At 59.9% G+C, this 57671-nt stretch carries 48 protein-coding genes and 1 riboswitch (2 of these 49 only partly in view); of the genes, 19 read left to right on the plus strand and 29 right to left on the minus strand.

The features are described 5' to 3' along the window. Window positions 1-214, minus strand: partial view of an isovaleryl-CoA dehydrogenase gene (locus ACQKIK_RS15660; protein ID WP_499136591.1) — the 5' end (the start) only. It extends 950 nt beyond the left edge of the window; the window shows 214 of its 1164 coding nt (coding positions 1-214); the start codon lies at window positions 212-214; its stop codon lies off the left edge, out of view. A 233-nt stretch (window positions 215-447) separates the two neighbouring features. Here ACQKIK_RS15660 and ACQKIK_RS15665 point away from each other — a divergent pair, with 233 nt between their 5' ends. The 8 genes from ACQKIK_RS15665 to ACQKIK_RS15700 all read left to right on the plus strand — a co-directional run bounded on the left by ACQKIK_RS15665 (window position 448) and on the right by ACQKIK_RS15700 (window position 9309). After that, window positions 448-2124 carry an AMP-binding protein gene (locus tag ACQKIK_RS15665; protein WP_499136592.1) on the plus strand — a complete coding sequence of 559 codons (1677 nt, stop codon included), beginning with the start codon at window positions 448-450 and terminating at the stop codon, window positions 2122-2124. Window positions 2125-2182: 58 nt separating this feature from the next. Further along, window positions 2183-2776, plus strand: coding sequence for a peroxidase-related enzyme (locus ACQKIK_RS15670; RefSeq protein WP_045426896.1), 594 nt, complete (start codon window positions 2183-2185; stop codon window positions 2774-2776). 104 nt (window positions 2777-2880) lie between these two features. Beyond that, entirely contained in the window at window positions 2881-4152 is a 1272-nt protein-coding gene (locus tag ACQKIK_RS15675) for an OprD family porin (protein WP_102835489.1), read from the plus strand. 248 nt (window positions 4153-4400) lie between these two features. Further along, entirely contained in the window at window positions 4401-5174 is a 774-nt protein-coding gene (locus tag ACQKIK_RS15680; protein WP_045426899.1) for an ABC transporter ATP-binding protein, read from the plus strand. Then, the gene (locus ACQKIK_RS15685) at window positions 5171-5887 is read left to right on the plus strand and encodes an ABC transporter ATP-binding protein (protein ID WP_045426904.1); all 717 of its coding nucleotides are present in this window, start codon (window positions 5171-5173) and stop codon (window positions 5885-5887) included. The genes ACQKIK_RS15680 and ACQKIK_RS15685 overlap by 4 nt, the downstream gene beginning before the upstream one ends. Window positions 5888-6110: 223 nt before the next feature. Beyond that, a complete protein-coding gene (locus ACQKIK_RS15690) occupies window positions 6111-7325 on the plus strand; it encodes an ABC transporter substrate-binding protein (protein ID WP_045426906.1) in 1215 nt (404 codons plus the stop codon). A 68-nt stretch (window positions 7326-7393) separates the two neighbouring features. Further along, window positions 7394-8281, plus strand: coding sequence for a branched-chain amino acid ABC transporter permease (locus ACQKIK_RS15695; protein ID WP_045426908.1), 888 nt, complete (start codon window positions 7394-7396; stop codon window positions 8279-8281). A gap of 2 nt (window positions 8282-8283) precedes the next feature. Beyond that, window positions 8284-9309, plus strand: coding sequence for a branched-chain amino acid ABC transporter permease (locus ACQKIK_RS15700; RefSeq protein WP_499136593.1), 1026 nt, complete (start codon window positions 8284-8286; stop codon window positions 9307-9309). A gap of 65 nt (window positions 9310-9374) precedes the next feature. On the opposite strand, the gene ACQKIK_RS15705 is transcribed toward ACQKIK_RS15700, so the two are convergent. Beyond that, the gene (locus ACQKIK_RS15705; RefSeq protein WP_499136595.1) at window positions 9375-10151 is read right to left on the minus strand and encodes an enoyl-CoA hydratase; all 777 of its coding nucleotides are present in this window, start codon (window positions 10149-10151) and stop codon (window positions 9375-9377) included. Between the two features lie 174 nt (window positions 10152-10325). Here ACQKIK_RS15705 and ACQKIK_RS15710 point away from each other — a divergent pair, with 174 nt between their 5' ends. The 5 genes from ACQKIK_RS15710 (at window position 10326) to ACQKIK_RS15730 (ending at window position 16302) form a co-directional block, all read left to right on the plus strand. After that, window positions 10326-11216 (plus strand): LysR family transcriptional regulator, encoded by an 891-nt coding sequence (locus tag ACQKIK_RS15710; protein WP_463286919.1) that lies wholly within the window; start codon window positions 10326-10328, stop codon window positions 11214-11216. Continuing rightward, the gene (locus tag ACQKIK_RS15715) at window positions 11213-12244 is read left to right on the plus strand and encodes an AraC family transcriptional regulator (protein WP_499136596.1); all 1032 of its coding nucleotides are present in this window, start codon (window positions 11213-11215) and stop codon (window positions 12242-12244) included. Before ACQKIK_RS15710 ends, ACQKIK_RS15715 begins: the two co-directional genes overlap by 4 nt. Before the next feature lie 947 nt (window positions 12245-13191). Beyond that, the gene (locus ACQKIK_RS15720; protein WP_499136597.1) at window positions 13192-13959 is read left to right on the plus strand and encodes an SDR family NAD(P)-dependent oxidoreductase; all 768 of its coding nucleotides are present in this window, start codon (window positions 13192-13194) and stop codon (window positions 13957-13959) included. A 12-nt stretch (window positions 13960-13971) separates the two neighbouring features. Further along, on the plus strand, window positions 13972-15159 hold the full coding sequence (locus tag ACQKIK_RS15725; RefSeq protein ID WP_499136599.1) for an acetyl-CoA C-acyltransferase: 1188 nt from the start codon (window positions 13972-13974) through the stop codon (window positions 15157-15159). A 9-nt stretch (window positions 15160-15168) separates the two neighbouring features. Next, a complete protein-coding gene (locus tag ACQKIK_RS15730; protein ID WP_499136601.1) occupies window positions 15169-16302 on the plus strand; it encodes an acyl-CoA dehydrogenase in 1134 nt (377 codons plus the stop codon). Between the two features lie 131 nt (window positions 16303-16433). On the opposite strand, the gene ACQKIK_RS15735 is transcribed toward ACQKIK_RS15730, so the two are convergent. The 7 genes from ACQKIK_RS15735 to ACQKIK_RS15765 form a co-directional block, all read right to left on the minus strand. Beyond that, the gene (locus tag ACQKIK_RS15735; RefSeq protein WP_499136602.1) at window positions 16434-16841 is read right to left on the minus strand and encodes a DUF2388 domain-containing protein; all 408 of its coding nucleotides are present in this window, start codon (window positions 16839-16841) and stop codon (window positions 16434-16436) included. Window positions 16842-17028: 187 nt separating this feature from the next. Then, window positions 17029-18105, minus strand: a complete 1077-nt coding sequence (locus tag ACQKIK_RS15740; protein WP_499136603.1) for a CaiB/BaiF CoA transferase family protein — start codon at window positions 18103-18105, stop codon at window positions 17029-17031. A gap of 210 nt (window positions 18106-18315) precedes the next feature. Beyond that, a complete protein-coding gene (locus ACQKIK_RS15745; protein ID WP_499136604.1) occupies window positions 18316-19968 on the minus strand; it encodes a long-chain fatty acid--CoA ligase in 1653 nt (550 codons plus the stop codon). Between the two features lie 254 nt (window positions 19969-20222). Beyond that, window positions 20223-21374 (minus strand): acyl-CoA dehydrogenase family protein, encoded by a 1152-nt coding sequence (locus ACQKIK_RS15750; protein ID WP_499136605.1) that lies wholly within the window; start codon window positions 21372-21374, stop codon window positions 20223-20225. A 12-nt stretch (window positions 21375-21386) separates the two neighbouring features. Continuing rightward, entirely contained in the window at window positions 21387-22439 is a 1053-nt protein-coding gene (locus ACQKIK_RS15755) for an enoyl-CoA hydratase/isomerase family protein (RefSeq protein WP_499136606.1), read from the minus strand. Window positions 22440-22441: 2 nt separating this feature from the next. Beyond that, a complete protein-coding gene (gene mmsB, locus ACQKIK_RS15760; protein WP_499136607.1) occupies window positions 22442-23332 on the minus strand; it encodes a 3-hydroxyisobutyrate dehydrogenase in 891 nt (296 codons plus the stop codon). 66 nt (window positions 23333-23398) lie between these two features. Next, window positions 23399-24910, minus strand: a complete 1512-nt coding sequence (locus ACQKIK_RS15765; RefSeq protein ID WP_499136608.1) for a CoA-acylating methylmalonate-semialdehyde dehydrogenase — start codon at window positions 24908-24910, stop codon at window positions 23399-23401. Between the two features lie 225 nt (window positions 24911-25135). Here ACQKIK_RS15765 and ACQKIK_RS15770 point away from each other — a divergent pair, with 225 nt between their 5' ends. Further along, the gene (locus ACQKIK_RS15770; protein ID WP_499136609.1) at window positions 25136-26926 is read left to right on the plus strand and encodes a PAS domain-containing sensor histidine kinase; all 1791 of its coding nucleotides are present in this window, start codon (window positions 25136-25138) and stop codon (window positions 26924-26926) included. Continuing rightward, window positions 26923-27285 (plus strand): response regulator, encoded by a 363-nt coding sequence (locus ACQKIK_RS15775; protein ID WP_499136610.1) that lies wholly within the window; start codon window positions 26923-26925, stop codon window positions 27283-27285. The genes ACQKIK_RS15770 and ACQKIK_RS15775 overlap by 4 nt, the downstream gene beginning before the upstream one ends. A gap of 81 nt (window positions 27286-27366) precedes the next feature. On the opposite strand, the gene ACQKIK_RS15780 is transcribed toward ACQKIK_RS15775, so the two are convergent. From ACQKIK_RS15780 to glnT, 4 genes are all read right to left on the minus strand, one after another. Beyond that, on the minus strand, window positions 27367-28464 hold the full coding sequence (locus ACQKIK_RS15780) for a hypothetical protein (protein WP_499136612.1): 1098 nt from the start codon (window positions 28462-28464) through the stop codon (window positions 27367-27369). Between the two features lie 210 nt (window positions 28465-28674). Continuing rightward, the gene (locus tag ACQKIK_RS15785; protein WP_499136613.1) at window positions 28675-29292 is read right to left on the minus strand and encodes a TetR family transcriptional regulator; all 618 of its coding nucleotides are present in this window, start codon (window positions 29290-29292) and stop codon (window positions 28675-28677) included. Between the two features lie 74 nt (window positions 29293-29366). Further along, window positions 29367-30440 carry a putative urea ABC transporter substrate-binding protein gene (locus tag ACQKIK_RS15790; protein WP_499136614.1) on the minus strand — a complete coding sequence of 358 codons (1074 nt, stop codon included), beginning with the start codon at window positions 30438-30440 and terminating at the stop codon, window positions 29367-29369. 22 nt (window positions 30441-30462) lie between these two features. Next, window positions 30463-31827, minus strand: coding sequence for a type III glutamate--ammonia ligase (glnT, locus tag ACQKIK_RS15795; protein WP_064482388.1), 1365 nt, complete (start codon window positions 31825-31827; stop codon window positions 30463-30465). 142 nt (window positions 31828-31969) lie between these two features. On the opposite strand from glnT, the gene ACQKIK_RS15800 reads away from it, so the two are divergent. Then, window positions 31970-32992, plus strand: coding sequence for an alpha/beta fold hydrolase (locus ACQKIK_RS15800; protein ID WP_499136615.1), 1023 nt, complete (start codon window positions 31970-31972; stop codon window positions 32990-32992). Window positions 32993-33099: 107 nt separating this feature from the next. Next, complete coding sequence (gene amt, locus ACQKIK_RS15805) at window positions 33100-36483, plus strand: ammonium transporter (RefSeq protein WP_499136616.1); 3384 nt, start codon at window positions 33100-33102, stop codon at window positions 36481-36483. A 138-nt stretch (window positions 36484-36621) separates the two neighbouring features. Here the strand turns inward: amt and ACQKIK_RS15810 are convergent, their stop codons facing one another. After that, complete coding sequence (locus ACQKIK_RS15810) at window positions 36622-37251, minus strand: tyrosine-type recombinase/integrase (RefSeq protein ID WP_499136617.1); 630 nt, start codon at window positions 37249-37251, stop codon at window positions 36622-36624. A 262-nt stretch (window positions 37252-37513) separates the two neighbouring features. Between ACQKIK_RS15810 and ACQKIK_RS15815 the strand changes: the two genes are divergently transcribed. Beyond that, window positions 37514-41209, plus strand: coding sequence for a YobI family P-loop NTPase (locus ACQKIK_RS15815; RefSeq protein ID WP_499136618.1), 3696 nt, complete (start codon window positions 37514-37516; stop codon window positions 41207-41209). A 456-nt stretch (window positions 41210-41665) separates the two neighbouring features. Here ACQKIK_RS15815 and ACQKIK_RS15820 read toward each other — a convergent pair whose 3' ends face one another. The 12 genes from ACQKIK_RS15820 to ACQKIK_RS15875 all read right to left on the minus strand — a co-directional run bounded on the left by ACQKIK_RS15820 (window position 41666) and on the right by ACQKIK_RS15875 (window position 52896). Then, window positions 41666-43408 carry a hypothetical protein gene (locus ACQKIK_RS15820; protein ID WP_499136619.1) on the minus strand — a complete coding sequence of 581 codons (1743 nt, stop codon included), beginning with the start codon at window positions 43406-43408 and terminating at the stop codon, window positions 41666-41668. A 254-nt stretch (window positions 43409-43662) separates the two neighbouring features. Then, the gene (locus tag ACQKIK_RS15825) at window positions 43663-44502 is read right to left on the minus strand and encodes an ABC transporter ATP-binding protein (RefSeq protein ID WP_463308234.1); all 840 of its coding nucleotides are present in this window, start codon (window positions 44500-44502) and stop codon (window positions 43663-43665) included. Next, a complete protein-coding gene (locus ACQKIK_RS15830) occupies window positions 44499-45392 on the minus strand; it encodes an ABC transporter permease (RefSeq protein ID WP_045426991.1) in 894 nt (297 codons plus the stop codon). Before ACQKIK_RS15830 ends, ACQKIK_RS15825 begins: the two co-directional genes overlap by 4 nt. Further along, entirely contained in the window at window positions 45389-46192 is an 804-nt protein-coding gene (locus tag ACQKIK_RS15835) for a hypothetical protein (protein WP_045426993.1), read from the minus strand. The genes ACQKIK_RS15830 and ACQKIK_RS15835 overlap by 4 nt, the downstream gene beginning before the upstream one ends. Continuing rightward, window positions 46189-46983 carry an N-acyl homoserine lactonase family protein gene (locus ACQKIK_RS15840; protein WP_499136621.1) on the minus strand — a complete coding sequence of 265 codons (795 nt, stop codon included), beginning with the start codon at window positions 46981-46983 and terminating at the stop codon, window positions 46189-46191. The genes ACQKIK_RS15835 and ACQKIK_RS15840 overlap by 4 nt, the downstream gene beginning before the upstream one ends. Beyond that, entirely contained in the window at window positions 46980-47624 is a 645-nt protein-coding gene (locus ACQKIK_RS15845) for a cysteine hydrolase family protein (RefSeq protein ID WP_084797721.1), read from the minus strand. The genes ACQKIK_RS15840 and ACQKIK_RS15845 overlap by 4 nt, the downstream gene beginning before the upstream one ends. Continuing rightward, window positions 47621-48397 (minus strand): creatininase, encoded by a 777-nt coding sequence (locus tag ACQKIK_RS15850; RefSeq protein ID WP_499136622.1) that lies wholly within the window; start codon window positions 48395-48397, stop codon window positions 47621-47623. The genes ACQKIK_RS15845 and ACQKIK_RS15850 overlap by 4 nt, the downstream gene beginning before the upstream one ends. Beyond that, window positions 48394-49278: a DMT family transporter gene (locus ACQKIK_RS15855; RefSeq protein WP_499136623.1), complete on the minus strand. Its 885-nt coding sequence runs from the start codon at window positions 49276-49278 to the stop codon at window positions 48394-48396. Before ACQKIK_RS15855 ends, ACQKIK_RS15850 begins: the two co-directional genes overlap by 4 nt. Next, window positions 49275-50033, minus strand: a complete 759-nt coding sequence (locus tag ACQKIK_RS15860) for an SDR family NAD(P)-dependent oxidoreductase (RefSeq protein WP_499136624.1) — start codon at window positions 50031-50033, stop codon at window positions 49275-49277. The genes ACQKIK_RS15855 and ACQKIK_RS15860 overlap by 4 nt, the downstream gene beginning before the upstream one ends. Further along, window positions 50033-50821 (minus strand): SDR family NAD(P)-dependent oxidoreductase, encoded by a 789-nt coding sequence (locus ACQKIK_RS15865; protein WP_499136625.1) that lies wholly within the window; start codon window positions 50819-50821, stop codon window positions 50033-50035. Before ACQKIK_RS15865 ends, ACQKIK_RS15860 begins: the two co-directional genes overlap by 1 nt. 1 nt (window position 50822) lies before the next feature. After that, complete coding sequence (locus ACQKIK_RS15870) at window positions 50823-51845, minus strand: fatty acid desaturase family protein (protein ID WP_499136626.1); 1023 nt, start codon at window positions 51843-51845, stop codon at window positions 50823-50825. A 43-nt stretch (window positions 51846-51888) separates the two neighbouring features. Further along, a complete protein-coding gene (locus ACQKIK_RS15875; protein ID WP_499136627.1) occupies window positions 51889-52896 on the minus strand; it encodes an ABC transporter substrate-binding protein in 1008 nt (335 codons plus the stop codon). Window positions 52897-52943: 47 nt separating this feature from the next. After that, window positions 52944-53046: riboswitch (guanidine-I (ykkC/yxkD leader) on the minus strand. 319 nt (window positions 53047-53365) lie between these two features. Here ACQKIK_RS15875 and ACQKIK_RS15880 point away from each other — a divergent pair. Further along, window positions 53366-53959 (plus strand): hypothetical protein, encoded by a 594-nt coding sequence (locus tag ACQKIK_RS15880; RefSeq protein WP_499136628.1) that lies wholly within the window; start codon window positions 53366-53368, stop codon window positions 53957-53959. Between the two features lie 65 nt (window positions 53960-54024). On the opposite strand, the gene ACQKIK_RS15885 is transcribed toward ACQKIK_RS15880, so the two are convergent. From ACQKIK_RS15885 to uca, 3 genes are all read right to left on the minus strand, one after another. After that, window positions 54025-54996 (minus strand): aldo/keto reductase, encoded by a 972-nt coding sequence (locus ACQKIK_RS15885; RefSeq protein ID WP_499136629.1) that lies wholly within the window; start codon window positions 54994-54996, stop codon window positions 54025-54027. 130 nt (window positions 54997-55126) lie between these two features. Next, window positions 55127-56929 (minus strand): allophanate hydrolase, encoded by a 1803-nt coding sequence (gene atzF, locus ACQKIK_RS15890; protein WP_499136630.1) that lies wholly within the window; start codon window positions 56927-56929, stop codon window positions 55127-55129. Between the two features lie 129 nt (window positions 56930-57058). After that, window positions 57059-57671, minus strand: the final stretch of a protein-coding gene (gene uca, locus ACQKIK_RS15895) for an urea carboxylase (RefSeq protein ID WP_499136631.1). It continues 3029 nt past the right edge of the window; the window shows 613 of its 3642 coding nt (coding positions 3030-3642); the start codon falls outside the window, past its right edge — the gene reads right to left on this strand; its stop codon occupies window positions 57059-57061.

Consider the following 57671-nt stretch of genomic DNA (forward strand, 5'->3'; position numbering starts at 1 on the left):
AGTAACCCATGCCAGCGCCGCCGTATTCCTCGTCTATGGTGATACCGAGCAGGCCCATGTCGCCAAACTTGCGCCACATGTCGCTGGGGAAGAGGTTGTCACGGTCGATGGCTTCGGCGCGGGGCGCCAGTTCGTTCGCAACGAAACCGCGGATCTGGTCGCGGAGCATGTCCACGGTTTCACCGAGCGCGAAGTTGAGGCCTGAATAGTTCATGTGCCACCTGTCTATTTTGTAGTTGTTCTGATCCGACCGCCGATCAAAAGCTGGATTTCGCCTGCGGCTCAGCCTGTTGTTTGTCACGCTTGCGCACCGACTTTTGGCGTAGGGTGCGGTGGGTTGTCACGCTGTTACCTTTACGTTAACGTAACCACGTCCCGAATGACTGTCAACAACAGCGCGCGGGACAGTAAGGCCTCATAACAAACATAAGACTGAGGAATTTCGACATGAGTCTTCCGAGCTACACCTGCGGACCGCAGACCAAACCCCTGTTGCCGATGACCATCGGCGCGGCGTTCGACCGGGCTGTCGAGCGGTTCTCCGACCGTGAGGCCTTGATCGTTCGTCACCAGAACCTGCGCTACACCTGGGCCCAGCTGGCCGAAGGGGTGGACCGGTGCGCACGTGGCTTGCTGGCACTCGGCCTCAAACCTGGCGAGCGGGTGGGCATCTGGTCGCCTAACAATGCGCAGTGGTGCATCGCCCAGTTTGCGACCGCCAAGGTGGGTGTGGTGCTGGTTAACATCAACCCGGCCTATCGCCTCAACGAACTCGAATATGCGCTGAAGCAGTCCGGCTGCCGCTGGTTGATCTGCGCCGATGCGTTCAAGACATCCGACTATCATGCGATGCTGCATGAGCTGCTGCCGGAGCTGGAGCGCTCGGCCATCGGCGCCTTGCAGAGCCACATGCTGCCCGAGCTGCGTGGGGTGATCAGCCTGTGCGACACGTCGGTGGACGGCATGCTCCTGTGGAAAGGGCTGATGGACATGGCGGAAAACGTCGGCCCGGAGCAGCTGCGCCAATGCGGCGAGCAGCTGCAATTCGATGACCCGATCAATATTCAGTATACGTCCGGCACCACGGGTTTCCCCAAGGGCGCCACGCTCAGTCACTACAACATCCTTAATAACGGCTACATGGTCGGTGAGAGCCTCAAGCTCAGCGAGCACGACCGGCTGGTAATTCCAGTCCCGCTTTATCACTGCTTCGGCATGGTCATGGGCAATCTTGGCTGCGTCACCCATGGCACCACGATGATTTATCCCAGCGCCGCCTTCGAACCGCTCGCGGCATTGCAAGCGGCAGCCGAAGAAAAGGCCACCGGTATGTACGGCGTGCCGACCATGTTCATCGCCATGCTCGACCACCCGGAGCGTCAATCGCTGGATCTGAGCAATTTGCGCACCGGGATCATGGCCGGTTCCACCTGTCCGATCGAAGTCATGAAGCGCGTCATCGACGACATGCATCTGGCTGAGATGCAGATCGCGTACGGCATGACCGAAACCAGCCCCGTCTCGACTCAGACCGGCCCGGATGATGACCTTGAACGCCGTGTCACCAGTGTCGGGCGCACCCAGCCGCACCTGGAAAGTAAGGTAGTCGACGAACACAACCGCATCGTCCCGCGCGGGCAGATCGGCGAACTCTGCACCCGCGGTTACAGCGTCATGCTCGGTTACTGGAACAATCCGGAGGCCACCGCCGGTGCTATCGACGGCGCGCGCTGGATGCACACCGGCGACCTGGCGACCATGGACGAGGAGGGCTACATCAAGATCGTCGGCCGCAACAAAGACATGATCATTCGCGGCGGTGAGAACGTATATCCGCGGGAGGTGGAGGAGTTCCTGTTCACCCACGCGGCGGTGGCTGACGTGCAGGTGATCGGCGTACCAGACAAAACCTATGGTGAAGAGATCGTTGCCTGGGTCAAGTTGCACCCGGGGCATTCAGCAACTGCCGACGATCTGCGCGAGTTCTGTAAAGGGCGGATCGCACATTTCAAGACGCCGCGACATATCAAGTTCGTCGATGAGTTCCCGATGACGATCAGCGGCAAGGTGCAGAAGTTCAAGATGCGCGAGGTCAGCGTCGCAGAGCTCGGCATTGCCGAGTGATGACCCAGCGGCTGGTTTCGACTAGCCGCTTCATTTGCTGAACGATACGGAGCCCTCCATGACCCAGCCCATCAGTCGCTTTCCGCTCGTTGATGACTTCGCTTCGCTGCCGGACGATGTGCGTGAGCGCGTTCTGGCGGTACAAGAGAAAGCCGGCTTCATACCCAATGTTTTTCTGATGTTGGCCCATAGACCAGATGAATTTAGGGCTTTTTTTGCCTATCACGATGCGCTGATGGAGCGAGAATCGGACAGTCTGACCAAAGCCGAGAAAGAAATGATCGTGGTGGCGGTGAGCGCCGATCATGGCTGTCTGTACTGCGTAGTGGCGCATGGCGCGATTCTGCGAATCCTGGCCAAGGATCCGCTGATAGCCGATCAGATTGCAGTGAACTACCACACCGCCGTGCTCAGCGAGCGCCAGCGGGTCATGCTCGATTTTGCGCTGCACTTGGCTGCACAACGTGGCGTACTGGATGACGCTTGGCAGGCGCGATTGGAAAAGATGGGCTTCACTCAGAGCGACATCTGGGACATTGGCGCGATTGCTGCGCTGTTTGGTCTTTCCAACCGTCTGGTGTCGATGGCGCGAACGCCGCCCAACGACGAATTTTATTTGCTGGGTCGTGTGCCCAGAGCTGCCGCGAACTGAGCGGTAGCCATGGATTTACCGCATAACGCGGTAAACGAGACCCGACAGGAGCGAGGTCGGGTCCATCAGCTGCATCAATCAAGACAATAACAAGAGAGATGATCATGCAATTGAAACCCCTGAGCCGTTTCTTCCTCTTCAGCAGCCTGGCAGCTTCAGCGCTGGGCACCTCAACCATGGCATCCGCCGCGTTTCTCGATGACAGCAAAGCCAGCGTCGAGCTGCGCAACTTCTACATGAACCGTGATTTCCGCCAGTCCGGGGCGTCTCCATCCAAGGCCGACGAATGGGCGCAGGGCTTCATCCTGAAGATGGAATCGGGCTACACCGAAGGGCCGGTCGGCTTCGGCGTGGATGCGCTCGGCTTGCTGGGCGTCAAGCTCGATTCCAGCCCGGATCGCTCCGGCACCGGCATCCTGCAGCGCGATTCGTCCGGTCAGCCGTCTGATGACTACGGCACTGCCGGGCTGACCGCCAAAGCGAAGATGTCCAACACGACCCTGCACGTCGGCACCCTGCAGCCGATCATCCCAGTGGTAATGCGCAACGATAGCCGCCTGCTGCCCAGCATCTTCCGTGGGGGCTGGTTGCAGAGCAAGGAAATCGAGGGTCTGACCGTTGATGTCGGTATGCTCGATCGCATCAGCTACCGTGACTCCTCGGACTACGAAGAATTGACGGTTTATGCGCCTACTAGTGGTGCAGCGCGCAATATCGTCTTGGGTAGTACCAAAACCAGCGACGAGTTCCTGTTCGCCGGCGGCAAATACCAGTTCATGCCCGAACTGACCGGTAGCTATTACTACGGCGGCCTGGATGGCATCTACAAGCAGCACAACACGCAGCTGGTCCACATCATGCCGCTCGGTGAAAACCAGAGCTTCAAGACCGACCTGCGCTACGTGCGCTCGACCGATGACGGCGGCAGCAACGTCGATAACAACGCGTTCGGCGCGCTGTTCACCTACAAAATCGGCGGCCATGGCTTTACTGGCGGTTACCAGACGTTGAGCGGCGACACCGGCTTTGCGTACGTCAGCGGCGGCGACAACATGCTGATCAACCTGTTGCAGATCAATGACTTCGGCAACGAAGACGAGAAGTCATGGCAGGTTCGCTACGACTATGACTTTGCTGCTGCTGGCATCCCCGGGCTGAGCCTGATGACCCGCTACGTGTCCGGTGACAACGTCAACCTGGCCGGCGGTGGCGAAGGTGAAGAGTGGGAACGCGACACGGATATCGCTTATGTGGTCCAGAACGGACCGTTGAAGAACCTCGCCATGAAAGTGCGTAACGCCACGGTACGCAGCAACTTTGGCAGCGACATCAACGAAACTCGCGTGATCCTTAGCTACACCCTGGCGCTCTGGTAAGCGTCCTGAGCAGCACCGCAATACCTCCTCGTTGATCCTTTACCGGGCCCTTGCGGCCCGGCTTTTTTCAGCAGTCTCCAAGAGTACGGCAATGCCGCACAAGCCGCATCGCGGCCCGCTTTTTACTCAAGCGAGCGTTTGAAAACGATGCTTGCAACAGCTTGCAAACGGTTGTTATCGTTTACGTAAAGGTCATCCATAGACCTGCGCCATAACCAACAACAATAATCAAGGTTAGAGGGCATCCCATGGCACCTGAGTTCGTGCTGGAAACGCGCGGTCTGACCAAGGAATTTCGCGGCTTCACCGCAGTGGATTCCGTCGATCTGCGTGTGCAGAAGGGACACATCCACGCACTGATCGGCCCCAACGGTGCCGGCAAGACCACAGTGTTCAACCTCCTCACCAAGTTTCTGACGCCCACACGCGGCGAGATCCTCTATCGCGGCAAAGCGATCACGTCGATGAAGGCCAACCAGATTGCCCGCCTCGGGCTGGTTCGCTCGTTCCAGATCTCGGCAGTGTTCGGGCACATGAGCGTGTTGGAAAACGTTCGTGTCGCCCTGCAGCAAAAGCTCGGCACGTCCTATCACTTCTGGAAGTCCGAACGATCACTGCGCGAGCTCGATGAGCGCGTCATGCAGTTACTCGCCGAAGTGGACTTGGAATCCTACGCTCAGACGCTCGCTATCGAGCTGCCCTATGGCCGGAAGCGCGCCCTGGAACTGGCGACCACGCTGGCGCTGGACCCGGTTGTGCTGCTGCTCGATGAACCTACGCAGGGCATGGGCGGTGAAGACGTCGACATGGTTGTTGCTCTGGTCCGCCGGGCCGCGGTGAACCGCACGGTGCTGATGGTCGAGCACAACCTGAGCGTCGTCAGCCGGCTCTGTGACCGCATCACCGTACTGGCACGGGGTTCGGTTCTGGCCGAAGGCGATTACGAAAGCGTTTCGGCAAATCCCGAGGTGCGCGAGGCCTACATGGGCAGCGAAGCCGACGCAGAGGAGGCTCACGCATGACGCCCAAAGCTGACCGCGACCAGCTGCGGGTCGACGACCTGCATGCGTTCTACGGTGAATCGCACATCCTGCATGGGGTCGACCTGGTGGTCGGGCGCGGCGAACTCGTCACCCTGCTGGGGCGCAACGGCTCAGGCCGCAGCACCACGCTGCGCGCCATCATGAACATGGTGGGACGGCGGACCGGCTCCATCATCGTCAATGGCAACGAAACCATCGGCATACCCGCCCACCAGATCCCCAGGCTCGGCGTGGGCTATTGCCCTGAAGAGCGCGGGATCTTTTCCAGCCTCAATGTCGAGGAAAACCTGTTGCTCCCGCCCACCGTGCGCAGTGGCGGCATGGGCTTGGACGAGCTTTACGACATGTTCCCCAACCTCTACGAGCGCCGTTTCAGCCAAGGCACCCGGTTGTCCGGCGGCGAGCAGCAGATGCTGGCCATGGCGAGAATCCTGCGCACCGGTGCCAATCTGCTACTGCTTGATGAGATCACCGAAGGGCTGGCCCCAGTGATCGTGCAGAAGCTCGCCGAGGTCCTGATCAAGCTGAAGAAACGCGGCCTGACCATCGTGCTGGTAGAGCAGAATTTCCGCTTCGCTGCGCCACTGGCCGACCGTCATTACGTGATGGAGCACGGGCAAATCATCGAAGAGATCAGCGCCGCCGACCTGGATTCGAAAAAGGAGTTTTTGAATAGTTGTCTGGGGGTGTGACCACCCTCGCCAAGCAGTCATTGTGAAAACTACTGCGCTCGGTAATGCAGCGTTAAAAACAGGCTCGGAATGCTCATTTACAGCTCGTAAACTCCGCATCCTCCCCTGTTTTTGCCTTGCCTTCCCGTCGCTCGTTACGTCTTCACAACGCCTGCAAGCCAGCCGGTCCGCATTACATGCCGGTGATCAATAGCCACAACAAAAACAATCACAGTGGGTGAATATGAAAATGCTCAAGAAAACCGCAGCCGCCGTCCTCGTCTCCAGCATGATCGCCAGTGCTGCCCAGGCCGAAATCAGCAACGACGAAATCCGCATCGGCTATCTCGCTGACATGTCCGGCACCTACCGCGATCTGTCCGGTCCCGGTGGTCTCGAAGCGCTGAACATGGCCATCGAAGATTTCGGCGGCACGGTCGATGGCAAGAAAATCGTTACCTTCAACGCCGATGACCTGAACAAGCCGGATGTTGGCGCCAACACTGTGCGGCAGTGGATCGATGAACGTAACGTCGACATGGTCACCGGATTGGTAGCCAGCTCCGTGGTGCTGGCAGCAGCCAAGGTGGTGGAACAGGGCGGCAAACTTGCACTGATTTCCGGCGCCGCCGCATCGAGCATTACCAATGAGTTCTGTTCGCCCAATCATATTCACTGGACGTACGACACCTTTGCCCTGGCCAACGGTACGGCCAATGCAGTCCTCAAGGATGGCGGCAAAAGCTGGTTCATCCTGACCGCCGACTACGCCTTCGGCCACGCAATGGAGGCCGATATCAAGAAGGTCGTCGAAGCCGAAGGCGGCAGCGTGGTCGGCACGGTCCGCCACCCGTTCCCGAGCAGCGACTTCTCGTCCTATATCCTCCAGGCGCAGGGTTCCGGTGCTGATGTTATCGCCCTGGCCAACGCCGGCGCAGACACCGTCAATTCATTGAAGACCGCGAGCGAGTTCGGCGTGACGCAGTCCGGACAGCGTCTTGCTGGCATGGTCGTGTTCCTTAACGACATTCACGCCATGGGGCTGGACGTCACGCAAGGCCTGATGCTGACCACCGGCTGGTATTGGGACATGGACGAAGAAGCCCGCGCTTGGGCCAAGCGCTACGAAGAGCGTGTAGGCAGTATGCCGACCATGGTCCATGCCGGCATCTATTCAGCCGCCACTCATTATTTGAACGCGGTGAAGGAAACCGGTAGCGACGACACCGCAACCGTGCGTGCGCAAATGGCCAAGACTCCGGTCAACGATATGTTTGCCAAGAACGGCAAGATTCGCGAAGACGGCCGCATGGTGCATGACATGTACCTGGTGCAGGTCAAGACGCCCGCGGAGTCGAAAGGTGAATGGGACCTTTACAAGGTCATCAGAACCATCCCAGGCGATGAAGCCTTCCGTCCACTCTCAGAAAGTCAGTGCAAGCTGGTCACCCAGAACTGATCGGCCTGCCCCAAGCCATTCCCCGGCCGCTTGGCCGGGGCGTCACGGACTTTTCTGGGTAGTGAATCATGACTCTCGTTTTCGGCGTTCCCCTGAGCGTACTGTTCGGGCAGCTGCTGCTCGGTCTGATCAACGGGTCGTTCTACGCGCTGTTGAGCCTTGGTCTGGCGATCATTTTCGGTTTGCTACGGATCATCAATTTCGCCCACGGTGCGCAATACATGCTCGGCGCTTTCGCGGCGTTCCTCGGGCTGAACTATCTGGGCATCAACTACTGGGCCGCATTGTTGCTCTCGCCTCTGCTGATCGGTCTGCTGGGGATTGGAATCGAGCGCGGTCTGCTGCGTCGCATTGCCGGCGAGGATCACCTGTATGGTCTGCTGCTGACCTTCGGCCTGGCGCTGATCGTTGAAGGTAGCTTCGTCAAGCTGTTCGGCGTGTCCGGCTCGTCCTACCCGATGCCGGAATTGCTCAAAGGCGGGCACAACCTCGGGTTCATGTTCCTGCCAACCTATCGTGCCTGGGTCATCGTCGCCGCGCTGACGGTGTGCTTTGCGACCTGGTACATGATCGAGCGGACTCGGCTTGGCTCCTATCTGCGCGCCGGGACGGAGAACCCCAAGTTGATGCAGGCATTCGGCATCAACGTCCCGCTGCTGGTCACCCTCACGTATGGCTATGGCGTTGCGCTGGCCGCATTCGCCGGCGTGCTTGCCGCGCCCATCTACGCTGTCACGCCGGGAATGGGCTCCAATTTATTGATCGTGGTGTTCGCGGTCGTCGTGATTGGCGGGATGGGCTCAATCATGGGCGCGATCGTCACAGGGCTTGCGATGGGTCTGATCGAAGGGCTCACCAAGGTGTTCTATCCGGAGGCAGCCAACACGGTGATCTTCGTGATCATGGTGCTGGTCCTGTTGATGCGGCCGGCCGGTTTGTTCGGAAAGGAGGCATGAACATGTCGACTGAGGAAAGTGTTCAAGCCTCTGGCTTGCAGGCGACTTCCACGCAGGTCAGAGCCAATGCGGAGCGCGAACGCCGCCGCGCAGCTCGGCGGCGAATGTCCATTTTCTACGGCGTCTTGCTGGCCGTGGCGATGGTGGCGCCGCTGATGGTCTATCCGGTGTTCCTCATGAAGCTGCTGTGCTTCGCACTGTTTGCCTGCGCCTTCAATCTGCTGCTGGGATACGCCGGGCTGCTGTCGTTCGGTCACGCAGCATTCTTCGCCTGTGGCGGCTACATCACCGGTTACATGCTCAGCACTTACAGTGGGTTGAGTACTGAGCTGGGCATTCTGGTCGGTACGCTGGCCTCCGCCGTACTGGGGTTGATCTTCGGTTTGCTGGCGATCCGCAGGCAGGGCATCTACTTCGCGATGATCACGCTGGCATTGGCACAGATGGCGTTTTTCGTCTTCGTCCAGGCGCCTTTCACAGGCGGCGAGAATGGTATGCAGGGCGTGCCGCGTGGCTATCTGCTGGGCCTGTTCGACATGCAGAACAACATGGCCTTGTATTACTTCGTGTTGACGGTGTTCGTGATCGGGTTTGCCATCATCCAGCGCACCATTCATTCCCCATACGGGCAGGTGCTCAAGGCGATTCGGGAAAACGAGCCGCGGGCAATTTCACTGGGCTACAACGTTGACGGCCACAAACTGCTGGCCTTTGTGATCTCCGCGGCGCTGACCGGGCTGGCTGGCTCAACCAAGACGGTGGTGTTCCAGCTCGCCTCGCTGACCGACGCACACTGGCACATGTCGGGTGAAGTGATTTTGATGACGCTACTGGGCGGCGTCGGCACCATTCTCGGACCGATCGTGGGCGCAACCGTGGTGGTTACGCTGCAGAGCTCGCTGTCCAACGGGCCGTTGGGCGAGTGGGTGCACGTGATTCTCGGGGTGATCTTCGTGCTCTGCGTGCTGCTGTTCCGCTCGGGGATCGTGGGATGGGTGGAGCGGCTGATCAAGCGCAATTTCAAGTAGTACGGCTGGCTATGACGTGGAGGGTGATGGTCTCCGGCCCCGCTTGAGCGGGGCCGGTTTCGGTCTCAGGCGTTCTGCCACGTGGCGCTGCGTTTTTCCAGGAAGGCATTAACCCCTTCCTTCTGGTCCTGCGTGTCGAACAACTCGGCGAACAGCTCGCGCTCAGCTGCCCAGCCGGCGGCTTGCGGTGCCTGCCGCGCATTCATCACCAAGCGCTTGCAGCGACTGACGGAGGAGGGGCTTTGCTGATCCACCAGGGCCGCCAGTTTGAGCGCCGCCTCGAGTGACTCGCCGCGACCGACCACCTCTTCAACCAGGCCGATCTTCTCGGCTTTCTGTGCGCTGATGCGCTCGCCGCAGAGAATCATCCGCTTGGCCCAACCTTCGCCTACCAGCCATGGCAGATTCTGCGTACCGCCTGCGCAGGGCAGCAGCCCAACCTTGGCTTCCGGAAGTGCCATTTGTGCCTGCTCTTCGGCGATGCGTATGTCGCAGGCCAACGCGCATTCGAGTCCGCCACCCATGGCGTAGCCATTGATGGCGGCAATCGACACACCGCGGAAATGACTCAAGGCTTCAAAGGCACGCCCGAACAACGCAGCGATTTCCTGCGCATTATGCTTGTTGCCATCGGCAAACTGCTTCAGGTCGGCGCCGGCGGAAAAGAATTTTTCGCCTTCGCCGGTGATCACCAACGCATACACGTCAGGATTGTCGTTGAGCTGGCCGATGGTTTGTTCCAACGCAGCCAGAGACTCGCGATCCCATGTATTGGCAGGTGGATTGGCGATGGTCAGCAGCGCCGTGTGGTCGCGCATTTCGAGCTGGATCTTTTGGCTCATGTCGGTTCCTTGTGCTTGGAATGATGCGGATGTCGTGAGGCGAAACGGAGTTCGATAGACGAGCCTAGCAGCGTAAAAATAGTAAACCCATGGTGCGAAATGCACAGGTATTCTGTGTTTTTGCACAGCGTGCCGCGGACGGCACGCGTCAATTCGATGGATCTGGAGCCTGCAGTGGACTGGGACAACCTGCGTTTTTTTCTCGAACTCTCGCGTGCGGGCAAGTTGACGGTCGCCGCGAGGCGATTGGCTGTAGACCACACCACGGTAGCCCGACGGGTGCAGGCGCTGGAAAAAAGCCTGGATCGACAGCTCTTCATTCGCGCCAAGGCAGGCTATCGACTGTCCGAAGCGGGCCGCGAATTGCTGGCCCAAGCCGAGGCGATGGAAAGCGCCATCACCTCCATCGAACAGCCGAGCCTGACCGCCGATAAGCTGTCCGGCCAGGTTCGCATTGGCGCCACCGAGGGGTACGGCACCGTGATGCTGGCGGGCCAACTGGCCAATCTGACCCGTGATTACCCGCATCTCGGCGTGGATCTGCTGGCGGTGCCACGTTCGGTGCGGCTGGCGCGACATGAGGCAGACATCGTCATCACCCTGGAGCGTCCCGAGCGTGGCCCCTACGTGATCACCAAGCTCACCGATTACGTGCTGCGGCTCTACGCGTCAGAAACCTACCTGGCGTCACACCCGCCTATCCGCAGCCGCGAAGACCTCAGCGGCCATGTGTTCGTCAGCTACATCGAGGACCTGCTCTACAGCAAGGAGCTGTTCTACCTCGACGAAATCGTTCGCCCCCGTCAGCACTCGTTGCGCAGCACCAGCATCCTCGCCCAGCAGGAAGCTGTTGCCGCCGGGGCTGGGCTGGCAATCCTGCCGGCGTTCTTAGCGGCCAGGGAGCCGTTGCTCAAGGAGGTTCTGGTCGGCGAGGTCGAATTCACTCGAACCTTCTGGATGTTGATGCCGGTGGAAAACAAGGACCTGGCGCGGATGCGTGTGTGTTGGGACTTCCTACGGGATGTGGCTGCCAACAGTCATGACGTGATGATGGGGCGCGCATGATCCGCGACGGCAAAAACACCATTTCCATCCGGCTGGTGGAGGAGGCGCTGCAGGGTTTCACCTCGTCTTCGCAATCAGCCGAAGAGCTGCTGCGCCAGCTTGGGCTCGGCGCTATTGATCTGGCCGATAGCGAAGCGCGTGTCGAAGTAGCTGATTTCAGCAAGCTATGGCGACGCCTGGCGCGGCAGTTCGACGATGAGTTTTTCGGCATGGATGCGCGGCGTATGCGAACCGGCAGTTTCGCCTTCGTCTGCCGCGCGGCCATGGCCCAACCGACACTCGATACTGCGCTTCGTGTGGCGCTGGATTTCTTCAGGCTGACCTTCGAAGGCTTCCGCGGCGAGCTGTTTCGCAGCGAAAGCCTGGCGGAAATCATGCTGTCGGAGCCGGAAGATGCGCCGCCGCTCAGAGCCTTTAGCTACTTCACTTTCTGGATGCTGCTGCACGGTCTGGCCTGTTGGCTGGTAGGACGGCGTATCCCGCTGCTAGCCGTCGAGCTGCGTTGCGAAGAGCCGGCCTATACCGATGACTACCGGGTGATGTTCTCGCGCAACCTGCGTTTCGCACGGCCCAGCACGCGGGTCATCTTCGCTGCCGAGGTGCTCGACCTGCCAGTGCGCCGCAGCGAGCAGGAGCTGCACGGGTTCCTGGCCCATGCGCCGTCCAACATCCTGGTCAAATACCGCGACACCACGAGCCTCGCCAGCCGCATCAAGGCGCAGCTGCGTGAATTGCCCGCCGAACAGTGGCCAACCAGCGAAGCGCTGGCGCGGACGTTGTGCGTATCAGCCTCAACTTTGCGCCGTCGATTGGCCGGGGCAGGGCAGACCTATCAGGCCATCAAAGACCAGGTGCGCCAGGAAATGGCCACCCTGTGGCTGGCGGACGCCTCGATCACCTACGCCGAAATTGCCGAGCGCCTGGGTTTCGCCGACGTCAGTTCGTTCTACAAGGCATTTCGCAAATGGTCCGGAACCAATCCGGGGCAGTACCGCAGCCTGATCTTGCGTGGCGATGAAGGGCAATAGCCCAGTTGTAGGTGCTAGTGGGGCCTAGTCCTTGCTGGTGATCCGGTCTATTGGTTGGGCCTTGGATCGCCATCAAGCTGGGCTCCTACAGGACTGGCGGGGCGAGTACAGACGTCAGTCCCTCGCCGTCGCGATTTTTGTAGGAGCGAGCTCGCTCGCGATCAGACGCTAGCTCAGTTTGCGCGGGATGGCGAAGCACGGATCGCCAGCAAGCTGGCTCCTACAGGGCTGGCAGGGCGACTACAGACGTCAGCCACTCGCCGTCGCGCTTTTCGTAGGAGCGAGCTCGCTCGCGATCAGGTGTTAACTCAGTTCACGATGGGCGGTGAAGCACGGATCGCCAGCAAGCTGGCTCCTACAGGACTGGCAGGGCGAATACGGACGTCAGCCGCTCGCCGTCGCGCTTTTCGAAGGAGCGAGCTCGCTCGCGATCAGGCGCTAGCTCAGTTTGCGCGGGATGGCGAAGCACGGATCGCCAGCAAGCTGGCTCCTACAGGGCTGGCAGGGTGACTACAGACTTCAGCCGCTCGCCGTCGCGCTTTTCGTAGGAGCGAGCTCGCTCGCGATCAGGCGTTAACTCAATTCACGCGGGACGGTGAAAGCACGGATCGCCAGCAAGCTGGCTCCTACAGGGCTGGCAGGGCGACTACAGACGTCAGCCACTCGCCGTCGCGCTTTTCGTAGGAGCGAGCTCGCTCGCGATCAGGCGTTTAACTCAATTCACGCGCTACGGTGAAGGACGGATCGCCAGCAAACTAGCTCCTACAAAGGCAATCATGGACCCGCACGGCCCATAGCGTGCACCCGTGCCAGCTGCCTTGGCCAAACCAGTCACCGCGATTGCCCGCAACGACCATTGTCCGTACCCCTCGGTCTGAAGAAGATGAACTCATATGGACCTGGCAGCTCGCCTGCCGCGATACCTAACATCTTCTCGAGGTCGTGCTGTGGATATTCAAGGCAAAGTCTTCCTGATTACAGGCGGTGCGTCCGGCCTGGGCGCTGCGGCTGCCGAAGCGCTGGTCGCAGCCGGTGCCAAGGTGGTACTGGCGGACATCAATCAAGCATTGCTGAACGAACGCAGTGAAGCGCTGGGGGCGAACGCCATTGGCGTGGTGACCAATGTGTGTGATGAGACCGCCGCTCAGGCTGCCGTGAACGCAGCGGTCGAGCATTTCGGCGGCCTGCACGGGTTGGTCAACTGCGCCGGCGTTGCCAGTGGCGAGAAGATCCTAGGTCGCCAGGGACCGCACGGACTGGACAGCTTCAGCAAGGTCATCGGTCTCAACCTGATCGGCACTTTCAACATGCTGCGCCTGGCTGCCGAAGCCATTGCCAGGAATGAGCCGGACGCCCAGGGCAATCGCGGCGTGATCATCAATACAGCCTCCGTCGCGGCCTATGACGGCCAGATTGGCCAGGCCGCCTATGCGGCCTCCAAGGGCGGCGTGGTCGCGATGACGCTACCAGCGGCCCGCGAACTGGCACGCCACGGTATTCGCGTCATGACCATCGCTCCCGGTGTATTCGAGACGCCGATGATGGCCGGTATGCCGCTGGAAGTCCGCGACTCGTTGGCGGCCGGCGTGCCATTTCCACCGCGTCTTGGGCGCGCCAGTGAATACGCAGCGCTGGCACGCCATATCATCGAAAACGACATGCTCAACGGCGAAGTGATCCGCCTCGACGGCGCACTGCGCATGGCCGCGAAATAATCGGAGACAGCAATGCACAACGATCCAATCGTGATTCTGGGCTCGGCCCGTACGCCCATGGGCGGTTTCCAGGGCGATCTCAAAAGCCTGAGCGCGCCGGAACTGGGCGCGGCAGCGATTCGCGCAGCGGTAGAGCGCAGCGGGGTCTCGGCTGAACAGGTTCAGGAAGTGCTGATGGGCTGCGTGCTGCCAGCCGGTCTCGGTCAGGCACCGGCGCGCCAGGCCGCGCTCGGCGCGGGGCTGGGCAAGGCAACCGCTTCCACCACCCTGAACAAGATGTGTGGCTCAGGCATGCAGGCGGCCATTCTGGCGCACGACGCCTTGCGCGCGGGCAGCGTCGATTTGATCGTGGCGGGCGGCATGGAGAGCATGTCCAACGCGCCTTATCTGCTGGAAAAAGCCCGTAGCGGCTACCGCATGGGGCACGGCAAGGTGCTCGACCACATGTTCCTCGATGGCCTTGAAGATGCCTATGACAAGGGCCGCCTGATGGGCACCTTTGCCGAGGACTGCGCGCAGAACCACGGCTTCACCCGTGAAGAACAGGACGCCTACGCCCTGACATCGCTGCAGCGTGCGCGCGACACCATCACCGCCGGCCGCTTCGCCAGCGAGATCGTCCCGCTGGACGTCACCCAAGGGCGCGAGCAACGGACCATTCGCGACGACGAACAGCCGCCCAAGGCCATGCCGGAGAAGATCCCGTCCCTCAAGCCGGCGTTCCGCGAAGGCGGCACGGTGACCGCCGCGAACTCCAGCTCCATCTCCGATGGCGCCGCAGCGTTGGTGCTGACGCGCCGGTCCCATGCGGAGCAACATGGCTTCAAACCCCAAGCCGTCATCCACGGCCACGCGGTGTTTGCCGATGCGCCCAACCTGTTCCCGACTGCGCCCATCGGCGCCATCCACAAGTTGCTGGAGCGTACCGGCTGGCGTCTCAACGAGGTGGACCTGTTCGAGATCAACGAAGCCTTTGCCGTGGTCAGCATGGTCACCATGCGCGAGCTCGGGTTGGACCACGCCAAGGTCAACGTTAACGGCGGCGCCTGCGCCCTGGGCCACCCGATCGGTGCGTCCGGTGCTCGCATTCTGGTGACGCTGATCGCGGCCCTGCGCGATCGCGGCCTGCGCAAAGGTATCGCGGCGATCTGCATCGGTGGTGGCGAGGCGACTGCCATGGCCGTCGAACTGCTCGACTGAGGACTGTTCATGCTGCTCAATGATGACCACACCAGCATCCGTGACATGGCCCGGCAGTTCGCCCAGCAACGGCTGAAACCCTTCGCTGCGGAATGGGACCGCGAGCATCGCTATCCGGCCGAAGCGACTGCCGAAATGGCCGAACTCGGCTTCTTCGGCATGCTCTGCCCTGAACAATGGGGCGGCAGCGACACCGGCTATATTGCCTATGCGCTGGCGCTTGAAGAGATAGCCGCTGGTGACGGCGCCTGCTCGACCATCATGAGCGTGCACAACTCGGTGGGCTGCGTGCCGATTTTGCGGTTCGGCACGGATGAGCAGAAGCAGCGCTACCTGACACCCCTGGCCAGCGGCGCGCAGATCGGCGCCTTCGCGTTGACCGAGCCCCATGCAGGTTCCGACGCCAGCAGCCTGCGTACCCGCGCCCGGCGTGACGGCGACAGTTACGTTATCAACGGTGCCAAACAGTTCATAACGTCCGGGCAGCATGCCGGCACGGTGATCGTATTTGCCGTTACCGATCCGGACGCCGGCAAGCGCGGCATCAGCGCGTTTATCGTGCCGACCGACACACCGGGCTATCAGGTGGTACGGGTCGAGGACAAACTCGGCCAGCACGCCTCCGATACTTGCCAACTGGCGTTCGAAGACATGCGCGTGCACGAATCTCAGCGCCTGGGCGAGGAGGGCGAGGGCTATCGCATCGCGCTGGCGAATCTGGAAGGTGGCCGCATCGGCATCGCCGCTCAGGCGGTCGGTATGGCCCGCGCAGCCTTCGAGGCTGCACGCGATTACGCTCGCGAGCGTGAAGCGTTCGGCAAGGCCATTAGCGAGCACCAGGCCGTCGCCTTTCGTCTGGCCGACATGGCCACCCAGATCGCCGTCGCCCGGCAGATGGTGCTGCACGCCGCCGCACTGCGTGAAGCTGGCCAACCCGCACTGGTCGAAGCCTCCATGGCCAAGCTGTTCGCCTCGGAAATGGCGGAGAAGGTCTGCTCGGCAGCGATCCAGACACTGGGCGGATACGGTTACCTCAAGGACTTCCCTCTCGAGCGCATCTACCGCGACGTGCGGGTGTGCCAGATCTATGAGGGCACCAGTGATATTCAACGCTTGGTGATCGCGCGCAATCTTGGGGAATGAGGCGTGCGCTTCGCCCGTGGCTGGTCGTAGGGTGGATCGCGCTTCACCGATCCACCTGTGAGATCGCATCGCCGCTTTGGTGGATGGATAAAGCGCCATCCACCCTACGGGGTCGGAGAGTCAAACGAGCCCTATCGTTTGATGTCACTCACGGGACTGGCCGCCAGGAGCATCACGGCGAATTCAACATCACCTAAGTGCGATGCAGTATCCCCTTGTCCCTTGAGGCGAAGCCTTGCCGATTCGAAATAGGGGCCTTTGATTTCCCCCTGGCTAGCTACAACCACAGCGGCATCGTCGGCCACGGCCGCCGCGTATCCGCTCCAACCACTGCTGGAAGATTCAGTGGTCTGGTGACTGCTCATCAACGGTAGCCCGACAGTAACGAATACGGTTGAGATAAGACCTTCACCAAGATCTCGCGCCTTTAGCAGGCACGGTGCGCCTATACAGGCTTCAGCTGAAACCGTTGGGGTTACAAATAGGGCCGTGAGAAAGGCAGCGAGCAGGTAAGTAGGATGCTTGGCGATGGCAGACATGATCGATCCTTGATTGTCTGGAGAGTGTTAAGCGTCGCGCATTGAGTCCTATACCGGGGAAGAGATAGCGGGCCTGTTTCACAAGGATGATCGTTGAAAAGCGTTTCCAGGGCGCTTGGATGGAAAGCGCTCCACCGAACCGCCCGGTCGCTTTGTCTGCTGTGCGAATCCTTCATCTCGCGCCTGATCAGTCCCAGCCCCATGCGTCTTCCGAGACTCTGATCGCCCCCGGCGTCCGTGAAAAGCGTGGCGCGGGGGCGGCGTGCAGGGCGCCGTCGATGTCGCGATAGACGCCACGTTGTTGCATGTGCGGGTGCTGCGCGGCTTCTTCCAGGGTGAGCACTGGGGCAAAGCAGGCGTCGGTCCCTTCGAGTACGGCGCACCAGTCTGCCCGGCTGCGGCTGGCGAACAGCGCGGTGAGTTGTTCGCTTAGCTCCGGCCATTGCGCCGGGTCATTGCAGCCTTCGCGCAAGGATTCGGGCGCATCGATGCGCTGCATCAGTTCGGTCAGGAACTGAGGTTCTAGCGGCCCGATGGCGATGTCGCGGCCGTCGGCGCAGGTGTAGCAGCGGTAATGCGGTGCCGCGCCCGACAGCAGATTGCGGTCGCGTTCAAGCGAGATGGCGCCGCTGGGCAAGAGACCCGCGAAGAAGCTCATCATCGAGGACACGCCATCGACGATAGCGGCGTCGACCACCTGACCCTGGCCGGATCGTTCCCGCTCCCATAATGCGGCCATGATCCCGAACGCCAGGTACAGCGAGCCGCCGCCGAAGTCGCCAACCAGGTTCAGTGGTGGAATCGCTGGGCCTTCTCGATTTCCGATCGCAGCCAGTGCGCCGGTGATCGCCAGATAGTTGATATCGTGGCCGGCACGCTTGGCTAGCGGTCCGGTCTGGCCCCAACCGGTCATGCGGCCATAAACCAAACGCGGGTTGCGCCCATGAACCTGCTCAGGTCCGAGCCCCAAGCGTTCCATCACGCCGGGCCGAAAGCCTTCGATCAGCACATCCGCGCCTTCGGCCAGCGCCAGGCAGCGTTCGCGTCCGGCGTCGGTGCGGATGTCCAGCGTGAGGCGCTTGCGGCCGCGATCAACCACCGGATTGGGCCAGCCATTGCCGCCCTCGCGCTCGATGCACATCACCTCGGCGCCAAGGTCAGCCAGTAGCATCGCGCAATGTGGGCCGGGGCCGATACTGGCGAACTCCAGCACGCGCAGGCCGAGCAGCGGGCCTTGGCGGGGTGTGGCGGTGGCGGTCGACATAACGCGCGTTCCTGTTGGTGATGGGATCCATCGCGCCCGTACGTGCAGGTGGACTGAAACCCAACCTAGGGGTCGCCAGGTGGATCGCCGGAGATGACTGGGTGAATCCGCAAAACGGCACGGCCCGCTACGTTCGCTCGGCTGGGTGAAATCGGTGGGCTGAAGCCCACCCTACGGTAGCCACGGTCCCGTCCCCCAGGTTCTGCCGCGCTAAAGGCTCGCCGCGCCAGCTGCGTTTTCCTCCAGCTCTATCAAGTGGTCGCGGTAGCGGTCGCGCAGGATTTTCTTGTCGATCTTGCCGGTCGCGGTCAGCGGGACGGTGTCGATGATGACGGCGTCGGGCATCCACCATTTGACGATTTGCGGCTCCAAGTAGGCGAGTACGGTGTCGATGCAGATGTCGGCCTCGTCGTGGGGTTCGATGATGAGGATGGGGCGTTCTTCCCATTTCTCGTGGGCTACACCGACCACCGCTGCGATGCGTACACCCGGGCAGGCCACGGCGATGTTCTCGATATCGATGGAGCTGATCCACTCACCGCCGGACTTGATCACGTCCTTGCTGCGGTCGGTGATGCGCATGTAGCCGTTGGGGTCGAGGGTGGCGATGTCGCCGGTGTCGAACCAGCCATCGGCATCCAGTGCGCTGGTTTCGCTGCGGAAATAGCGCTCGACCGTCCAAGGGCCGCGCACTAGCAGGGCGCCGGAGGTGACGCCGTCATGCGGCAATTCGTTGCCCGCCTCATCGACGATCTTCAGTTCGATGCCGAATTGCAGGCGCCCCTGCCGGGTCCAGATCGCTTCGTTGGTGGCCGCTTCGCCCATGGCCGCGAGCTTGGGCGTCGGGGTGGCGACCACGCCGAGGGGGCTGGTTTCAGTCATGCCCCAGAGCTGGCGAACGCTGACGCCATAACGCGTCTCGAACTTCTCGGCCAGCGCACGGGGGACGGCCGAACCGGCGATTACCAGGCATTTGAGCTGGCCGGTGTCTTCGCCCGTGCGCTCTAGATGATTGAGGTACATGGTCCAGATGGTCGGCACGCCGCCGGAGAATGTCACGCCCTCGTTCTGAATCAGCTCCTGCAGGCTGGCGCCGTCCATCTTGTCGCACGGCAGCACGAACTTGCAGCCGTTGATGGCGGCCGTGAAGGGCACGCCCCAGGCGGTGGCGTGGTAGAGAGACGAGCAAGGCATGATGCAGTCGAATGCGGAGAAGCCGAAGGCGCCGGTGAGGCCAGCCGCCATAGCGTGCAGGACGACGGAGCGGTGGCTGTAGACCACGCCTTTCGGGTTGCCGGTGGTGCCGGAGGTGTAGCAGAGCATCGCGCCGGCATTTTCGTCGAACTGCGGCCAGTCGGTGACTGGCTGTTCCTGAGCGATCAGCGTTTCGTAACTCAGCGCGCCGATTTCGCCTGGTTCGGTGCGCTGGGCATCGGACAACATGATGAAGGTATGGGCTTTTTCCAGGTGCGGGCGCACACGCTCGACCAAGGCCAGGAAGCTGCGGTCGAACAGCAGCACGCCACTGCCGGCGTGGTTCAGGGTGTAGATGATCTGCTCGTCCGACAGCCGTGGATTGGCCGTGTGCAGCACCGCGCCAATGCCGGGCACGGCGAAGAACAGCTCGAAGTGGCGATGGGTATTCCAGGCAAGCGATGACACCAGGTCGCCGGGCTTCACCCCCAGCTTGCGTAACATGCTGGCGGCTTGGCCGGCGCGTTTGGCGAGCCCGGCGTAGTCGTAGCGCCAGATGGGTTCATCCACCAGCCGAGAGACGATCTCGCGGTCGCCGTGGGCGAGGGCTGCATGGGTCAGGATGCCGCTGATCATCAGCGGGGTCTGCTGCATCGTACCTTTGAGCATCGTCATATCCTTTTTATTGTTGTCTGGATAGCGGTCGCGCTTGCCGCCATCTCGCTCGGGATTACTGCCTCGGGGTGTTTCGTTCTTCAGCTTCTCTGATAGTCGGGCCTTTGATCGCCAGCAAGCTGGTTTCTACAAGAGCAGGTGATAGCGAAGACAATCAGGCGGCTCATGAATTGCCGTCCGCGGAAACTTCCAGGGATCATCTGATCCCTGGCAAAACCTGATGCTGCCTTCACGCTGATAGGGGTTGATCACAACCCGTAGTTATTCAACTCCCTCGCAATCAACAGCCGCTGAATTTCGCTCGAGCCTTCATATATCTGGGTTATGCGCGCATCGCGGTAATAACGCTCGACGGGGTAGTCCTCCAGGTAGCCGTAGCCGCCGTGGATTTGCATGGCTTTGGAGCAGACGTATTCGGCGACTTCCGAGGCGAACAGCTTGGCCTGGGAGGCTTCGGACAGGCAGGGGAGGTTGGCGCTGCGCAGGCGTGCGGCATGCAGGATAAGCAGGCGCGCGGCATTCAACCGGGTGTGCATGTCCGCCAGCATGTTCGCCACGCTCTGGTGCTCGATGATCGGCTTGTCGAACTGGATGCGCTCACGGGCATAACCCAGCGCTGCTTCGAACGCCGCGCGGGCGATGCCCAGGGACTGGGCACCGATGCCGATGCGGCCGCCTTCGAGGTTGGAAAGGGCAATTGCGAGCCCCTTGCCGCGCGGGCCGAGCAAGTTTGCCTCGGGAATTCGGCAGTCGCGCAAGGTGACGCCGCAGGTGTCCGAGGCACGGATACCCATCTTCTTTTCCATGCGATCGACAACAAAGCCGGGGTTGTCGGTGGGGACCAGAAACGCGGACAGGCCTTTTTTACCGAGATCCGGATCGGTGACCGCGAAGACGATGGCGATCTTGGCGCGCTTGCCGTTGCTGACGAATTGCTTGGCGCCATTGATCACCCACTCGCCGTTTTCCAGCACGGCGCGGGTGTGCAGGTTGTGTGCCTCGGAGCCGGCCTGAGGTTCGGTGAGGGCAAAGCAACCGATGGCGCGACCTGCCGCCAGATCCGGTAGCCATTCGTCCTGCTGTTCCGGCGTGCCGTACTTGAGGATCGGGCCGCAACCGACCGAGCTGTGAATGCTCATCAACGCCCCGATGGCGCCGTCACCTGCCGAAATTTCCTCGACCGCCAGGGCGTAGGCGACATAGTCGATATAGGTGCCGCCCCATTGCTCGGGCACGATCATACCCAGCAGCCCCAACTCGCCCAGCTGGGTCACGGTTTCGTCGCCGATCCAACCGGCCTGTTCCCACGCTTGGGCCTTCGGCGCGATCTCGGCGCGGGCGAAGTCGCGCGCCATGTCGCGGATCATCCGTTGCTCTTCGCTCAGTTCGATGTCTTGCATAAAAATCAATTCCTAGTCGGCGAAGAAGGCCGCCACGCGTTCTGGCGTCACTTCCTCCAGCGTAGGCGGGTTCCAGCGCGGGTTCTTATCCTTGTCGACGATCAGCGCCCGGACGCCTTCGATGATGTCGCCCTGATCGAACCACTGTCGGTCCAGATGCAGCTCCATGGCGAAGCAGTCGGCCAGCGACAGGGTGCGTCCGCGGCGGAGCATCTCTAGCGTGACGCTGACCGAAAGCGGCGAACGGCTGTCGATCACCTTCAAGGTCTCGGCCGCCCAGTCGCGGTACTCGGGGTGCTCTTCGGCGGCCAGCGACTGGCGAATCGCAGCGACGCTGTCATGCGCGAAATGCTTTTCGATGGCCGGAAATAAGGCTTTGAACGGTGCATCCGGCAGTTCGGTGCAGCCCATCGAAACCAGAAGGTTGGTCAGCGCTTGCAGCGGCGGCATCGACCAGTCCTGCTGGTCGAGGCATCGTTCGAGTTCGGCGAATTGCTCGTGCGGCACGCTGTAATCGGCGAGACCGGCATACAGCGCATCAGCAGCATTCACATGGTTGCCGGTCAGGCCCATGTAAATGCCAAGGTTATTTGGCAGGCGCGACAAGAAGTAGCTGCCGCCGACATCAGGGAAATAGCCGATACCGACTTCCGGCATGCCCATGCGCGTGCGCTCGGAGATAACCCGCAGCGAGGCGCCCTGAACCAGCCCCATGCCGCCGCCCAGGACGAAGCCATTCATCAGCGCCATCAGGGGTTTGGTATACGCATGAATGTACTGATCGAGCGCGTATTCCTCCTCGAAAAACTCGCGGTGCAGGCTGTCGCCGCTTTTGTAGCTGTCGTACAGCGAGCGGATGTCACCACCGGCGCAGAAGGCTTTCTCGCCTGCGCCGCGCAGTACCACGGCCACCACGTCTTGGTCGTCAGCCCACTGCTGCAACTGGCGGTGCAGCATCCTCACCATCTCCAGGGTGACGGCATTCAGCCCGGCGGGGCGGTTCAGCGTGAGATAGCCGACGCGATTGCGTACCTCGATCAGTACCGGCGCTTCTGCCTGGGTCATGTCTAGTCCTCTTGGCGGTAAAGTTTGATGATCGCGGAGAAGTCCAGCCCACCGTGGCCTTGCATGCTGAAGGCCTGGTACAGCTGCTGCGCGAGGCCACCGAGGATAACCGGCTGGCGCACTTGTTTGGCCGCTTCGCTGGCAAGCCCGAGATCCTTGAGCATCAAATCGGTGCCGAACCCGCCGCTGTAGCCACGCGAGGCCGGGCCGTTTTCCAGCACGCCAGGGAAGGGGTTGTTGATCTCCGATGCCCAGCAACGTCCGCTCGACGAGTTGATTATTCCGGCCAGCACCTTTGCGTCCATCCCCAGGGCCACGCCCAGCGACATGGCTTCGGCCACGCCAATCATCGAGATGCCCAGCAGCATGTTGTTGGCGACTTTGGCCACTTGCCCGTTGCCGGTGTCGCCACAGTGGACGATGTTCTTGCCCATGGTCGCCAGGATCGGCTGCGCTTTCTGGAAATCCGCCTCGCTGCCGCCGACCATAAAGGTCAAGGTGCCGGCGGCGGCACCGACCGTGCCGCCGGATACCGGCGCATCGAGCATGGGGTTGCCATTCCCCGCGGCGGCCGCTGCGACCTCCCGCGCGGACATCGGGTCGATGGTGGAGGAATCGATCAGCAGTACGCCGGTCGGTACATGCGCGAGCAGCCCGTCCTCGCCTAGGTAGACCTGCTTCACATGGGCAGCCGCAGGCAGCATGGTGATGATGGTTTCGACACCAGCCTGGGCGACTGCAGCCGGCGATGTGGCCTCTTTGGCACCCGCTTCGACCAGCCCGGAGACCGCCGTGGCGGAAAGATCGAAGACAGTGACCTCATGCCCGGCCTTGAGCAGGTTGCGGGCCATGGGCCCGCCCATGTTGCCGAGTCCGAGAAATCCGATATGCATGGCCGTTTCCTTCTTGTTATTGGCGGCTGATTCGACGCCCTGCGCGTAGGCAGGGCGCCGTAGCGGTTACTTGAGGTTGATGGTGGTGTTCACCGGGCCGCCGACTTCGTTCTCGTCGAACCAGCGCTGGGTGACGGTCTTGGTTTGAGTGTAGAACTGCACCACCTGCTTGCCATACGGGCCGAGGTCGCCGAGTTTCGAGGCGCGCGAACCGGTGAAGGAGAACATCGGCACCGGCACCGGGATCGGCACGTTGATGCCCACCTGACCGACGTCGATTTCTTCCTGGAAATGCCGGGCTGCTGCGCCGGAACGGGTGAAGAGGGCGGTGCCGTTGCCGTTGGGGTTGGCGTTGATCAGTTCGATGGCTTCATCGAGCGTGTCGGCCTGCATCACGCAAAGCACCGGCCCGAAGATTTCTTCGCGGTAGATGCTCATTTCAGGCTTCACGCCGGAGAAAATGGTTGGCCCGACGAAGTTGCCTTTCTCAAAGCCGGCCACCTGCGGGTTGCGGCCGTCCAGCACCAGTTCGGCGCCTTCCGACACGCCGCGCTCGATCAGCGAGCTGATGCGATCCAGCGCTACGCACGACACCACCGGGCCAACATCGGTGCCGCTTTCGGCCCCTGCATTGATCTTCAATGTCTTGGCTTTGGCGATCAGTTCCGGCAGCCAGCTCTGCGCCTCACCCACGAGGATCAGTACCGACAACGCCATGCAGCGCTGACCGGCCGCGCCGAATGCAGCGCCCGTGAGGTTGTTGAGGGTCTGCTCCTTGTGGGCATCCGGCAGGATGATGCCGTGGTTCTTCGCGCCCATCATGCACTGCACCCGCTTGCCGGCCTGGCTGGCGCGGTTGTAGACATGGGTGCCGACCTTGGTCGAGCCGACGAAGGACACGGCCTTGATGTCCGGGTGGTCGCAGATCAGGTTCACCGCATCGGCGCCGCCATGGATGACGTTGAGCACGCCCGGCGGTACACCCGCTTCAAGCGCCAGTTCGGCGAGACGCATGGTCACCATCGGGTCCTGCTCGGATGGCTTGAGGACGAAGGTATTACCGGTAGCAATCGCCATCGGGAACATCCACAGCGGGATCATCGCCGGGAAGTTGAAGGGTGTAATGCCAGCGCAGACACCCAGCGGTTGCAGCAGGGTATAGGTGTCGACGCCCGTTGCGACGTTGTTGGCCAGCTCGCCCAGCTGCAGGTTGCCGATCCCGGCGGCGTGCTCGACGACTTCCAGCCCCCGAAACACGTCGCCCTCGGCATCGGGCAGTGTCTTGCCCTGTTCCGCCGTGAGGATCGCGGCCAGCTCCTTCATGTTTTCGCGGATCAGCTGCTGGTACTTGAGGAAGATTCGCGAGCGTGCGCCGATAGGCGTCTTGCGCCAGGTCTTGAAGGCTTCCTTGGCACTGGCAACGGCGGCATTCATTTCCGCTTCGGTCGCGAAAGGCACGCGGGCCAGGACCTCCTGAGTCGCCGGGTTGATGATGTCGCGCCACTCGCTGGTGGACGACTCCATCAGCTCACCGCCGATCAGGAGTTTGACTGTAGGGATGGCACTTGACTGGGTCATGGCGTGTCCTAGCGATTGTTGTTATTCGGATAGGCAAGTCGATGGAGCTGTCCTGATCCTAGAGTGCATATTTGTCAACATCAATGCGGCTCGATGCATAGCTTGTCTGCATAAATACACAGGCTATGCTTGCAGCGAATGTGGCGGGCTGATGAAGCTCGCCGCCTCGCTTGGTTCAGTAAACTCTGCTAGCGGGACACCCATCGACCGGCGTGAAAGGTGCTAATGCAGATTGCAAATATCCCCGGCGCGAACGCGGCAACCGATTCCCTTGCGGATTCGCTGCCGTTCGATGATCCCGTACTCGACGTCATGCCCATGGGCGTGTGCGTGCTCGACGCCAACGGCGCTGTGCAGCGCTACAACCGGATGGCCGATCAGCTGTGCGGCGGGGTGTTAGCCAGTCACGGACGCCTGCGGATGGTGCGAAACGATGGCGAGCTGATGCCGCTTGCCGATACCCCGCTGGCTTACACGATTCGCACCGGTCGCTCCGCTCAGGACGTCGTGCTGCTGATCGAGCGGCCCGATGGCATTTCGGCCGCTGTGTTGGCCAATATCGAAGCGCTGCGCAACGACACCGGACAGATCACCGGCGCAGTTGTGTGCTTTCAGGCCATTACGCCTGCGCGGCAGTCAAGCGCCGATCGGCGGCGTAATGTCGACTGGTTGAGCGCGATGGTGAACCACACGCCCGAATGCGTGAAGGTGGTTGATCGCGACGGGACGCTGGTACAAATGAACCCGGCTGGCCTGCAAATGCTGGCAGCGAACGCGCCGGAGGACGTGGAGGGTGCCTGCGTTTTTGAGCTGATCGCGCCTGAGCATCGAGCCTCATGGCAGGAGCAGCACCTCCGGGTTTGCGATGGCGAAAAACTCAGTTGGGAATTCGACATCATCAATTTCGCCGGGAACCGGCGGCACATGGAAACCCATGCAGTGCCCATGACGCTGCCAAATGACAGAAGCGGATCAAGGGGTGGTTTCGTACAACTGGCAATCACTCGCGACATTACCGAACGTAAGCAACTGGAGGCAGCCAATCGTGAGGCCGAACAGCGCTTGCGCGACCTTCTGGAGGCCTTGCCTTCGGCCGTTTACACCACCGATGCGAATGGCAAAGTCAGCTACTTCAACCAGGCTTGTGTCGAGCTGACCGGGCGTGTGCCCATCATTGGTAGCGATGAGTGGTGCGTATCCTGGCGGTTGTACTGGCCAGACGGCACACCGATGCGTCACGAGGACTGCCCGATGGCCGTGGCAGTGAGCGAAAACAGCGCTATCCAGGGTACCGAGGCGTTGGCTGAGCGCCCGGACGGGACCCGTGTGCCGTTTCTCGCGTACCCCGCTCCGCTGCGTAATAGCGCCGGCGAGCTGATTGGCGCGGTCAACATGCTGGTCGACATCAGCGAGCGAAAGGTCGCCGACGATCATCGCCAATTGTTGCTCAATGAGCTTAACCATCGGGTCAAGAACACACTCGCGACGGTCCAGTCGATTGCTGCGCAGAGCTTTCGCCGCGATGCCAGCAACCAAGGCTATCAGTGGTTTGAAGGGCGCTTGATCGCGCTATCCAAGGCGCACGACGTGCTGTCGCGGGAGAACTGGCAAGCCGCTGACCTGCGTGATGTTATTGAGCAGGCCGTCGCGCCGTTCCGGGTCGATGGCCAGCAACGTTTCGTCAGCGAGGGGCCGGCGCAGCGGTTGCGGCCCAAGCAGGCGTTGGCGCTGGCTATGGCACTGCATGAACTGTGCACCAACGCGGCCAAATATGGAGCGTTGTCCAGCGACTCAGGCCAGGTGCGCATCGCCTGGGACGTGTCACTGTCGGCGCAGACACCCACTCTTCAGTTGCACTGGGTGGAGGTCGGCGGGCCGGTGGTTACCCCACCCGTACGCAAAGGGTTCGGGTCGAGGTTGCTTGAACGCGGGTTAGGTGGTGAGTTGGACGCCGAGGTACGTTTGGCCTACCTCGCCGGCGGCGTTATTTGCGATATAGAGGTGCCGTTGCAATGAATGATCTGTGTTCGAAGGTACTGATCATCGAGGATGAGGCGCTGGTCGGGATGCTGCTGGAAGACATGCTGCAGGATATCGGCTGCGAGCATGTGGAGCTGGTGCCGCGCTTTGCCGAAGGCATGCAGGCAGCCGAGAGCGGTGATTTCGATCTGGCAGTGCTGGACGTCAACCTGGATGGGGTCAATAGCTTTCCGATTGCGGATCGCTTGATCGACCGCCAGATCCCGTTGGTGTTCGCGACCGGCTATGGCTCGGTCGGCATGGACCCGCGCTACGCGCACATTCCGACGCTGCAAAAGCCATTTTTCTTCAGTGACCTCGAGCGAGTCGTGCGCCAGGCCTTGGCGATTGACTGAAAGGGCAGGCCACGTTCTGAATGGCCTGCCACTGCACGTATGCTGCTGCGAGTGGGCGAAGCTGCAGCTGGCCGTAGGGTGTTACGGCCCCTGCGTAACGAACGCCGAATTGCCTGTACCGTTCTGCATGATGGCCGCGTCGTACTGCTGCACGTTGTCCCATGCACCTGTCTGCACCAGAGACGCGTAATTCTCCGTGCCCACCTGCTCAATGGTGCCGCTGCTGTAGTAGCCCATCTGAACCACGTCTATCTCGTTGGCCGTTCCGTTTTGGTCAATGACAAGGCTGCTGCCGTCGAAATCCTGCTCGATATCGACCCGGTTGGAATTACCCGTGGAGCGGCCAACGACTGACGTCGAGCGTCCGCCTTGCTCTGCAGTCAGTACGTTGCCGTTGCCGTCCTGCGTAAAGGAGAACGAAGAGAAGCCACCGGATTCCACCACATCTGCGACGTTGTCCGTGCCGATCTGAACCAACGCCACATCTCCTGAGGAATAACGGCCGCCTGAGCGCTGGTCGAGCGTCGCCTCGTTCCCGGTGCCGTTCTGGCTAATGGACGCATAGGCGCCATAAGGGAAGCCGTCCTGAGTGAGTCTGATGACGTTGGCTGTGCCGGTCTGCTCGGTATCGGCAGAGGCACTGCCAGACTGTTCGATGTAGGCGGTATTGCCGTCACCGTTCTGGACGCCGGTGTAGCGTTTGCTCAGGCGCCCGACCTGGAAAACCTCGGTGGCATTGCGCTGTCCGTTCTGACTGATCGTTGCGGCGTTCCCTGCGCCGTCCTGCTGTTCGATGTATGCAAGGTTGCTGATCCCTGCCTGCGAAATGGCGGCCGACTGGCCTACGCCCACCGAAGATTGAAGGATGGTCGCCAGGTTGTATTGACCGTCTTGACTGATCGCCACGCTGCCGTTGGAACCACTCTGATCGGTAACAGAGATATTGCCGCTGCCGACCTGATCGCTCTCGGTCGTCAGTCCGACACCGCGTTGCTCGGTGAAGACAACGTTGGCCGTACCGTTCTGACGCTGGGTGACGCTGCTGGAATCGCCTTGCTGAACCACATCGGCGACGTTATCAGTACCCGTCTGGTCCTGAACCGACTCGCTTGCGGCATAGGCGTGGTTAGCAATCATCAGTGAAATGGCGGCTGCCAGGATTGTTCTTTTTGTTTGCATGTCAGTATCCCTCCGCTGCAGGAGCCTGACTTCTATTCGTCAGGTTTGCAGTTGTGTATCCACCGGAAAGACGATCTGGCATGGGCGGAGAATTAATACCTCCAGCCCAACGCGGCATTAAACGAAGGCTTTGATGTCCGGGCCCGATTGGCCAGCATTCTGCTTTGTATTGTTTGGAAATAACGAGATGGGGAGCCGGTGCGAATGGGACTATGCCGGTTCTGGCGGGCGGCAGTCGGCGAGCAGCTGCTTGGTGAAGAACGTCTGTTGCGACTTGAGGTTGAACAGTTCAGGCGAGAACAGCCAGCTGTGGGTAATGCCCATAAGGCTTGCGTAGACAAATAGCGCGCGGCTGTGTGGCTTGGATGTGCCAGGGTCGCTGCTTGGGCTTGCGGCTTCGATGAGCGTTCCCAGCAGCGTAACGATGTCGCGTGTCAGTTTGCGCTCACGCGCGAGCGTATCGGCCATCTGCTCGGTGAATTCGGTCTTGTTCAACAAGATCTCGAATGACTGCCGGTGCCAGCGATCCTCCAGCAACAGGCGAAACCATTCGCTGACGAAATGCTCGAGAGCCTCCAGCGGCCGCTCGGCCATGCTCTGGCTTTGGGTAATCAATTTTTCCAACGGTTGCTGGGAAAATCCCAGAACCGCCTGGTACAACTCATCCTTGTTCTTGAAGTGCCAGTAGATCGGTCCGCGGCTGAAGCCTGCTTCATCGGCGATCATCGCCAGGGTCGTGTTGGAATAACCGTTTTTGCTGAACAGCTCCAGCGCGGCGGCGATGATCTTCAGGCGGGTTTGTTCGGCGTCTTCTTTGGTACGGCGCATGAGCTTGATCGTTGAGAGAGGGGCGAGCGAACGCGAGCTGCCAGCTTCAGGTAAAAGCTGGCAGCCAGCACCTTTTACAACTTTCCGTCCGCCGCCATCTGCATGTAGGTGGTATCGAAGCGCAGTTTGACGTTGGCATCGGAGCCGAGCAACTTGTCGCCCGGCATGGCGATGCCGACGAAATCTACCGAGTCCGCACCGTCACCGAGCAGACCGTGGTCGAACGAGAACTGGCGAACGCTATCCATGGCCTGATACGCCTCGTCACTTTCGATGAAAGCCAGCGAGTCGGCCGGCGTCCAGAACATCTTCATGCCCTTGAGTTGGCTTTCGTAACCGGCCTGATCGGTGCCCGACGCTTCACCCAGTGACGCACGTGCCTTGGCGCCTTCTTCGGTGTCGCTTTGCAGTATCGCCATTACCTCATACCAGGCGCCGACCACGGCTTTACCGAAGTCAGGATTATCGGCGAGGGTTTCGCTGTTGACGATGGTCAGGTCCTTGATGTGGCCCGGGATCTGGCTGGAATCGAACGTCTTGTGCGCGCCGGGCATAGCGGCCACTTCGTCCAGCAGCGGATTCCAGGTCACTACGTTGCGCACGTCGTCCGTACTGAAGGCTGCGACCAGGTCGGCGTCAGAGGTGTTCACCACCTGTACGTCACGCTCGCTCATGCCCACGCTATCCAGCGCCTGGGCCAGCAGATAGTGGGAAACGGAAAGCTCGACCAGATGAATCTGCTGACCTTTAAGGCTCTTCAGGTCACTGCTGTCCTTCATCACCATGCCGTCGTTGCCGTTTGAATAGTCCCCAACGATCAGCGCTGTCGTATCTACTCCACCGGCCGCCGGAATCGACAGTCCATCCATGCTGGTGGCAACCACGCCGTCGAACTGGCCGGCGGTGTATTGGTTGATCGATTCGACATAGTCGTTGATCTGGGTGATGTTCACCTCGATCCCGTACTTGTCGGCCCATTTCTTCATGATTCCCGACTCGTCGGCGTACTGCCACGGCATCCAGCCGGCGTAGATCGTCCAGGCGATGTCGAAGGTTTTCTTTTCCTCGGCCTGCGCGGCAAAAGGCGAAAGGGCTGCAATGATCACGGCGCCGGCACTGAGTGCCCGCTTGAACGTATTGGCTTGCATGGTGAATCTCCTTTTCATCGAGTCAAAAGAATTTCAGGTAGCGCTGGATTTCCCAGTCGGAAACATGGGTGTGGTAGGCATTCCATTCGTCGCGCTTGTAGTCGACGAAGGCCTGGTACATGGCGTCGCCGAAGACCTGGCGGGACAGCGGGTCGGCCTCGAAGGCGTCGATGGCTTCGGACAGCGTGCGCGGCAGGGTCTCGATGCCCATGTCCGCGACGTCCTTTTCGCTGTAGTCGTACATGTTCTCGCGGTGCGGCTGGCCTGGCTCAAGCTTTTCACGTACCCCTTCGAGACCAGCAGCAAGGATCATCGCGGCGCCGAGATAAGGGTTGCAGCCAATATCGGCGGCGCGGCATTCCACGCGTGCGCCCTGGGACGGAATACGCAGCATGTTGGTGCGGTTGTTGTTGCCGTAGCAGACGAACACCGGTGCCCAGGTCGAGCCGGACATGGCGCCCTTGCGAATCAGCCGCTTGTAGCTGTTCACGGTGGGCGCGATCACTGCGCAAATGGCCTTGGCGTGTTTCAGGACGCCAGCGATGAAGTGGTAGGCGAGCGGGGTGACACCACAGCCGTGCGGGTCATCACCGTCCACCTCAAAGAGATTCTTGCCAGACGCCAGATCCGCCAGCGACATGTTGTAGTGCGCGCCGCTACCGGTGCGCTGCGCCGAGGGCTTGGGCATGAAGGTGGCGAAGGCACCATGCTTGCGGGCGATCTCATTGGCCATCATGCGGAAGAACACGAAGCGGTCGGCCATGGTCAACGCGTCCGAGTACTTGAAGTCGGTTTCGAACTGGCCGTTGGCGTCCTCGTGGTCAAAGGAGTAGACGCCCCAGCCCATCTCGTTCATGGCCTCCACCAGTTCGTCGATCACCGGCAGGTTGTCCATCAGCAGGCGCGGGTCGTAGCAGGGCTTGGCTGCGGTATCGCGATCGCTGAGCGGGGCGAAGCCGCCGTCCGGAGTGTCCTTATAGAGGAAGAATTCGGTCTCGATGCCCAGATTGAAGCTGTAGCCCATCTCGGCTGCAGCCTCAGTCTGGCGCTTGAGAATACCGCGCGAGCAGGCGTCGAACGGCTTGCCGTCTAGGTACAGATCACTGGCGAACCAGGCCAGGCTGCGGTTCCAGCTGCACTGGGTGGCGCTGGCCGGGTCCGGCATGGCGGCGACTTCGTTGTCGCTGATCTGCTGCGGGACGCCGTCCAGCGCCGCCCCGGTATACAGCTCCGAGCCACGCAGCATCTGGCCGAGATGCGCCAGTGGCACAAATTTGCCTTTGATCACGCCGTGCATGTCCACGTAGCTGGCCATGGCGTACTTGACGCCTTTGTCCTGCAGGCTCTGTTTGAGTTCGTCGATCTGGGAAAGCGGAAAGGTCGTCATGGTGGGAAATCCCTTGCTGAATTCGGGCCAGCGTTACGCGCTGTGGCACGAATCCTTCATCCAATATACATGCCAGCGTGTATAGAAAAGCTGCTGCAAGACCTGCCGGGACACCCGCCAATGCTGCTCAGAGGAACTGCAAGTGCTTGAGATAAAAAGGGAAAAAAGATTCATCGAGCTGGGCGATCTAGTGCTAGAAAGGGGCCAGAACCTGCAGAAAGCGCGGCTCTGCTATCAGGTCGTCGGCTCGCCGAATGCACAGCGAGACAACATCGTGCTGATTCCCAGCTACTACGGTGGATCGCATTGGGGCAGTCTGCCCTTGCTTGGTGCAGGCAGCCCCCTGGCCAATGGTGACTACTGTGTAGTGTTGACCAATCTGTTCGGTGCCGGTTGGTCCAGCTCTCCGAGCAATGCCACCGCAGGGCAGGGCGGTGCGGATTTTCCGCACATCACGCTGGCGGATAACGTGCGGGCGCAACGCCAGTTGCTCGACCAGCTGTTTGGTCCGACATGGCAATTGCACTTGGTGACGGGTTGGTCCATGGGCGGGATGCAGGCGCTTTACTGGGCATTGTTGTTCCCTGAAAAGGTGCAACGCATCCTGCCGTTTTGCTGCACAGCGCGCTGCTGGCCGCACAATTTCGTCTTCCTCGAAGGCGTAAAGGCGGCTCTGCAGGCCGATTCGGCGTGGCAGGGTGGGCGTTATATCGAGGCGCCCGAGCGCGGCTTGCGAGCCTTCGGCCGCGCGTACGCTGGCTGGGCTTACTCGCAGGCGTTCTTTCGTGCCGAGCAGTGGCGTGAGCTGGGTTTCAGCAGTCTCGACGCCTTGCTCGACTATTGGGAACAGGACCACCTGGAGCAGGACGCCAACGATCTGCTTTGCGTGCTCGATACCTGGCAGTCAGCCGATCCGTCCGCGCTGCCCGGCTTTGGCAGCCTGGACGAGGCGCTGTCCCACCTTTCTGCTCGGGCGATCATCATGCCCAGCAGTAGCGATCTCTATTTCACCGTTGAAGACGCTCGCCATGAAGCCTCGCTTATGCTCAACGCCGAGCTGCGTGTACTTGAGTCTGACTGGGGCCACTGCGCTGGCGGGCCGGGGCGCAGTCCGCAGGCTATGGCGCAGGTCTTCGCCGCCATGCATGACCTGCTGGCGTCCTGACGGTAAGTCCCAGGACGGCTGGCACGGTTCTGGCTAATAGCTAAAAGCCAGCGCCGCCAGGTGCTGTGCTTTCCACCGCCTCTGCGGACACCTGCCATGGGATGCGTATGCCGAAAGACTCGATCGATATTCTCTGGGTCGTGCTGTGCGCCGGTCTGGTCTTCAACATGCAGATTGGGTTTTTGTGCCTGGAAGCCGGCCTGACGCGAAGCAAGAACGCCATCAACGTCGCGACCAAGAACATGGCTGACCTGTGCATCGCCTTGCTGCTCTATTGGTCATTCGGTTTCGCGCTGATGTTCGGCACCAGTCAGGACGGGTTGATGGGGTCGGGGCTGTTCATGCTTGACCTCGCCATCGACGACAGCTGGCCACTGGCTTTTTTCCTGTTCCAGGCAATGTTCTGTACGACCGCCGCCACCATCGTTTCGGGCGCGGCCGCCGAACGTATGCGCTTCAACGCCTACCTGATCGTCGCCGCGCTTTCGGCGGGTTTGATCTATCCCTTGTTCGGCCATTGGGCATGGGGCGGCGCCTTGCGTGAAGGTCAGGGTTGGCTCGCGCAGCAAGGATTTGTCGACTTTGCGGGTTCGACCGTGGTGCACGGCGTAGGCGGCTGGATCGCGCTGGCAACGGTAATGGTCATCGGCCCGCGCGCGGGCCGCTTCGATAGCAAATGGCTGCGGCAGAACATGCCGGGCTCGAACCTGCCACTGGCGATGCTCGGCGGCTTGCTGCTGCTGTTCGGCTGGTTCGGCTTCAACGGCGGCAGCACCTTGAGTTTCGATGGGCGCGTGCCGGGAATCGTCGTCAATACCGTTGTGGCAGGCATGGCTGGCATGGCGTTGGCGATGCTGATATCGCAATGGCGACACGGCTACGTCGAGCCCGTTGCGTTGCTCAACGGCATGCTGGCGGGGTTAGTGGCAATCACCGCGAGTGCTCATGCGGTCAGCATTGCCGACTCCCTGCTGATCGGGGCAGGCGGCGGTTTGGCCATGTGGCTGGCAGATCGGCTGTTGGTGCGCTGCGGCATTGATGATGCCGTCGGCGCGGTTCCGGTTCACCTGGCGGCCGGCTTGTGGGGCACGGTGGCGGTGGCGCTGTGCGGTGACCCGCTGCTGCTCGGCACCGGCCTGAGTCGTTTCGATCAACTGTTGGTTCAGTTGCAGGGCGTGTTGGTTTGCGCGGTCTGGGCCTTCGGCGTGACCTATCTGCTGTTGCGGCTGATCAACCGGTACTACCCGATGCGGGTAAATCCCGATGATGAGCGCGTGGGATTGAACGTCAGTGAGCATGGCGCACGCACCGAACTGATCGAACTGCTCGACGCCATGGCTGAACACCAGCGCCAGGGCCATTTCCAGCGCGAAGTGGAGGTCGAGCCCTTCACCGAGGTCGGGCAGATCGCCGAGCAATACAACAAGGTGATCCGTGCCTTGCAACAGGCAGTGGCGAAGACGCAGAGCATCGTGCGGGACATCCGTGACGGCATCGTGACCTATGGGCCTGACGGCATTCTGACCAGCTGCAACCCCGGCGCCGAACGACTGTTTGGTTTGCCGGCCGAGCAGATCGTCGGGCAACCCTTTCAACGTTTCGTCGTGGGCAGCAGTGGTTCGCTGTTGCCGGAAGCCGGCGGCGAGCTGAAAACCGAACTGATGCTCCACGGCAAAGACGGCGAACTGTTCGCCGCAGAGCTGACCGCCAGCCAGGGAAAACGCCCGCAGGACGCCTTCGTTTGTATGGTGCGAGACATCACCGAACGCCGACAGATCGAGGAGCAGCTGTTCGCGGAGAAAATGCTCGCCCAGGTTACGCTCGCATCCATCGGCGATGGCGTGATCACCACCGACAGGGCCGGGCGCGTGCGCTATCTCAACCCCAGCGCCGAGCGGCTGATCGGCTGGAGCCAGGCCGCCGCGCAGGGGCTGGTGCTTGACGAGGTCTACCAGCTATTCGACGAGGCCACCGGTGCGCGGCTGCTCAATGCCGCCAGCCTCGGCCTTCGGCGCAGAAGTGACCGTCAGGATCGTACAGAGCGTGCGCCGGGCATCCTTCATCGACCTGATGGCACGCAATTGGCTGTACAGGATGCGGTTGCGCCGATCCGCGACGCCGAGGGTGCCGTCATCGGTACTGTGCTGACCTTTCGTGATGTCACGGTCACCCGCCAGCTGGCTCACAAGCTGACGTTCCAGGCCAATCACGACAACCTGACCGGGCTGGTCAATCGCTCCGCGTTCGAGCGCCAGATCGAGTCGCTGTTGCGTGAATACACCGGTGGCGAGCATGTTCTCTGCTACATGGACCTGGACCAGTTCAAGGTGGTGAACGACACCTGCGGTCATGCCGCCGGTGACGAATTGCTGCGCCAACTGGGTCAACTACTGAGAGGCCGCGTGCGGGGCAGTGATCTGCTGGCGCGCCTGGGCGGAGATGAGTTCGGCATCCTGTTCAATGAGTGTTCGTTGATTCAGGCGGTGCGGATTGCCGAAGACATACGCCACGCGGTTGACGAGTTTCGCTTCAGTTGGGAGGGCAAGAGTTTCGCGGTTGGCGCCAGCATCGGTCTGGTGGCCATTGACGAGCACGCGAAAACGCTCGGCCCGTTGCTTGGCGCTGCCGACAGTGCCTGTTATGCGGCCAAGGACGGCGGTCGCAACCGTGTGCATGTGTATCAGGCGGACGACCAACAGCTGATGGAACGCCGCGGCGAGATGCAATGGACGCACCGGCTACGGCAAGCACTGGATGGCGACCTGCTGCGTTTGTTCGTGCAGCCGATCGTGCGTGCCGCAGGCGACGACGGTTCGCAGCGTTATGAAGTGCTGGTACGCATGCAGGGCGAGGATGGCAGCATCATTCCCCCCGGCTCCTTCATGCCCGCGGCTGGACGTTACGATCTGGCACCAGCGGTGGATCGCTGGGTGGTCGGCAATTTCCTGGCATGGGTCGGCGATCTACGTCGTCGTCCCGGTGCGTCGCTGGGGCATTATTCGATCAACCTGTCGGCAACCTCGCTGGGTGAGGAAAGCTTTCTCGAATTCGTCCTGTCAGCCATCGAGCGTCACCAAATCCCCGCCAATTGCCTGTGTTTTGAAATCACCGAAACTGCGGCGATCGCCAACCTCAGCCGTGCCATGACCTTCATGAACAGCCTCAAGGCTGTGGGGTGCAGCTTTGCACTGGACGACTTTGGCTCGGGCCTGTCGTCGTTCGGGTACCTCAAAACCCTGCCGGTGGATTATCTGAAGATCGACGGCAGTTTCGTTCGGGACATTGATCGCGATCCCATCGCGCGGGCAATGGTGGCGTCGATCAACAACATCGGCCATGAAATGGGCCTGAGTACCGTTGCGGAGTTCGTCGAGTCAGCGGCCATCCTCGAGTGCCTGCAGGATATTGGCGTCGACTACGTGCAGGGTTACCACCTGGGCCGGCCGGGACCGCTCGCCGAGCTCTCCGGCGTGCGGATGATGCCGCGCTGAACGACGATGCGATCTGGACCGGCAGGGTGGGCCGGGCGGCGTTCCGCTTTAGCCCACCGCAGGCTGCTCAGCGGGTACTGAAGGGGACAGCTGCACAACCCGGTCGACAGTAGGGTGGGCTTCAGCCCACCGTGGATACTAACCAGCGATTGCTGTCAGTTTCTGGAGCTGGTCGAGATCGGTCTCGACCTCAATCCCAAGATATCGAACGGTGCTCTCCAGCTTCGTATGGCCGAGCAGCAGTTGAACGGCCCGCAGGTTCTTCGTCCTGCGATAGATCAGTGATGCCTTCGTGCGTCTCATTGTGTGAGTGCCATACATGGCTGGGTCAAGGCCAATGGCTTTCACCCAGCCTTTGACGATACGAGCGTACTGACGAGTGGATAGATGATCTGAGTTATGCAGTCGACTCGGAAACAGGTAGTCCTCGCTGCGGAGCTGTACTTGGTGTATCCAGGCCGCGAGCGCCGCCCGAGTTTGCTCAGTGATCTCGAACTGCACTGGCCGCTGTGTTTTCTGCTGCATCACTACTGCTCGTGATGACACATGTTCGCCATAAGCAACGTCCCGCACACGGAGCTTGGTTAAGTCGCAGGCTCGAAGCTTGCTGTCGATGGCCAGATCGAAGAGAGCCAGATCCCGGGATCTTTGTGCAATTTGAAGCCTTACTCGGATGGCCCAGATATCTCTCAGTCGGAGTGGGGTTTTCTGTCCGACCAATTTTCCTTTGTTCCAGGACTGACGGCTGCAGGTAGCGATGATGTTCATAGCAAGTCCTCCACGTGTGGGAGGACAAGAATGACTAGCCTGAACGGCGGTCGCTAACCGGCCAGGGGCTGCCATTGCAAGGCAGGCGACAGCAGTAACATCCAAACATGGGCTATTTCCCGCTGACAAACTCTCTGTCGTACGCAGGGAGATGCACTACTGCTACCGCTCAAGAAGGAAGGCATAATGCCACCAGAGCCCTCATTGATCCGTGACCCGTGCAGGTGCATGTAGCAATCCGATCACGCCAAGGACGACCGAATTGAAACATCTAAAGTCAACATTAATTAAAGTTTTTAGTTCCAAAGCATTTAAACGAATCCGCTGGTATCTGACTTCTGAACAGCCAGATGATGACAGATTTTTTGATCTCGCTCCCGTCGACAATGCCGACCGCGATGGCCTATACGGAAAGGCACTGGATTTCGCGATGCAGAATTCTGCAATCAGAAATATTGCCCTTACAGGGCCCTATGGCTCAGGCAAGACAAGTGTTATCAAAACCTACGAGAAAAATACGCACTACCGTTTTTTGAATGTTTCGCTAGCAACATTTAGTGATCCAAACCTAAGCGAGAAATTTGAGACTGCGCCTCCATCAGGTGAAGACACAGTAAAAATTGAGCGAAGCATTTTGCAGCAAATGCTCTATGGTACGGATAGTGGCACTTTACCCTATTCAAGATTTAAAAGGATTTCGAAGCCGCGCTGGCCCAGCACGAATGCAATTAATTTTACATTTTGGGTGGTTGCGTGTGGATATCTTTATCGTGAAAAAGAAGAAATTCTTAGCATAGAATCGATAGAGAACCTAAAACTGCTATGGGTGTTCGTTTCTTTATACGTCGCTGCTTATTTCGCGCAGTTGGTATCCCGCGCCCTAAAGGCGTCGCACTCCTTATCAGTTAAAAGGCTATCACTACAAAACGGTGAAGTGGAGCTTGATCAAACCCCAGAAAGCTCGATTCTCAATAAGTATCTTGACGAAATCTTATATTTCTTTGAAGAGAATGACTATGACGCCGTCATATTTGAAGACCTTGACAGGTTTGGCAGTCCTGAAATATTTATTAAGCTGCGCGAAATAAATAAGATAATCAACGATCGCCCCAAGCGAAGTAGCGTCTTGCACAAGCTCAAGATCTCCCAGCCTTTAAAGTTTTTGTATGCCATAAAAGACGACGTTTTTCTTAATAAAGACAGGGCGAAGTTTTTTGACTTTATAACACCAGTCATCCCAATCATTAATAACTCAAACTCACGAGAGATGTTTGTCGAGTGCATTGCGCCAAAAGATGCTGAAGTAAAAATTAACTCTCGCTTTCTAAGTGAAGTGTCACTATATCTTGATGACTTTCGTCTGATTAAGAACATAAGCAACGAGTTTTTGGTCTATCGAGGCAAGGTTGGTGGAGACCCCAACCTAGACAAACTTCTAGCCATGATTGTTTACAAAAACACTTACCCAAAAGATTTTGAAGAGCTACATCATGGCAAGGGCGCCCTGTATAACGTTGTACAACAGCGGATAACGCTAATTTCTAATGCAGCGGCTCAGATTGACGAGAAAATTGAAAGCCACAAAAAGTTAATCATCAGTTCCGAGTCTGAGCTTTGTTCCGCGGCTGAGGATCTTGCGAGGATCTTTTGGGGACAGCTATGCGGCGGCTACCAGGAATACTATATCAAAGGCATATACCTAGGTGAAAGTGTCATATCCTTCGAAGAGCTTCTGGATTGGGAGAACTTTAGAAGAATATTCAATGAGAAAAATATACGTATACAGGCGCAAGTCCTTGTTCCCGGATACAACCAGATGCGCTTAAAAGAGACAAGTATTGGCTGTTCATTTCGTGAGCTTGAAGAAGCGGCCTCTCCTGGGCTGAAATTTGAAGCTAGGTACGAAAGAATAAAGAACAAAAATCTACAGCGTCGAAATCAGTTAAACATTGAAATTGAGACTTTTAAAGAGGTGAAATCAGAGATTGCGAGAAAGCCGCTTCGCGATCTTATGAAAGACACAGGTATAGAGGTGCACGCCATCGCGCTTGACCATGGGATTGGTGATTCGAGACTGCTGAACTATTTAATAAGGAACGGCTATCTAGACGAGACCTACCACCTATACATATCCATATTTCACGAAGGTAGGATGTCTCGTAATGACTGGAATTTCATTCAGGCAATTCGTGATTTTAGATCTCTTGATCCCAATGTTCAGATTGACACCCCAAAAGAAGTTATTGCAGAAATGCGTGACGAAGACTTTGGTGCTGAATATGTGCTTAATGTCGCTCTAGTAGACCATTTGCTGACCACTCTGCCAGCAAATAAAATCAAGCTACAGAGCGCAATAGGATTCATATCAAGGCGTTTTGCTGACTCGGAGGAGTTCTTCAGAGCATACTGGATATCAGGGAATACTGTCGATAAATTCACACAGGCTTTGTCTGAAAATTGGCCTGAATATGCATCGGTATCCATTAGTAGTGACCAAGCCGCTAAGCATGTAGCAAGAATTATTTCATACGTTTCCCCTTCATACGTAGCCAAGCAAATGAATACCGCTTCGGGACTGGCTCATTACTTGTCACAAAATGCTTATGCAGTATTTTCTGAGAACCTGAAATTTGCTAGCGGCTATGAATCTTTAAAAAGGATGTCTGTCAAGATCTCTGACATCCATGCGATTGAAATGCTTGACGAATTGCTGGCCTATGTTTATGAACACTCTTTGTACTCGCTTAGCATTGATAACGTAAGCTTCGTTTTATCTAAATTTCCTAATAGCAAAGCAGAGCCAGAGGGAATGCTCATAGATTGTCGCCTAGCAAATTACACAGCAATTATGGCGCACAGTAGCCAGCCATTAATAAAATATGTCACTGAAAATATAGACTACTATTTGGACAGTGTCGCCCTTGCGATTGATAGCAATGTGGATGAGTCGAAGGATTCGATCCTGGAGATAATAAATCATCCTGACGTCGATAGCGAACTGGCAACTCAGTTTGCACTAAAGCAGACTCATATCTTTAATGACTTTGAAAGAATACCTAGCAGCATGCGGGATGAGATTTTTTTCAACGGCCGAATAGCTATTAACTGGGAAAATATTATAAGTTACTTTTCGCAAGAGGATCGTGATTGGGATAGGCTTATCAAGAAGCTTGATAGTGATGGTGTGGCAACTGAGCTTTCTAAGTTCAAAATCCGTATTCCCGAAGGCGACACAAGCGCGGTTCTAGAATTATGCAGGCTGCTAATTTCGAATATCACTATTAAACTTGTTAATTTTCAGAAAATATGCGCGAGTATTCCATATCACTATAAGCAGTTCCCTCCAGGTCTGCCTGTTGAAAGAAGAATGGTTCTCACAAATCATCGAATTGTAAGGCTAAATGAAGAATCATTTTTGGACACCTCTGATTCGCCTGAGCTAAGAGCTGCGTTGATAAGAAACAATTTTGATTTGTACATGGGAAATTCCGGAAGCTTTCCTCTTGAGATGGAAGTGAAGACACTATTGCTTTCAACTGTACACGAAAGCAAAAAAAACGCGGTGATAAAGAAAATAAGCGTTGAGGAACTTCAGTCCAGCCCCAAGGCATTACGTGAAGTTTCTAAGTTTTTGGCCACTCCCGGCCTGCTTGCTAATGGATTTAATCGAGAGGTAGCTGCTTACTGTCTCGCCAATGCTGTCGAGCACGAAATTGACATAGGGATACTTATCAATTTCGTTGGCGAGCTGACAGACCATCAGATCACCACAGCATTGAAGACTGCTCCGGAACCATACTGCAACTTTATAAAGGCTAATGCACGGCAGAAAATAGATCGTACCGAGAGACATTTAGAATTTATTAGAGTGCTTGAGCGAAGAGGTATTGTTTCATCAATTAGTGATGACGGCGTTTCTATTCGAGTGAATGCGTATCGAAAGGGCTTCCTTAACTAGTTTTTAAGTGATGACTAGGTTGCTGTACGGAAAGTACTGCCGCTGGCATCCGCAGCGTGCAATACCGAGTCATCCCTGATGGGAATCTCGAACGCATAAGGTTTGGCATTGTCAGTGGAGTTGACCGAGTAGTCTGGCTCGTCTCAACGACATTCAGTCCGTGTCCGCTGTGCAGCCTCATTAAGTACTTAATCGAGCACTAGGGGGTCAGCCCACGATTAACGTCGGGCAACCAAAAAAGGAAACGAAATGGGGAAGATTTATAGGTAAACCGTCTGGTTCTGGCCGATCGCAGCCGGTCGCTTGTCGGGTGGGCAACGGGGATTTCCCGTCCCCATCCAGCCGTTGGTCTCAGAATACCTCGGTTGCCCTTTAGAATTCTTTCTGCGTCCGCCGCAGGGGAAAGGCAATAGGTGAAGACAGCACCAGTTTTCCTATCACCGCCTGCTCGCCAGGCTAATAGCCGCTAACCTTAAACCAAGTTGGAATTTCGCCATCGAACGCCTTGTTCAAGAAGATCCTCAGAGCCTGTTGATCGTCCACGCTCTGGTTGCTAGCGATTTCCAGCAGCATCAAGCGCTTCTCATCCCTGTCGCCTGCGAACATAGTTTGAAAATGGACAACGTGTGGAAAACGCTCCAGCGGATAACCGTAAGTGCCGGATCTCATATCGCCTGAGTAGACAGTGAACAAGCTGGTCACTAGCTTTCGCCACAGAGTTAGTGGAACTTCCAATTGCTCCATGGACTGAATATGTGCATCGTCATCGTAGATCAGAAAGCCTTCAGGGGAATCGAACGATCTAGTGAGGTGCTCCCAATATATGGCCTCGTCTAGATCCGAGATGTAGACTAGATAATCGCCAATGTAGTCCTGCTGAAACTGACGTCGGTTTACGATTTTAGAAATATCTTCAGGGCGTAGCAGGCTTAAAACTTCCTTGGCGATCTCTGGAGATAGGGCCTTTAGATAGTCATGGCGATGCTCTGTCAAGTAATAACTCATAAATTGCTTATAATGATCGTTTAGGCTGGCTAAGTCGTTTTGCAGTACAGCTATTCGGCGTTCGATGTCGATTGGGTCATGTAGCTGTTGGTCGGTTGCCGACTCCTCTAGGGTCCGGAATGCTTGAATAATTACATTCTTTGGTGGTTTCCCCGCCCATTTGCGCACAGCAGTACTTAGCGCCACCGCGGGTGCGCCCAGTGCCGCCAAGGTTGAGAGTAATGGCTGGCCAACGAGAACTACCGACGCTGATGCCAGAATGAACGCTGACGTGGCATCCACTCCGTCGGCAACATAATTGATGAGAGCGGCATTGCGCTTGCCAAAGAGTTCAAAGAATTCTTCAACTAGCGCGCTATTCTCTTGATTTGCTTGCTGTGGTGAAAGGCCACCGAAGGCCGGTGAAAAGTGGCGCTTGATTGCCCGGCGAAGCGTGCCGTGCTCTGAAAGCACATCGAAAAAAGCCGCTGTAGTTACATTCTCTAAGTATGCCACACGCTCGTCCTGCAACAGAGCGGTAAGGCAATGCTGAAATCTAAAGTTCTCGCGTGAGAAAAGCTCGTAATCCGCCGCCTCAACAGCCATAGTTAGCTGTGGATGAGAACTATCCGACAACAACGTGTAGGGGTGGAGTTCTATGCCTTCTTCTATCGCTGCAAAGGCTAGTGAAAGGCCGAGACTTGCAGTAGGCACTGGTCCGTTCGCTCGTAGTTCAGCGTCGATATCCGCGGCAACCGGGCTCCATGCAATCGGGTGAGCTAGTATTACGACGCCGCCCCGCTGGACCACTGCCTTCAACATTAGCAATTCGCAAGCGATTTCTGCAATCAAGTTCCTGCGGGTTTGGTACTGCTCGTTCGCCATGATCCGGCTGTAAATGACGTCCCACAGCAGCACCCTTTCGCCGTAAATTAACCCGAGTTTGATGAACTGATCAAAGTCAGGGACCAGACCAAATCCGACCGTTTGTACATGGTTCACCCCATATTCAGCTGCTGCTTGCCGTGCTGCGTATTCAAGCTCTCCGTTCATCAGCTCTGTCAAGTCAGTACGCAGGTTGGCTATTGATTCATCAGTGATCCAGTCGAGTATGCAGATGGGTACACCTGCATCGTTCCATGTGACCCTAAGGTGCCGTTCGAGTATATGCAGGTATGCGAGGGTAAATTCTGTTGCTGAATCATAATTCGTCATTGTGCTTTCAAAGTTCGGTATGCAAATGTGCTTAAGCGTAATCAAAGACACTAACTTCAGCCTGTCAATAGGTGATGGGAGTGTTTATCCAAAATCTGCGGTGAAAGGCTGTGTCGATGTGCGTTAGATCGAGTTCAGCTGTCAATGTCCGTTTTTGGCCGAAAGTGGCCGGTGGCAGCCATTCTCGGATGCCGCGTTAAGCATCGGGTCAAACGGGTTGCGCAGGTGGGGAGCTCGCGCGGCCAGTCGATGGATTACCCGGCAATGGCCGTGAGTTTGGCCAATTGATCGAGATCGGTCTGCATGCCTGACGTCTCCCTGATGCGCGTCAGGATCTCGCGTTTCAACGCGGTGAATTCGGGCGACAGCTTCATGTCCTGGTCGCGCTGCGCTGGCAGCGGCACCTCATAGATGGAATCGATTCGCCCTGGCCGTGGCGCCATCAGCACCACACGACTGCCGAGGTAGATAGCTTCTTCAACATCGTGGGTGACGAACAGAATCGTGGTTTTCTCGAGCTTGTGCACGTGACGGATCAGGTCGTGCATCACTTCACGCGTCTGGGCGTCCAGCGCGCCGAAGGGTTCGTCCATCAGCAATGTCGCTGGCTTGGGCATCAACGCGCGGGCGATGGCCACGCGCTGCTGCATACCGCCGGACAGCTGGCTTGGAAAGGCCTCGGCAAAGTTCGTCAGGCCCATCAGGCTGAGCAGGGCGTCGGCTCGCCCACTAGCGGTTTCAACATCACCATCGCCACGCACGGTGTCAGAAATCACTTTGAGTTGGCGGCAGAACTTGATGTTTTTCATGACCGTAAGCCATGGGTAGAGGCTGTAGTGTTGAAAGACCATCGCGCGGTCGACGCCGGGACCATCCACGGGGTTGCCATCGAGCAGGATTTCGCCGCGACTCAGGGTTTCCAGGCCGGCAATGATGCGCAGCAGGGTGGATTTGCCACAGCCCGAGGCGCCGACGAAGGTGATGAATTCGTTGGGGCGCACATCCAGGCTGACCGATTGCAGCGCCTCGACCTCGCGCGTGTCGCTGATAAAGGTTTTGCCTACCTGCTGAATACGGATCTTGGCGTCGGTCATGCTTGTGTCCTCCACGGGAAGGCGCGGCGGGAAAGCCAGCGGAAGGCCTGGTCGGTGAGCAAGCCGATCAGCCCGATCAGCAGGATGCCGGCGAAGATCTTGTCGGTGTGCATGTAGCGCTGAGCCTTGAGAATGGCGTAGCCGAGGCCCGAATTGGCGGCGACCAGCTCGGCAACCACTAGGTAGGTCCAGGCCCAGCCGCAGGTGATGCGCAGGGTGTCGAGGATTGCCGGGCGCGCGGACGGCAGGATCACCAGCTTGACGATTTCGCTGCGGTTGGCGCCCATGGTCTGGGCGGCCTCGATCTGCGTCATCGGCACGCGGCGGACGTCTTCGGCGACCATCAACACCATCTGGAAGAAGGTGCCGATAAAAATGATCAGCACCTTCGAGCCTTCGTCGATGCCCACCCACAGCATCACCAGCGGTATGAAGGCCACCGCCGGCATGTAGCGGATGAAGTCGGTCAGGGGTTCGAGAAAAGCCTGCACCGGGCGGTAGGTGCCGATATACAGCCCCAGCGGCAGCGCCAGTAAAGCCGAAGCGCCGAACCCGGCCATGACCCGCCAGACGCTGATGCCAATGTCGGTGAGCAGCCCCTCGCTCGACCACCAGCGGCCTAATCGCTCCAGCACGGCGCCCGGGCTGGGCATGAACATCGGGTCTGCCAGCCCTAGCGCGGTATAGGCCCACCAGAGAACGAACGGTGAAATCAGGCCCGCTGCGGCCAGTGTCCAAACAGTGGTTTTCGGCAGATCGCCACGAATGCGCCACCAGCGGGCGCGGCGCGTTTTGGCAACGGGCGCGGGTTCTGCGCTGATCGGTTGCGCTGCGACCGCCGCGCGCGGCTCCAGGTTGGTGTTCGCGCTAAGGGACAAATGCGCCGTCATGCGACTACCTCCTGAACGAGAGCTGAAATCGGATTCGCCACGCTGACCCAGCCGAGCGTTGGTGGGAATTGGCCAATGCGGGCCAGGTCCCCTTCGGGAATACCGGCGGGTTGGCTGAAATTCCAGTAGCTCGGCAGCAGGTTGTCGCCGACACGCCCCGGCAAGGTCGAGTGGCTGATCATCCAGGGTGTAGCGCCGTTGCGTTGTCGGCCGAAAGATATTTCACAGGCGAGCAGCTTGAGGCGTTTTGCCGGATTGGCACGGGCGAGTTGGTCGCGTAGTTGCCCACCTTCGGGGTCCAACGGCGCAGGCCTGTCGGCAACGAACATGAAGTAATCCCCGGCAACCAGCAGGCAGGCCTGGCGCTCCGGTTCATCGGCTGACCGCAGCCACAGCCCCCAGTTGGTACCGCTGGATTCGGGTACACGCTGCCAGACTTCGTGATAGCGGCCGTCCAGGCCATCTTCAAGCAACCGATCGGGCCCCTCGAAGCGCATGCGGCCGATGTCTGGTGAGCCGCTGGGCGGCTGGTAGTCAATCAGCCTATGCCATTGGCAAATGTCGCCTTCCTCCCTGGTCAAGCCGGCAAAGCCGGCCTGTTCGCACAGGGCCAGCTGTTGTGCATGCGTGCAAGTGGCAAGCGAGGCAGCTGTGGTTGGGGGATGGGGGATGCGCACGTCGGCGTGCAAATGGGCTGTCTGCAGCCAGTAAACATCGCTGGTTTCGTCGCGGCATCCGTCGGTGGTGGTCAACAGGCGACGGCGCCATACGCCCAGGTAGGTCTCGGGAACGCTGTTCATGCGTGGTACTCCGGGAATCGTTTGAGGGTTCGCCAGAAGGCCATGTCGTGGTTCGGCCACAACTCAGCCCCGCTGTCGGCGGCCAATCCCTTGAGCTTGCGGATGCTGTCCAGCGCCATGTCTTCGCGGTCCTGCCAGCAAAGACCGGGCGCTATTTCATCGGTGAGGTTTTCTTCCAGATCAGCCGCGTCTCCGGTCAGGATGACGGGCTTGCCGTGCGGCAGTTCGATCAGCAGAGACATGTGCCCAGCGGTGTGGCCGGGCGTGTTGATTGCATGCACGCCGGGCACCAGCTGGTATTCCTCACGCTGGAGACTCCAGCGGTTCTGGTCAACGAAGGGGCCAGTGAAATCGTCGGCGAAGTAGGCATCGTCGGCCTCGGCGAGAGCCGCTGCCAGCTCGGCCTCGTGCACATGCACGTCGCAGCCGCACAGCTCGCAAAGCCCGCCGGCGTGGTCGAAATGCAAGTGACTGAGAAACACCAGGTCGATGTCGGCCGGTGTAAGGCCGTGCCGGGCCAGGTGGGCCTGCAGACGCTGATCGTCATGCATGTCCGGTGGCCCCATCGGGAACTCCAGCGGATCGAACCAGCGCGCTTTGAGTGCCGGGTCGTTGATCTTGGCGTAGTCGCAGCCGGCATCGAAGAGGATTCGGCCCTGCCGGGTCTCGATCAGGAACGCCAGGATTGGCGCCTCGATCAGGGTGCCGTGGCCACGGTTGCGGGTGGAAATCGACTTGTCGTAGCGATGGGTGGCAGTCAGCAGCGGCCAGAGCTTGAGCACGTCGGTCATGCGGGCATCTCCAGCAAGGCGATCAGCGCATCGCTGGTGATGACTTCGCCGAACAGTCCGCCCTCGACGCCGATCATCGACAGTGCCGCGGCATGCAGCGCCGGGTAGGCAGAGCCGCAAGCGTCAGCGACCGTGAGGCAGGAGTAGCCGAGATCCACCGCCTGGCGCAGCGTTGAGGAAACGCAGACCTCGGTGGTTACACCAGTCAGGATCAACTGACCGATCCCGCGGTTTTGCAGCAGCAGTTGCAGGTCGGTATGAGCGAAGGCGCTATAGCCGGGTTTGTCGATCACCGGCTCGCCAGGCTCGGGCATGAGCTCCTCGATCAGCGCGTTGCCAGGTTCGCCTCGCACCAGAAGACGGCCCAACGGACCGGGGCTGCCTATTGGCGCGCCGCTGGCCTCGGCACGCCGGCGCTTGGTATTGGGGAGGTCGCTGAGGTCGGCGCGATGGCCTTCGCGGGTGTGCACGACCAACAGCCCGCATCGTCGCGCCGCCACCAGCAGCTGGCGGATAGGTTCGATGGGCGCGCGCAGTCTCTCGATGTCCAGCCCAGCCTGATCGGCATAGCCGCCCGGCGCGCAGAAGTCGCGCTGCATGTCGATCACCAGCAGCGCGGTATGCGCCAGTGCGAGGTTCACTGCAGGTTCCCCAGGTCGAACTCATGGCAGACCGCCGCAGCGATACCGCTGACAATGTCGTCGGCCATGCGCTGTCCCTTGTCCGCTGTCGACCCCTTGGCCGAAGACAGCACGCCTGAAGGTGGCACCCATTCGGTGCGGGGCGGATACATATCGTACGGTGGAAAGTCTGCGGGGGCTTCCTCCGGGATACGCTCCAGCGCCACCAGGTTGGGATAGTAATGCAGCATCAGTGAGGTTTCGATGACGGCCGCGTGCTCAAGGGCAAAGCCTGGAAAGCCGTCTGGAAACACGTCAGCCAAGGTCTGTTCACGGCAGAAGTCCCAATGCTCCAGGCGCATGACCTCGAGACCGGCATCCGGTCCCAGTTCGCGTAGCGCCAACTGGATACCTTCGCCGACGAACCACTGGTTCTCGTAATGCCCGACCACCAACACCAGCCGCCTGACGCCGTGTCGGTGAAATTCACGCACCGCGTCGCGGACCAGTGCGCTCAGCGTGGCGCCATCCAGGCTGGTGGTGCCGCAAAAGTGCTGGCCGCCGCCACATTTGGGCTGTGATTTGTAGCCGTAAGACAGGGCGGGTGCGACCAGCCCGCCGACGCGTTGCGCCACATCGGCACAGATGGCGCTGGCGAGCAGCGCGTCGGTGCCCAGCGGCAGATGCGGCCCGTGCTGTTCGGTGGCACCGCAGGGCAGAAAGAGCACAGCGCCTTCACGCACGCGGCGTTCGTATTCGACCCAACTGAGTTGATCCATGTGCACGCTGTTCATAGCGAAGGGCTCCGAATTACGGTCAGGGCCGGGCGTTCCGGCCAGCTGGCGATCAGTGCGGCAAAGGTCACAAGCGCCGCGCCTAGCCATTCATGTGGGGTGATGGCCTGGCTACCGAACCAGGCGGAGGAGAGCACCGCGGCCACCAGCTCGAAGACGACCAGCACTGCCGCACGGCCGGCTTCGATATGGCTGACGCCGTACTGCACCGCGGCCATGCTCAACAGCCAGCCGAGGGCCATCAACCCGATCTGCCAGCTCAGCGTGAGGCTCAGCGGCGGCGGGTAATCGCCCAGCAATGGGCAGAGCACGGCGGCAATCAGAGCGCTACCGACGAAAGGCGCCAAGGTCTTGCTGGCCAGCGGCACCCGGTCGGCGGCGCGGGTAGCGAGATTGTTCAGGCTGAAACCGAGGCCGGCCGCCAATGCGAGCCAGTCGTTGCCACTCAGCGGATGGATCAGCTCGCGGCTGACGCCAAGGGTCAGGGCGATGCCGAGCATGGCCACCAACAGCGCGCCGATTCGTAGCGCTGTCAGGCGTTCGCCCAACAACAGCCAGCCACCCAGCACGCCCCAGACCGGCGCCAGGTAGAACAACAGCATCACGCGAACCACGTCGCCGGTGGCCAGGGCCGTGACCAGCGCGGCTGTGGCACCGCCGCCGCAGATGGCGATAGCCAGCAGACCATTGCGCTGAGCTACCCAGGCATGACGCTCGCGCCAGACCACCGGCAAGGCGATCAGGCTGAGCAGTCCGTAGACCAGCAACACCAGCGGCATGCCGACCAGGCCAACGCTGGCGAAGTGGTGCAAAGGCAACCAGCCGAGGCCCCAGGCGACGGCGCCTGTGACCAGCAGGACCTGTGGCAACAGGGTCATCATGCGCCCATCCAGGAACCGCCGTTGGGCCCAAGTATTTGCCCGGTGAAATAGCTGGCCTGTGGCGAGAGCAGGAAAACGATGGCTGCCGCCACTTCATCAGGCGTGCCGAGTCGGGCCATGGGAATGTCCAGTTCCTTGGCCATCCATTCGGCACTCATGTTTTCTGCTGAGACCATCGCCGTGGCGATGGGGCCTGGCGCGACGGCATTTATCCGTATGCCGCTGGCGGCGAATTCACGCGCCAGCGAGCGGGTCAGGCCGATCACGCCGGCCTTGGCGGTGCAGTAGGCGGCGTAGTCGCTGCGGCCGAGAAAGCCGAGGTCTGAAGCTACATTGACGATGGCGCCGCAACCACGCGGCTGCATATGCCGCAGCGCCTGCTGTGTGCATCGATAGACACCGTGAAGATCGACGTCCAGTACCTGTGCCCAGTCGTGCTCTGTGGTGTCGAGAAAGGGTTGTTCCAGAATGATGCCGGCGTTGTTCACCAGCAGGTCCAGCGGCCCTTGGGCGAGGATTTGCTCGAACATCCCGGCCACCTCCGCCGCTGACGCGACGTCCGCTTCTACGCAACGTGCTCGGCCGCCAAGCGCATCGATCGTCGCACACAGCTGTTCTGCCAATTCCAGCTGGCCGAGGTGGTTGATCCAGACGCTCACGCCCACTTGCGCCAGGCCCAGCACGGTGGCCCGACCAATCCCGGTTGCCGCGCCGGTGACCAGCGCCACTCTGCCTTCCAGTGGCTGGCGATTCATCAATGCATCACCTCGCCATGGCTGACCGACAACGCCTGCCCGGTGAGCGCCGCCGCCAGTGGCGAGCCGAGAAACAAGAAGGTGCCGGACAGGTCCGCCGGGGTCAGCAGCTCCGGAATCGCCTGGGCCGCCAGCACCGCGACCAGCTCTTCGGCTTCGCTGCGCCCGTTTTCTGCCGCCATGATGCGCAGCGAGCGCATCGCTGCATCGGTGCCGATCCAGCCTGGGCAGACGGCATTGACGCGGATGCGCCGCGGTCCCAATTCCCAGGCCAGTGAACGGGTCAAACCGATCACCGCATGCTTGCTGGCCGCATAGGCGGAAAAGCCCGGTACGCCTTTCAGCCCCCAGATCGAGGCTTGGTTGATCACACTGGCACCGGCACGAAGACGAGGCAGCAGCGCGCGGGTCAGTCGCTGCATGGACGACACATTGTTGTCGAGCAAATGCGTCCAGCAGGCATCAGCCTTGGCGCTAGGGTCGGTAATCGGCGTCTGGTATTCGATACCGGCATTGTTGACCAGCACTTCGACCGAGCGGTTACGGCAAGCCAGATCGTCAGCGAAGTGCTGCACGGCGTGCCAGTCTCCGAGTTCAAGCGTGGTGGCGTGCAGCGGCCCCTCCGGTTGCAGGCTTTCGGCCAGTTCGGCCAGTGCATCGGGGTCGCGGTCGACCAGCTCCAGCGTGGCGCCGGCCTCGGCGTAGGTCTTTGCCAGCTGCCGGCCTATACCGCCAGCAGCACCGGTGAGGACGACGCAACGTCCACGATAATCGAGCGCTTTATGCATTTCACACCGCCGTGAGGAAAGACACGCCAACTGCACCGTAGAAGCCGTCAGCCTTCTGCGGACCTTCACCGACCGAGCCATAGTCGTCATCCAGCACACGACGCAGGCGATAGCGGTGGAAGCTGCCGAGCAGATCGCGCATCGGAATGACCTGGTTGTAGGCGCTGCCGTACAGCTCGGCATGCAGCGCGGGCAGGCGATACCAGGGCGCGACCGGTTTCTCGTGATGGGCGTTGTGGTAGGGAAAGTTGAGCAGCAGCAGATTCAGCGATGGCCAGCGTGCGGACACCACATTGCTGAAGGTATTGAGTTGCTCGTAGGCGCGGTCGCGTTGCTTGTTTTCCGGCACCTGGCCGTCCTCGAGCACAGCGAAGGCGTCATAGGTGTGCTGGTAGGCGTCGGCGAAGCGCAGCACAGTGACCATCAGCATCCAGGCCACGGCATACAGCACCAGAGCTTTCAGCGAGAACCAGCCAAGCAGCCCGAACAGCAGCGCGCGGATAAGCATGATCTGGGCGACCTTGCCGCGGCGCGCACGGTGCTTTTCGTTGCGGGTGACGAAGGGCAGCACAATCACGTAGCCGTGCATGATCAATTCGACTGCCGGTACGTAGGCCCACTCCAGCGCTACAACCAGCTTCTGGAACCACACGGGGCGGGCCTTGAGGAAAGCCTTGCTGTCGAAGGTGATCACGTCGGCACGGTCGACGTGGTGACGCATGTGTTTCTTACGCAGGTCCTGAAAGTCGGCATAGCAGCTGCCGGCCAACCAGCTGCAGGCATTGCCCGCCCACTGATTATGCTTGGGCACGCTGAAAATGGTGCCGTGAGCGAACTCATGAATCAGGTAGGCGGCAATGATCATTGCGTGACCAAGCAGTAGCGTTCCCAGCGCATTGAGCCAGCCATTGGCCGGGAACAGCATCACAAGCCCGGCGATGTAGCCGAGCAGGGCATAGCTCATGGCCAGGGTGTTCGGCACTCGACCATCGGCATAACGGAAAAGCGGCTTGCGGGTTTTCATACGGGTCTCCTGTCGGGGCGAGCGCGGCTCGCCCCGGCGCGCATTACTTGGCGAGTGCTTCGGTGAACTGCGCGTCGTAGGTGTCGCTGAAATCCGGGGCGGAGGGGATCTGGCCGTTATCCACCAGCAGCTTGGCAATGATCGCGCCGCTGCCATGGAAGGAATGGGTGTCGTCGCTGGGCGCGAAGCTCTTGCTCATTTCCGCGAGCGGGATGTTGTAGGCACCGGACATCTGTTCGGTGGCTTCTTCGGCGCTGACGCCCAGCACCTCGCCAATGATGTCTGCCGACTCCTCGGGATGCGCCTGCATGTAGGCGAGCCCGTCGAGGTAACCCTGGATCATCGCCTTGATGGCGGCAGGCTTCTTAGCGATCACCGCTTCGTCGAAGACCAGCACATCGGTGATCAGGCCGGGCGCATCCTTGGAGGAATACACGACCTTGAACTTGTCGCCGCTGCCCATGGAGAGGATCTGCGACACGTTGGGCTCGTAGGTCACACCAACCGGCAGATTGCCTGAGGCCATGGCACCGGGAATGCCTTCGGGTGTCATGTTGACCGGCTGGATATCCTTCTCGGTCATACCGTTCTGTTGCAGCGCGTAGGCGAGCAGGAAGTCGGACGGCGAGAGCGGGTTGTAGCCAACTTTTTTGCCTTTGAAATCGGCCACAGAGTTGATCGACGCATCCGCGACGATGGCGTCACCACCGTTGGAGAAGTCGATGGGCATGACCACGCGGTGCTTGAGGCCTTTGGCGACGGAGGCAACGACTTGGTCATAGGTCAGCATGCCGCCATCGAGTGCGCGGCTGAGCATGGCGGTGGGAATCAGGGCCGGGTCGTTGAAGAACTGCAACTCCACGTCCAGGCCGTGAGGCTTGAACAGGTCTTTCTTGTCGGCCACGTAGAACGGCCCGTAACCGGCCCAGACGACGGTGCCAATCTTCAGTTTTTCCGCCGCCTGAACCACCAGCGGCGCGAATAGGGTCGCGACGGCCAGGGTGGCGCCGAGAAGGGTCTTGTGCAGCGAAGGAAACAGCAGACCTGTCATGGTGAAACTCCTACACAGTGGAAGAACCGGCACGGGATGACATCGCGTCCTCCCGGGCTTTTATCCCGCCGTGTAGTCCCAATCCGTGGGACCGGAGAACTCTCGGACCAGCGCTCATCTGCATGAGCCGGAACCCTAGTTCGCCTGTTGTGTAGCTCCTGTGTGCCGAGCGATGTGAGCGCTGTGGCGACTCATCCCGTTCTGTTCTGGGTAGAGCAGGTTGCGTGCCAGTTCGCCTTTAAAACCAATACGGCTTTTGTATCAATCAGTTGAAGGCATTAACTAGAAATCGTCTAGGCCTGGGCCGGCCTGCAATCTGCGCTCAAATGGTGAGGTGTGCGCCGCGATGGTGCTGTCGGTTCCGGTTATCAGCGTTGTGATCAGTCTCACGGCGAGCAACGCGTGCAGCGTGGGTTCGGGGTAGCCCAACCGGCTATGATCCGTGCGCTTTGGAAACGGATGTCCCTAAATGAAAAGGTTTCCCCTGTTCGGGCTGTTGGTGCTTGCCTTCCTCGCGATCGGCGTTGGCGCGATCAAGATGATGACTTGGTCTAGATCCAGAGGCTTGTATCACCTGACAGCAGCGGACTGGCAAAGCGTGCTGGCGTGTGCTGACAGCGTTTCGTCCAGATGCTCATATTCGGAGTCAGTCGAAGCACTGCTTCGAGTCGATATTTTTTCGATGGGGCAGGGCGCGGTGGCAGGGCTCGCCATCCTTACGGCAATCGTCGTCTGTCACCTTGCCAAGGCCTCGACACGATCCTACATCCTGCTGCTCGTTGTGCTTCTTGCGTTTGCCCTCGCGACTCAATTCGCGCACCTACAGTCCGCTGAGTTGGCAGATCACTTCGTCCGCTCTGGCTTGGCCTCTGTTAAGCAAGACTGTTCGAACGGCCGGGCTACGGAGACCTGCGGCGACTACATGGCGCGCATGCAGGGGATACGATACGGTGCCATGATCCTCTCGAAGGTGGTGTTCGCGCTGCTCGCGGCAGCGGCGGTTGCGCTAAGCGCGGTACTCGCGCTCGCTCTGGGCGCCGAAAACACGCGAATCTCCATGTGACTGAGGACGATGGCGGCGATGATGCTCAGGCCATGCCTGCGCATCATCGCGGGTGACAAGCTGAATTAGCCCGGCACCGGCACGTCTTCAGGCAGCAGCTGTTTGTCCTTGAGTGCCCGCCAGAATTCGGCCGGTATGTCGGCCTCGAACTGTTGCACGTACTGTGCAGGACGCTTCGGGTTGCTGGTGCCCGGAATGGCCGACAGGACGGCGGGATGCGCGAGGCAGAACTGCAGCGCCGCAGCCCGGGTATCTACTTCGAACTCCTGACACACCGCTTCGATCTGCCCGGTCTTCTGGCGAATATCATCGGGCGCGTCCGCATAGTCGTAGTGCTCGCCACCGGCGAGTGCACCGGAGTTGAACGGCCCGCCGACAACGATCCCGACGCCACGCTCCACGCATGTGGGAAATAGCGTATCCAGCGCTTCGCGGTGGTCGAGTAGAGAATAGCGGCCGGCCAGCAGAAACACGTCCGGGTCGGATTGCTCAAGTGCCATGCGGCAGGGTTCGACCAAGTTTACGCCAAGCCCCCAACCGCGAATCAGGCCTTCCTCACGCATCTGCGTCAGCGCTTTCGCCGCGCCTTGCATGGCCTGTTGGAAGTACTCGGTCCACTGTGGGCCCCACTGGTCTTCGGACACGTCATGGATGAAGGCGACATCGATACGATTCACGCCCATACGCTCCAGGCTGTCTTCGATGGAGCGTCGTGCGCCGTCAGCGGAGTAGTCGACGACGCGCTTGTTCGGCAGCTCATCGATGAAGGGCGGGGCGTTCTCCGGCCTGCTGGTCGGCTGCAGCAAGCGGCCAACCTTGGTACTCAGGACGAATTCATCGCGGGGCTTTTTGCTGAGTAAGCGCCCGAAGCGTTGCTCGGCCAGGCCGGCGCCATGGTGCGGTGACGTGTCGTAATAACGGATGCCGGCATCCCAGGCGGCCTTGAGGGTCGCGTCGGCGGTGGTTTCGTCGAGCGGGGCGAACATGTTGCCCAACGGCGCGCCGCCAAAACCGAGACGTGGAAGGGTGATGCGCATGGAACCTCCTCTGATGCAAATAGAGCCGACTATTCGGCGTCGCTTTGCATCGGAGGACGTCTGAGAGGGGATGTTCCGGACGTTACGGCAGGACTTGCCCGTACCGAAACACTGCGTTTGGCGACCCCGCTCAGCTACGGCTCTTCATATAGGCTCGCCAGCCACCGTACTCGCTGATATCGACGGCACCCTGCAAACCGTACGGTTCGCAGATGAAGCCGGTTTCCCAGCTGCCGTCGGCCAGTTGTACCTTGCCCAGCCCGAGGGGAGCAGGGATGCCAGTGAGGAAGGAGCCCAGCTCACTGCTCGGGATTTCCCAGATTTCCACCTCAATGGCGACGCCTTCATCGGCAACCCGCACCATGCCCGGGCGGAACGGTGGGCCGCCGGCCAATGCGTACAGTTTGTAGTGCGCTGCGCTGCGGGTTGCTTCGAGCAGTCGGCCGCCGCGTTGTTTGAGCTGCCAGTTCAGGGGCAAGCCATCCAGATGCGCGCCACAGACCACGACACGGGCGCGGTCGCTGCGTGCGGCGTTCCGTGGGGCCGGCGAGGTGATCGACTGCCCACCGATCAATGCGATGCCATGTTGCCGTTGCAGCATGTCGGCCAGGCTCAGCAGGTACTGATCGGTGAATACTCGCCCGAACAAGGTCACGCCCCAGGGCAGGCCGTTCTGCATCACACCCGCCGGCACCGCCACGGCGGCGTAGTCCAGCATGTTCATGAAATTGGTGTAGTAGCCCAGGTCCGAATTGCGCTTGACCGGCTCGGCGTGCAGTTCGTCCAGCGTGACCGGGCGCGGGTAGGCCGGGGTCAGTACACAATCCACCGTGGCCATGATCCGGTCGCAGACGGCCTTGAGCTGTTGCAGCCGGTACTCGGCCTGGAACAGCTGCACGGCAGTGGTGCCCGGTGCCTTTTCCAGCACCGCCTTGATCACCGGTAGCACGGCGTCGGGCTGTTGCTCGATCAACGCGCCGGCAACGCTGTAGCGCTCAGCGACCCAGGGGCCTTCATAGAGCAGCCGCGCGGCTTCAAGGAAGGGCGCGAAGTCGATCTCCACCGGCTCGCCGCCCATCGCTTTCAGGTGCTCAATGGTGGTGGCGAACAGCGCCGGGCTTTCCGGGCAGCCGAGAAATTCCGGTTGTTTGGGCACGCCGAAACGGAAGGTCTTGACCTGGCCAAACGCCGAACCGTCGTTCCACAGTGGATTGGCGCGGCTGTATTCGTCGCGCGGGTCGAGTTCGGCGGTCAGGGCCAGCAGCTGGCTGGATTCGGCCGCGGTAGCGGTGAAGAAGGTGACGCAATCAAGCGTACGGCACGCCGGGACTACGCCCGCGGTTGAGATCAAGCCCTTGCTCGCCTTGAGGCCGATCAGGTTGTTCAACGCGGCCGGCACCCGACCGGAACCGGCGGTGTCCGTACCCAATGCGAAGCTCGCCAGGCCGAGTGCCACGGCCAGGGACGAACCGGCGCTGGAGCCGCCCGACGGATAGGCCGGGTGCACGCTGTTGCGGCACTCGCCGTAGGGCGAACGGGTGCCGTTGAGGCCGGTGGCGAACTGGTCGAGGTTGGTCTTGCCAAGCGGGATGGCACCGAGGGCGATCAGTTGTTCGACGATGGTCGCGCTGTTGTCCGGTGTATAGGCAAAGGCGGGGCAGGCTGCCGTGGTCGGGATGCCGGCCAGGTCGATATTGTCCTTGATGGCGAAGGGGATGCCGTAGAGCGGCAGCTCGGCCGGGGATTTGCTGTCCAGGGCTGCGAGGTAGGGCTCGAGTTCTTCCTCCGTTAGCAGATGAATGAAGAGGTTGAATTCGGCCTGGAGGTTGGTGGCTTGGTCGTGCACTGCAGCGATGAGTGCGCGCGGTGACAGCTTGGCGCTGGAGTAAGCCGCGCGCAGTGTGTCGAGGCGTAGGTCAAAGTCGGTGGTCATGTCGTATTCCTCGTAGGGTGGAAAACGGCAACGCCTTTTCCACGCATGATGTTCGGGACGGCCCGGTGGGCCGGTTGGTGGATCGGTGAGGCGTGATCCACCCTACGGTCATCTGTTGGGCAGGGAGCCTTACGCGCCCTCGATCACCACCACCCGCTGGCCGGCACGCACGGGCGAGCCAGGCTGCACTCGGATGTCCTTCACCACGCCGGAAACAGGTGCGGTGAGCGGGATTTCCATCTTCATGCTCTCGAGGATCACCAGCACGTCGCCGGCTTCCACCCGAGCGCCTTCGGTCACGGATACCTGCCAGAGATTCCCGGCGATGTGGCTTTCGATGCCATGCTCGCCGGCGCCCAGCGGGGCGTCTTCACCGAGCTCAGCGGCGACTTCCTCGCTCTCGAAGTGCGCCTGGCCGGATGCGATCCAGCGTTGGCGTTCGGCGTCGAAAGCAGCGCGCTGCTGGCTGCGGAAGGCGTCGATACCCGCGGCTTCCTTAGCCAGGAATTCCTGATAGTCGGACAGGCGCAGCTCGGACTCTTCGATCGTCAACGGGTAGCGGCCCAACGGGAAATCGCGGCGGATCTTCAAAAGCTCCTCGGCGGAAACCGGGTAGAAGCGGATCTGGTCGAAGAAGCGCAGCAGCCAGGGCTGGCCGCCGAACGCCTCCACCGCGCGGTAGCGGTTCCACATCTGCAATGTGCGACCGACGAACTGATAACCGCCCGGGCCTTCCATGCCG

It is taken from the genome of Pseudomonas sp. NPDC047961 (assembly GCF_050272435.1).
Lineage (GTDB): Bacteria > Pseudomonadota > Gammaproteobacteria > Pseudomonadales > Pseudomonadaceae > Stutzerimonas.

Bases quoted from the DNA above. Each gene is read 5' to 3' on its own strand.
- amt (WP_499136616.1), top strand. From the start codon at position 33,100: ATGCCGAAAGACTCGATCGATATTCTCTGGGTCGTGCTGTGCGCCGGT.
- ACQKIK_RS15820 (WP_499136619.1), bottom strand. From the start codon at position 43,408: ATGACGAATTATGATTCAGCAACAGAATTTACCCTCGCATACCTGCAT.
- ACQKIK_RS15810 (WP_499136617.1), bottom strand. From the start codon at position 37,251: ATGAACATCATCGCTACCTGCAGCCGTCAGTCCTGGAACAAAGGAAAA.
- ACQKIK_RS15755 (WP_499136606.1), bottom strand. From the start codon at position 22,439: ATGACCCAGGCAGAAGCGCCGGTACTGATCGAGGTACGCAATCGCGTC.
- ACQKIK_RS15685 (WP_045426904.1), top strand. From the start codon at position 5,171: ATGACGCCCAAAGCTGACCGCGACCAGCTGCGGGTCGACGACCTGCAT.
- ACQKIK_RS15865 (WP_499136625.1), bottom strand. From the start codon at position 50,821: ATGCATAAAGCGCTCGATTATCGTGGACGTTGCGTCGTCCTCACCGGT.
- ACQKIK_RS15885 (WP_499136629.1), bottom strand. From the start codon at position 54,996: ATGCGCATCACCCTTCCACGTCTCGGTTTTGGCGGCGCGCCGTTGGGC.
- ACQKIK_RS15830 (WP_045426991.1), bottom strand. From the start codon at position 45,392: ATGACGGCGCATTTGTCCCTTAGCGCGAACACCAACCTGGAGCCGCGC.
- ACQKIK_RS15730 (WP_499136601.1), top strand. From the start codon at position 15,169: ATGCTGCTCAATGATGACCACACCAGCATCCGTGACATGGCCCGGCAG.
- ACQKIK_RS15735 (WP_499136602.1), bottom strand. From the start codon at position 16,841: ATGTCTGCCATCGCCAAGCATCCTACTTACCTGCTCGCTGCCTTTCTC.
- ACQKIK_RS15835 (WP_045426993.1), bottom strand. From the start codon at position 46,192: ATGAACAGCGTTCCCGAGACCTACCTGGGCGTATGGCGCCGTCGCCTG.
- ACQKIK_RS15670 (WP_045426896.1), top strand. From the start codon at position 2,183: ATGACCCAGCCCATCAGTCGCTTTCCGCTCGTTGATGACTTCGCTTCG.
- ACQKIK_RS15870 (WP_499136626.1), bottom strand. From the start codon at position 51,845: ATGAAAACCCGCAAGCCGCTTTTCCGTTATGCCGATGGTCGAGTGCCG.
- ACQKIK_RS15745 (WP_499136604.1), bottom strand. From the start codon at position 19,968: ATGCTCAAAGGTACGATGCAGCAGACCCCGCTGATGATCAGCGGCATC.
- ACQKIK_RS15775 (WP_499136610.1), top strand. From the start codon at position 26,923: ATGAATGATCTGTGTTCGAAGGTACTGATCATCGAGGATGAGGCGCTG.
- ACQKIK_RS15790 (WP_499136614.1), bottom strand. From the start codon at position 30,440: ATGCAAGCCAATACGTTCAAGCGGGCACTCAGTGCCGGCGCCGTGATC.
- ACQKIK_RS15715 (WP_499136596.1), top strand. From the start codon at position 11,213: ATGATCCGCGACGGCAAAAACACCATTTCCATCCGGCTGGTGGAGGAG.
- atzF (WP_499136630.1), bottom strand. From the start codon at position 56,929: ATGACCACCGACTTTGACCTACGCCTCGACACACTGCGCGCGGCTTAC.
- ACQKIK_RS15750 (WP_499136605.1), bottom strand. From the start codon at position 21,374: ATGCAAGACATCGAACTGAGCGAAGAGCAACGGATGATCCGCGACATG.
- ACQKIK_RS15880 (WP_499136628.1), top strand. From the start codon at position 53,366: ATGAAAAGGTTTCCCCTGTTCGGGCTGTTGGTGCTTGCCTTCCTCGCG.
- ACQKIK_RS15850 (WP_499136622.1), bottom strand. From the start codon at position 48,397: ATGAACAGCGTGCACATGGATCAACTCAGTTGGGTCGAATACGAACGC.
- ACQKIK_RS15680 (WP_045426899.1), top strand. From the start codon at position 4,401: ATGGCACCTGAGTTCGTGCTGGAAACGCGCGGTCTGACCAAGGAATTT.
- ACQKIK_RS15705 (WP_499136595.1), bottom strand. From the start codon at position 10,151: ATGAGCCAAAAGATCCAGCTCGAAATGCGCGACCACACGGCGCTGCTG.
- ACQKIK_RS15690 (WP_045426906.1), top strand. From the start codon at position 6,111: ATGAAAATGCTCAAGAAAACCGCAGCCGCCGTCCTCGTCTCCAGCATG.
- ACQKIK_RS15770 (WP_499136609.1), top strand. From the start codon at position 25,136: ATGCAGATTGCAAATATCCCCGGCGCGAACGCGGCAACCGATTCCCTT.
- ACQKIK_RS15840 (WP_499136621.1), bottom strand. From the start codon at position 46,983: ATGACCGACGTGCTCAAGCTCTGGCCGCTGCTGACTGCCACCCATCGC.
- ACQKIK_RS15855 (WP_499136623.1), bottom strand. From the start codon at position 49,278: ATGATGACCCTGTTGCCACAGGTCCTGCTGGTCACAGGCGCCGTCGCC.
- ACQKIK_RS15740 (WP_499136603.1), bottom strand. From the start codon at position 18,105: ATGTCGACCGCCACCGCCACACCCCGCCAAGGCCCGCTGCTCGGCCTG.
- ACQKIK_RS15860 (WP_499136624.1), bottom strand. From the start codon at position 50,033: ATGAATCGCCAGCCACTGGAAGGCAGAGTGGCGCTGGTCACCGGCGCG.
- ACQKIK_RS15765 (WP_499136608.1), bottom strand. From the start codon at position 24,910: ATGACCCAGTCAAGTGCCATCCCTACAGTCAAACTCCTGATCGGCGGT.
- glnT (WP_064482388.1), bottom strand. From the start codon at position 31,827: ATGACGACCTTTCCGCTTTCCCAGATCGACGAACTCAAACAGAGCCTG.
- ACQKIK_RS15785 (WP_499136613.1), bottom strand. From the start codon at position 29,292: ATGCGCCGTACCAAAGAAGACGCCGAACAAACCCGCCTGAAGATCATC.
- ACQKIK_RS15875 (WP_499136627.1), bottom strand. From the start codon at position 52,896: ATGACAGGTCTGCTGTTTCCTTCGCTGCACAAGACCCTTCTCGGCGCC.
- ACQKIK_RS15725 (WP_499136599.1), top strand. From the start codon at position 13,972: ATGCACAACGATCCAATCGTGATTCTGGGCTCGGCCCGTACGCCCATG.
- ACQKIK_RS15695 (WP_045426908.1), top strand. From the start codon at position 7,394: ATGACTCTCGTTTTCGGCGTTCCCCTGAGCGTACTGTTCGGGCAGCTG.
- mmsB (WP_499136607.1), bottom strand. From the start codon at position 23,332: ATGCATATCGGATTTCTCGGACTCGGCAACATGGGCGGGCCCATGGCC.
- ACQKIK_RS15665 (WP_499136592.1), top strand. From the start codon at position 448: ATGAGTCTTCCGAGCTACACCTGCGGACCGCAGACCAAACCCCTGTTG.
- ACQKIK_RS15675 (WP_102835489.1), top strand. From the start codon at position 2,881: ATGCAATTGAAACCCCTGAGCCGTTTCTTCCTCTTCAGCAGCCTGGCA.
- ACQKIK_RS15700 (WP_499136593.1), top strand. From the start codon at position 8,284: ATGTCGACTGAGGAAAGTGTTCAAGCCTCTGGCTTGCAGGCGACTTCC.
- ACQKIK_RS15780 (WP_499136612.1), bottom strand. From the start codon at position 28,464: ATGCAAACAAAAAGAACAATCCTGGCAGCCGCCATTTCACTGATGATT.
- ACQKIK_RS15825 (WP_463308234.1), bottom strand. From the start codon at position 44,502: ATGACCGACGCCAAGATCCGTATTCAGCAGGTAGGCAAAACCTTTATC.